At 57.2% G+C, this 57671-nt stretch carries 54 protein-coding genes (1 of these 54 running past the window's edge); 14 read left to right on the plus strand and 40 right to left on the minus strand.

Going from position 1 to position 57671, the window contains the following annotated elements; genetic code table 11:
* Positions 1-378 precede the first annotated feature (378 nt).
* Positions 379-1257 carry a prohibitin family protein gene (locus C8K61_RS12375; RefSeq protein WP_108096562.1) on the plus strand — a complete coding sequence of 293 codons (879 nt, stop codon included), beginning with the start codon at positions 379-381 and terminating at the stop codon, positions 1255-1257.
* Positions 1258-1310: 53 nt separating this feature from the next.
* Here C8K61_RS12375 and C8K61_RS12380 read toward each other — a convergent pair whose 3' ends face one another.
* The 19 genes from C8K61_RS12380 to C8K61_RS12470 form a co-directional block, all read right to left on the minus strand.
* On the minus strand, positions 1311-1940 hold the full coding sequence (locus C8K61_RS12380; protein ID WP_108096563.1) for a glycoside hydrolase family 19 protein: 630 nt from the start codon (positions 1938-1940) through the stop codon (positions 1311-1313).
* Positions 1941-1983: 43 nt separating this feature from the next.
* Positions 1984-2463 (minus strand): DUF4376 domain-containing protein, encoded by a 480-nt coding sequence (locus C8K61_RS12385; protein WP_108096564.1) that lies wholly within the window; start codon positions 2461-2463, stop codon positions 1984-1986.
* Positions 2463-4241: a hypothetical protein gene (locus tag C8K61_RS12390; RefSeq protein ID WP_108096565.1), complete on the minus strand. Its 1779-nt coding sequence runs from the start codon at positions 4239-4241 to the stop codon at positions 2463-2465. Before C8K61_RS12390 ends, C8K61_RS12385 begins: the two co-directional genes overlap by 1 nt.
* Positions 4231-4908: a DUF2612 domain-containing protein gene (locus tag C8K61_RS12395; protein WP_108096566.1), complete on the minus strand. Its 678-nt coding sequence runs from the start codon at positions 4906-4908 to the stop codon at positions 4231-4233. The genes C8K61_RS12390 and C8K61_RS12395 overlap by 11 nt, the downstream gene beginning before the upstream one ends.
* A gap of 3 nt (positions 4909-4911) precedes the next feature.
* Positions 4912-6132 (minus strand): baseplate J/gp47 family protein, encoded by a 1221-nt coding sequence (locus C8K61_RS12400; RefSeq protein ID WP_108096567.1) that lies wholly within the window; start codon positions 6130-6132, stop codon positions 4912-4914.
* Complete coding sequence (locus C8K61_RS12405) at positions 6132-6485, minus strand: hypothetical protein (protein WP_108096568.1); 354 nt, start codon at positions 6483-6485, stop codon at positions 6132-6134. The genes C8K61_RS12400 and C8K61_RS12405 overlap by 1 nt, the downstream gene beginning before the upstream one ends.
* Before the next feature lie 62 nt (positions 6486-6547).
* Positions 6548-7216: a Gp138 family membrane-puncturing spike protein gene (locus C8K61_RS12410; RefSeq protein WP_218277812.1), complete on the minus strand. Its 669-nt coding sequence runs from the start codon at positions 7214-7216 to the stop codon at positions 6548-6550.
* A 2-nt stretch (positions 7217-7218) separates the two neighbouring features.
* Positions 7219-8076, minus strand: a complete 858-nt coding sequence (locus C8K61_RS12415) for a hypothetical protein (RefSeq protein WP_108096569.1) — start codon at positions 8074-8076, stop codon at positions 7219-7221.
* A gap of 78 nt (positions 8077-8154) precedes the next feature.
* Positions 8155-8457, minus strand: a complete 303-nt coding sequence (locus C8K61_RS12420) for a hypothetical protein (protein ID WP_108096570.1) — start codon at positions 8455-8457, stop codon at positions 8155-8157.
* A gap of 37 nt (positions 8458-8494) precedes the next feature.
* Positions 8495-9145 carry a phage baseplate protein gene (locus C8K61_RS12425; protein ID WP_108096571.1) on the minus strand — a complete coding sequence of 217 codons (651 nt, stop codon included), beginning with the start codon at positions 9143-9145 and terminating at the stop codon, positions 8495-8497.
* On the minus strand, positions 9145-10398 hold the full coding sequence (locus C8K61_RS12430; RefSeq protein ID WP_108096572.1) for a hypothetical protein: 1254 nt from the start codon (positions 10396-10398) through the stop codon (positions 9145-9147). Before C8K61_RS12430 ends, C8K61_RS12425 begins: the two co-directional genes overlap by 1 nt.
* Before the next feature lie 2 nt (positions 10399-10400).
* Positions 10401-10571 (minus strand): transglycosylase, encoded by a 171-nt coding sequence (locus tag C8K61_RS12435; protein ID WP_108096573.1) that lies wholly within the window; start codon positions 10569-10571, stop codon positions 10401-10403.
* 20 nt (positions 10572-10591) lie between these two features.
* On the minus strand, positions 10592-11014 hold the full coding sequence (locus C8K61_RS12440) for a hypothetical protein (RefSeq protein ID WP_108096574.1): 423 nt from the start codon (positions 11012-11014) through the stop codon (positions 10592-10594).
* A 12-nt stretch (positions 11015-11026) separates the two neighbouring features.
* Entirely contained in the window at positions 11027-11464 is a 438-nt protein-coding gene (locus tag C8K61_RS12445) for a hypothetical protein (protein ID WP_108096575.1), read from the minus strand.
* Between the two features lie 15 nt (positions 11465-11479).
* A complete protein-coding gene (locus tag C8K61_RS12450) occupies positions 11480-12949 on the minus strand; it encodes a DUF3383 domain-containing protein (protein WP_108096576.1) in 1470 nt (489 codons plus the stop codon).
* 4 nt (positions 12950-12953) lie between these two features.
* A complete protein-coding gene (locus tag C8K61_RS12455) occupies positions 12954-13490 on the minus strand; it encodes a hypothetical protein (protein ID WP_108096577.1) in 537 nt (178 codons plus the stop codon).
* The gene (locus C8K61_RS12460; RefSeq protein WP_108096578.1) at positions 13487-13735 is read right to left on the minus strand and encodes a hypothetical protein; all 249 of its coding nucleotides are present in this window, start codon (positions 13733-13735) and stop codon (positions 13487-13489) included. The genes C8K61_RS12455 and C8K61_RS12460 overlap by 4 nt, the downstream gene beginning before the upstream one ends.
* Position 13736: 1 nt before the next feature.
* A complete protein-coding gene (locus tag C8K61_RS12465) occupies positions 13737-14042 on the minus strand; it encodes a peptidase M48, Ste24p (RefSeq protein ID WP_108096579.1) in 306 nt (101 codons plus the stop codon).
* 179 nt (positions 14043-14221) lie between these two features.
* A complete protein-coding gene (locus tag C8K61_RS12470; RefSeq protein ID WP_108096580.1) occupies positions 14222-14896 on the minus strand; it encodes a hypothetical protein in 675 nt (224 codons plus the stop codon).
* A gap of 198 nt (positions 14897-15094) precedes the next feature.
* On the opposite strand from C8K61_RS12470, the gene C8K61_RS12475 reads away from it, so the two are divergent.
* Complete coding sequence (locus C8K61_RS12475) at positions 15095-15835, plus strand: helix-turn-helix transcriptional regulator (RefSeq protein WP_256589415.1); 741 nt, start codon at positions 15095-15097, stop codon at positions 15833-15835.
* A gap of 448 nt (positions 15836-16283) precedes the next feature.
* Positions 16284-17672, plus strand: a complete 1389-nt coding sequence (locus C8K61_RS12480; protein ID WP_108096581.1) for a site-specific integrase — start codon at positions 16284-16286, stop codon at positions 17670-17672.
* Between the two features lie 373 nt (positions 17673-18045).
* On the opposite strand, the gene C8K61_RS12485 is transcribed toward C8K61_RS12480, so the two are convergent.
* The 5 genes from C8K61_RS12485 to C8K61_RS12505 all read right to left on the minus strand — a co-directional run bounded on the left by C8K61_RS12485 (position 18046) and on the right by C8K61_RS12505 (position 24826).
* A complete protein-coding gene (locus tag C8K61_RS12485) occupies positions 18046-18369 on the minus strand; it encodes a helix-turn-helix domain-containing protein (protein WP_108096582.1) in 324 nt (107 codons plus the stop codon).
* A 418-nt stretch (positions 18370-18787) separates the two neighbouring features.
* On the minus strand, positions 18788-20491 hold the full coding sequence (locus tag C8K61_RS12490) for a LeoA/HP0731 family dynamin-like GTPase (protein WP_108096583.1): 1704 nt from the start codon (positions 20489-20491) through the stop codon (positions 18788-18790).
* Entirely contained in the window at positions 20491-23520 is a 3030-nt protein-coding gene (locus C8K61_RS12495) for a DUF726 domain-containing protein (RefSeq protein ID WP_108096584.1), read from the minus strand. Before C8K61_RS12495 ends, C8K61_RS12490 begins: the two co-directional genes overlap by 1 nt.
* A gap of 13 nt (positions 23521-23533) precedes the next feature.
* Entirely contained in the window at positions 23534-23812 is a 279-nt protein-coding gene (locus tag C8K61_RS12500) for a hypothetical protein (protein WP_108096585.1), read from the minus strand.
* Positions 23813-23815: 3 nt separating this feature from the next.
* Positions 23816-24826: a YafY family protein gene (locus C8K61_RS12505; RefSeq protein WP_108096586.1), complete on the minus strand. Its 1011-nt coding sequence runs from the start codon at positions 24824-24826 to the stop codon at positions 23816-23818.
* 555 nt (positions 24827-25381) lie between these two features.
* Here C8K61_RS12505 and C8K61_RS12515 point away from each other — a divergent pair.
* From C8K61_RS12515 to C8K61_RS12545, 7 genes are all read left to right on the plus strand, one after another.
* Positions 25382-25954, plus strand: coding sequence for a hypothetical protein (locus C8K61_RS12515; protein WP_108096588.1), 573 nt, complete (start codon positions 25382-25384; stop codon positions 25952-25954).
* Between the two features lie 497 nt (positions 25955-26451).
* Positions 26452-26781, plus strand: coding sequence for a hypothetical protein (locus C8K61_RS12520; protein ID WP_108096589.1), 330 nt, complete (start codon positions 26452-26454; stop codon positions 26779-26781).
* Between the two features lie 94 nt (positions 26782-26875).
* Positions 26876-27844: a DUF932 domain-containing protein gene (locus C8K61_RS12525; protein ID WP_108096590.1), complete on the plus strand. Its 969-nt coding sequence runs from the start codon at positions 26876-26878 to the stop codon at positions 27842-27844.
* A 78-nt stretch (positions 27845-27922) separates the two neighbouring features.
* Positions 27923-28924, plus strand: coding sequence for a YqaJ viral recombinase family protein (locus tag C8K61_RS12530; protein WP_108096591.1), 1002 nt, complete (start codon positions 27923-27925; stop codon positions 28922-28924).
* A gap of 91 nt (positions 28925-29015) precedes the next feature.
* On the plus strand, positions 29016-29912 hold the full coding sequence (locus C8K61_RS12535; protein ID WP_108096592.1) for a hydrolase or metal-binding protein: 897 nt from the start codon (positions 29016-29018) through the stop codon (positions 29910-29912).
* Between the two features lie 53 nt (positions 29913-29965).
* Complete coding sequence (locus C8K61_RS12540) at positions 29966-30178, plus strand: hypothetical protein (protein ID WP_108096593.1); 213 nt, start codon at positions 29966-29968, stop codon at positions 30176-30178.
* 122 nt (positions 30179-30300) lie between these two features.
* Positions 30301-30558 carry a hypothetical protein gene (locus C8K61_RS12545; protein WP_256589416.1) on the plus strand — a complete coding sequence of 86 codons (258 nt, stop codon included), beginning with the start codon at positions 30301-30303 and terminating at the stop codon, positions 30556-30558.
* A gap of 15 nt (positions 30559-30573) precedes the next feature.
* Here C8K61_RS12545 and C8K61_RS12550 read toward each other — a convergent pair whose 3' ends face one another.
* Positions 30574-30921, minus strand: coding sequence for a helix-turn-helix domain-containing protein (locus C8K61_RS12550; RefSeq protein ID WP_108096595.1), 348 nt, complete (start codon positions 30919-30921; stop codon positions 30574-30576).
* Positions 30922-31056: 135 nt separating this feature from the next.
* Here C8K61_RS12550 and C8K61_RS12555 point away from each other — a divergent pair, with 135 nt between their 5' ends.
* Together C8K61_RS12555 and C8K61_RS12560 are read left to right on the plus strand one after the other, a co-directional pair.
* Positions 31057-31410, plus strand: coding sequence for a hypothetical protein (locus tag C8K61_RS12555; protein ID WP_108096596.1), 354 nt, complete (start codon positions 31057-31059; stop codon positions 31408-31410).
* A 32-nt stretch (positions 31411-31442) separates the two neighbouring features.
* On the plus strand, positions 31443-32174 hold the full coding sequence (locus C8K61_RS12560) for a hypothetical protein (RefSeq protein WP_108096597.1): 732 nt from the start codon (positions 31443-31445) through the stop codon (positions 32172-32174).
* A 130-nt stretch (positions 32175-32304) separates the two neighbouring features.
* On the opposite strand, the gene C8K61_RS12565 is transcribed toward C8K61_RS12560, so the two are convergent.
* From C8K61_RS12565 to C8K61_RS12635, 15 genes are all read right to left on the minus strand, one after another.
* A complete protein-coding gene (locus C8K61_RS12565) occupies positions 32305-34479 on the minus strand; it encodes a helix-hairpin-helix domain-containing protein (RefSeq protein WP_108096598.1) in 2175 nt (724 codons plus the stop codon).
* Complete coding sequence (locus tag C8K61_RS12570) at positions 34476-35282, minus strand: PP2C family serine/threonine-protein phosphatase (RefSeq protein ID WP_256589417.1); 807 nt, start codon at positions 35280-35282, stop codon at positions 34476-34478. The genes C8K61_RS12565 and C8K61_RS12570 overlap by 4 nt, the downstream gene beginning before the upstream one ends.
* Complete coding sequence (locus C8K61_RS12575; protein ID WP_108096600.1) at positions 35224-35901, minus strand: VWA domain-containing protein; 678 nt, start codon at positions 35899-35901, stop codon at positions 35224-35226. The genes C8K61_RS12570 and C8K61_RS12575 overlap by 59 nt, the downstream gene beginning before the upstream one ends.
* 175 nt (positions 35902-36076) lie before the next feature.
* Complete coding sequence (mcrC, locus tag C8K61_RS12580; RefSeq protein ID WP_108096601.1) at positions 36077-37198, minus strand: 5-methylcytosine-specific restriction endonuclease system specificity protein McrC; 1122 nt, start codon at positions 37196-37198, stop codon at positions 36077-36079.
* Positions 37198-39420: an McrB family protein gene (locus tag C8K61_RS12585; protein WP_108096602.1), complete on the minus strand. Its 2223-nt coding sequence runs from the start codon at positions 39418-39420 to the stop codon at positions 37198-37200. Before C8K61_RS12585 ends, mcrC begins: the two co-directional genes overlap by 1 nt.
* Before the next feature lie 12 nt (positions 39421-39432).
* Positions 39433-42426, minus strand: a complete 2994-nt coding sequence (locus C8K61_RS12590; protein WP_108096603.1) for a type I restriction endonuclease subunit R — start codon at positions 42424-42426, stop codon at positions 39433-39435.
* A complete protein-coding gene (locus tag C8K61_RS12595; RefSeq protein ID WP_108096604.1) occupies positions 42423-43595 on the minus strand; it encodes a restriction endonuclease subunit S in 1173 nt (390 codons plus the stop codon). Before C8K61_RS12595 ends, C8K61_RS12590 begins: the two co-directional genes overlap by 4 nt.
* Positions 43588-45117, minus strand: coding sequence for a class I SAM-dependent DNA methyltransferase (locus C8K61_RS12600; protein WP_108096936.1), 1530 nt, complete (start codon positions 45115-45117; stop codon positions 43588-43590). Before C8K61_RS12600 ends, C8K61_RS12595 begins: the two co-directional genes overlap by 8 nt.
* The gene (locus tag C8K61_RS12605) at positions 45114-46616 is read right to left on the minus strand and encodes a class I SAM-dependent DNA methyltransferase (RefSeq protein ID WP_256589418.1); all 1503 of its coding nucleotides are present in this window, start codon (positions 46614-46616) and stop codon (positions 45114-45116) included. The genes C8K61_RS12600 and C8K61_RS12605 overlap by 4 nt, the downstream gene beginning before the upstream one ends.
* Before the next feature lie 59 nt (positions 46617-46675).
* A complete protein-coding gene (locus C8K61_RS12610) occupies positions 46676-48085 on the minus strand; it encodes a DNA-processing protein DprA (RefSeq protein ID WP_108096605.1) in 1410 nt (469 codons plus the stop codon).
* Positions 48082-50160 carry a RecQ family ATP-dependent DNA helicase gene (locus C8K61_RS12615; RefSeq protein WP_108096606.1) on the minus strand — a complete coding sequence of 693 codons (2079 nt, stop codon included), beginning with the start codon at positions 50158-50160 and terminating at the stop codon, positions 48082-48084. The genes C8K61_RS12610 and C8K61_RS12615 overlap by 4 nt, the downstream gene beginning before the upstream one ends.
* 4 nt (positions 50161-50164) lie before the next feature.
* Positions 50165-51067 carry a YafY family protein gene (locus C8K61_RS12620; protein ID WP_108096607.1) on the minus strand — a complete coding sequence of 301 codons (903 nt, stop codon included), beginning with the start codon at positions 51065-51067 and terminating at the stop codon, positions 50165-50167.
* A gap of 208 nt (positions 51068-51275) precedes the next feature.
* The gene (locus C8K61_RS12625) at positions 51276-53426 is read right to left on the minus strand and encodes an NERD domain-containing protein (protein ID WP_256589419.1); all 2151 of its coding nucleotides are present in this window, start codon (positions 53424-53426) and stop codon (positions 51276-51278) included.
* Positions 53427-53541: 115 nt separating this feature from the next.
* The gene (locus C8K61_RS12630; protein ID WP_108096608.1) at positions 53542-54531 is read right to left on the minus strand and encodes an inovirus-type Gp2 protein; all 990 of its coding nucleotides are present in this window, start codon (positions 54529-54531) and stop codon (positions 53542-53544) included.
* Between the two features lie 336 nt (positions 54532-54867).
* Entirely contained in the window at positions 54868-55098 is a 231-nt protein-coding gene (locus C8K61_RS12635; protein WP_108096609.1) for an AlpA family transcriptional regulator, read from the minus strand.
* Positions 55099-55294: 196 nt separating this feature from the next.
* On the opposite strand from C8K61_RS12635, the gene C8K61_RS12640 reads away from it, so the two are divergent.
* On the plus strand, positions 55295-56944 hold the full coding sequence (locus tag C8K61_RS12640; protein WP_108096610.1) for a YfjI family protein: 1650 nt from the start codon (positions 55295-55297) through the stop codon (positions 56942-56944).
* 560 nt (positions 56945-57504) lie between these two features.
* Positions 57505-57671 carry the beginning of a GTP pyrophosphokinase family protein gene (locus C8K61_RS12645; RefSeq protein WP_108096611.1) on the plus strand. Its footprint extends 568 nt past the window's final position, so 167 of the gene's 735 nt are visible here — the first part of the coding sequence; its start codon is at positions 57505-57507; the stop codon falls past the right edge of the window.

A 57671-nucleotide genomic window follows, 5' to 3' on the forward strand; every position in this document is an offset into this window, starting at 1 on the left:
AGCGGGAGGCGAATTCTACAGCGTTTCAAACCGCTGTCAACACCCTCTTTACACCGCTTTCGATCAACTCAACCGATCTACTAACAGGACCAAACTTCAACCCTGTCAGCCCGGCGCATTCTACGCAGATCTCTCTGCTTTGCAACCCTTAATTTCTCGCTAACCTATTGATTAGCTTGAAGTTTTAAGAGCCGTCCGCGCCGGAATTGGTGCGCATTATAAGCACCCACAAAAACCCGTCAAGGCATTATTGAAAGGAATCTGCAATTACCCAGTGATTCACTTGGCAGACCGCACCGCTCACTATCTATAAGCTAGCCCACTCGCTGGCTGGCTTTACCAACCCAGCACGTTCACTACCTATATAAAGGAAGGCATATGCAAGGATTCAACACCAAGGCCATAGGACTGGCGATCGCCGCGCTCATCGTCCTGCTCGTAGTTTCCACCTCCTGGTACACAGTCGATGAAACCGAACGCGGCGTATTGCTACGCAACGGCGCCTTGGTCGGCGTGGTCGAACCAGGCCTGTCATTCAAGACCCCCTTTATAGAGACGGTGAAGTTCATCTCCGTACAAAGCCAGGCCACCTCCTACCGTGACCTCCAGGCCTACAGTAAGGATCAGCAGACCGCGACCCTGCAGGTATCCGTGTCCTGGCACGTGGTTCCAGGCGAAGTTTCCAAGGTTTACACCCAGTACCAAGACCTCGACGGCCTGGTTTCCCGCCTGATCAGCCGCCAGGTCCCCACCCAGGTAGAGAACATCTTCGGCCAATACAACGCGGTAACTGCCGTGCAGCAACGCGGGAAGTTCGTCGCCGACGTAGCCAAAGCTATCAAAGAGTCAATCAACGGTCCCGTGGTGATCGACGGCGTGCAGGTCGAGAATATCGACTTCAGCGACGACTACGAGCGCTCCATCGCCCTGCGCATGAAAGCCGAAGTGGAAGTTAAAACCCGGGAACAGATGCTTGCCACCGAGCAGGTGCAGGCACAAATTCGCGTCACCCAGGCGCAAGCTGAAGCCGACGCCAAACTCGCCGAAGCCAAAGCCGACGCAGAAGCCACTCGCCTGCGCGGCATCGCCGAAGCCGACGCAATCAAAGCGCGCGCCGAGGCATTGGCCAGCAACCAGAACCTGGTCGAGCTGACCAAAGCCGAGCGCTGGGATGGCGCCTTGCCGACCACCGTACTGCCTAACAGCGCCCTGCCCTTTATCGATGCGGTAAAACCCGCCAACAAAGCGACCCAATAAGCGCCAGAAAGAAAGGCCCATGCATAAGGCATGGGCCTTTCACGGCAAGACATTTACAGCACGACCTGCCTGGCAACCTCCCACACCTTTTGCCGCTCCTTTTGGCCGGTGGTGCCGCCGTTAATGCGATGGGTAATGGCGTCAAACTTGCCGCCATCCGCCAACTCATTCAAGCCTTGGCTTTGCCAGAACCAGCCTGCCGACAACGCCCCATACAGAGGCCGCTCAAGCAATGGTGGAATCGCTTCGAGGTCGGCCATCAATGCCTGGCCCGCTAGTCGATAGTTATCGCGACCGGTAATCTGGATCAGCCCTCGCCCCCGATAGCGCCAACCGTCCCCCGAAGACTCAGGGCCATTGCCCAGCCGCTCGCTATATACTCGATTGGCGATAGCCTGCGGGTTTCTGGCTAACTGCTGCGCCTGCTGATTTGGCACGCCACCGATACCGGCAAAGCGGCCCGGCCAGGTACTGGCCAGACCTTGAGCGCTGTAATTGAGGTTCTCCACCAACCGGGTGAGTTGCGCGCTTTCATGCCCGACTTGAGCAAGAAAGGCGGCGCAACGCAACGAAGAGTCGATGCGAAAGCGCGCCATCGCCGTGTTGAGCGCAGAAACAAAATCGCCCGCGACTGGGCGGGCGTTTGGGAGTATCTGCAGCAGTTGCTGCAGTGTTATCTGCATCGGGGGCCTCCCGTTGAAGGCGGCATACCCTCTACGTATCGGCTCATGCCGGCCAACCTTCTTCGAGCATCGGCCGAGTGAAAGAGCCCGCCGCAAACGCATCGTTCAACGCGAACTCACGATCGAAACAGGCTTGAACGTGTGCACGCACGGCCGAAGCAGCCGCCAGAATTTCCGTGCCTGACAACGCGATACGGCCGGACGCCGCATCCGGTACTTTCCATTCAATCGAATAACCCGGATCGATGAATGCCGCGACAGCAGCTGCGGCGATTAAGGCCTGCCCATCACGGGACGTGTCAAAGCGAACCCCTTTAAATGGGATACCTGCGATTTCAGCCTGATAACGCCTGACGGCGATATCAGCCGGGATATCGGCGATGGCCTCTGCTTGGGCTAATCGGTGAGCAGCCAATGCCATCTCATCGATTGGCTCAAGATTTGGACGGATATAAGCGTCCTGCGAACCATCACGTTCATAGGCAAAGATTTCGCCAGTGGCACGATCTATAAAGTGTTTCATTAGCGAAGCTCCTGCCAATAGCCCAAAGGTCCAAAAACAACGGCGGAATAAGTTGCAGCTGGAGGCACTACGGTAGCGGCAGATGACGCAGAAACCGCCGAAGAGTCTGACGTTGAGTTGTTTTCGATTTGCTGCCCAGCCACAGTGAGCACTACCCCAGTAGTGATTCCCCCATTGGTTGAGACCGAAAAGATAATCGGGCGCCCGGTAGTGTTGGTGTATGTAGTCCCAGATGCCCGACTAGCCGTCAGATTCTGCCAAGTCTGCCCATACCCCAAACTCGACAACGCCCCCAACGCCTGCCCACCCGCGCCTTGAATCGTGCTAGGTGCCGAAGCCCACTGCCCTGCGGTCGCCTGGCTGGACTCCACATACCCCACCACCCGAAACGGCACTCCGGCCCGAGCGATGGTGGAATAGACAACGTTATTCACCGTAGCCGAGGCACTGATCGCCGAGGTGTTGATCAGCGTGGTCTCGTCCAGGTTTACGCCGCCTGCCAGGTTCACCACCGCGAGTTCAATCGTCCCGGCGTTATCGAGCGCCAGCAGTATCAAACGACTCTGTACCGCGTTGGCGCTGCCGAGCGTGGCGCCTGCGGGTACCACCAGCGACAACGCCGAAACCGCACGGCTGTTGACCGCCCCGCTGCTCAAGGTCGCCGAGCGGAACTCCAGGGCAGTGGGAGCCAACCCCAAGGTCAATGCATTCGCGGCAACGGCAGCACTCACTACCTGAACCTGCCGGGCCGCAGACACCGCGCCCACCGAGAACACACTGGTGCCATCGCAAAACAGCTGCAATGCCGCGCCCTGCCCCACGGCCACGCCATTACCCGCAGCCGTTTTCACGGTTAAGGTGAAACCGCCGGAGGTGTTGTTGGAGACCACCCACTGCCGGCTTGCGGCGGGGACGGTAATGTTGACGTTGGCGGTCAGTACACCAGTGAAATTCAGCAGCGGATAACGCGCTTCGGTGGCACTGAGGATGACGTTGGAACCACCCGCCACACTTTTCGTTAGGGTCGAGCTCACCAGCGACTGGGCGAACTCAGTGGTCGCTACCTTAGTCGAGCTATCGCCCAAGCCCTGAGTCGCAAACACATCCTCTGCCAGCAAATTGGTGCCATTGCCATACACCGTGTTGCGCCCCGCAGCCACAATCACCCCACTTCCGGCCACGGTCGTGCAGGTCACGGCAAAGCCGCCGCTGGTGTTGTTTTCCACTACCCAGGTTTTGCTCCACGCCGGGAAGTAGATGTTGATGTTGGCGGTCAGTGCGCCGCTCAACACGATGCGTGCCTTGGCGGCTTGCAGGCTGGTCAAGGTGACCGAGGAACCGGCCAACCCGCTGAGGGTCGTCACGCCATAACTGAAGGCCGGCACCCAACCGGTCAGCGCTGCGTTGCTGACTTCCGGGGCCAAGGCATTGCCTTCGGCGGTGTTGAACCAGTAGCCGTCGAACGTAGAGTTGGGCAGCAGCGCGCCTTTGGGGTAGCCGCTGACCGAGCTGGCAAAGGTGCTGTCGAAGGGGTAACCGCTGCCCGCATGGGACCAGCGCAACGACTGAGTGATCGCGTTGAGAATGCCGTTGAAGTCGGCACCGAACGGCGGCACGCCACCGGCGGCGATGGGGGTGAAGTTCAGGGGCACAAACCCGTCCGGGTAGGAGGCCAGGCCAGCAGTAATGCCGATCTGTGAGGTCTGTGGAATGGAGTTCTTGCTTCCGTTGTTGGCGAACGGAATAGGGATACGCGCAGGAAGGCCGCTAGTTTGCATCTTGGAGTCCCGACTGAGTGAAAAAGGTGCCCTGGCCGAATGGCTGCAGGCCTGCTTCGGCGAAGCCGAAGGTGGTGCTTGGATCGAGTTGCAGGATGGTCACTCGCACCCCGGCTGAACGCGGAACCGCGCCGGAGTGCAGCATGATTGCCAGCTCGACGGCCGACAGGCTGAACTCGAAGACGTAACGCACCTGCATGCCGCCGGTGTCGACGACATACGCCCGCCCCTCCCCGGCGAACAGGTAGCGCAGCAGCGCGTTGAGCGAGGCGCAGGTGCAGTTGGTGATATTGGCCAACGCCTTGACCATGATCAGCTTGCGATAGGCGTCATCGGCCAGGGTGTAGGTACTGGTCGCCAGCGGCCCGGCATACATCGGCGCCTGGTTCAGTGGCTGCGGGCCGCTAGCGGCAGTGGCCGGGGTGAAGGCTTCATCGAAGCCCAGGTACAGCGGCGCACTGTCGACCTGCAGGTCGCGCGACACATTGACGATCTTGCCCCAGTAATCCAGGCCAAAGCCCTGGGCCGTCTCCAGGTTCCAGACAATGTCATAGAACGCATTGAGATCGGCCGTCGGGTCAATCCATTGGTTGAACGCATCCAGCAGCGTGGTGATGGTCGGGCTATTGGCGTATTGGCTGAGCTGCGTGTCTCGGTAGTTGTGCATGCCTCACCCCACCAACTGCACATCGATATTGCTGATATCCAGCGTGGGGCGCTGATCGATGCCCATCACCAACGAGATGCCGCCAGCCGGCGCGCTCGAGCCGAGCAGAATCGACAGAATCTGAACATTGGCGTCCGTCGCCGCCACGCCGGCATAAAAACGTCCGGCGTAGATGGCCGAGGCAATCCGCGCCCGCGCACCGCCATCGGTGCCGTTGAAGGCATCGATCACGGCCTGCTGGATCAGGCTTTTGATGGTGGCGGGCAATGCCGCATTGGCGGCGATCTGGATCGAGAAAAACACCGGCACCGCGGTCGGCGTTACCCACGACACCCGGTAGCTCGGTCGTGGCGCGGTGTAGTTGAGGTCCTCCACTACCGCCACGGTTTCACCGTTGTAGTTGCAGCCGTTGGACTTCTTGCTCCAGATCGCCTGGGCGATATCCGCCGCTTCGCCGCCGACGACGGCCACGTAGATCGAGTTCGCGGCCACCGGATAATGGGTGACACCGGTCAGCACCTCGGTGCTTTTCGGGTTGTCGATCACGTAGGCATCAAGCACACCGTCGACATCCAGCACTGCGGCATAAACCGACTGCACCGAGTTCACCGCGTTGGCGGCGACCGAGAGCTTGCGTCGGTACTCGAAGTCCGTACGGTTTTCGACCTCGACCCCTTCGCTGCCCGCAGTGTGGTTGATCACCGTGTCCCAGCCAATCACCTGCTGGAAAATCCGCGTCAGGGCGCCGACCGGGCAGGCAATCGGACCGCTGGTGGTGCACTGAAAGTCGACCTGCACGCTGCCGTCGGCGCCGATGCGGGCATCGCTCTGGCTCAGGTACAGATAGCCGTTGACGTCCTGGGCCACTGAGCCGGCGGGAATCAAGGTGCCCACCAACCCGGAGCAGGTGCCGGTGACCACCGTGCCCGAGGCGGCAATTCGGTCGATAAAGTAGATCCGCCCCAGAGCGTCCTGCCAGCGACCGCTGGCCTTGTCCGGGTCGAGCTGGTTGACCACTTCGGCAAAGCGGTCGTTCTTGTCGCCAATGATCGCGGTCAGAGTTTGCGCCAATTGGCCCTGAGGGCTGCTTAGGCCCGGGTTGACCCCGCCGCCGAAGGCCGTGTTGATGTCGGCTTGCACGCCGGCAAGAATCGCCGACTCGGCGGGCAAGGTGATGCCGCTGCGATCGAGTTGCAGGTCGGGAACGCTGGTGGTGAAGGCCATCAGAAGGTCACCCCCGACTCAATCCCATCGGTGTCGATGATTTTGATCAGGCCGCTTAGACCGCGGCCTTCGATCCTGTCCAGCTGCACTTCAACCTGCACCACGTCCGGTACGGTCATGGCGGCATCGATAATCTGTTGGCGAATAAAGGAAGGCGGCGGCAGCTGGCCGAGCACCTTCTGAAAATAGGGCATGCCCAGGCTTTGGTCGTACCAGCATTCACCGATGAAAGTGCGCACTGCACATGCCACATCCTGGGCAATCGAGTACGGCTGGTTGGCCAGGGCGATGTCGCCGCTGGCATCGAGCACCAAGTCCCAGGCGGTTTGATCAAGCAGCAGAGTGCTGGCCATGTCGTTCACCTTTTCGGGGTCATAAAAAAACCGGCCTGTGGGCCGGTTTGCGGATGGATTGCTTAACTCGGGGTGGGCGGGTCGGTGTTGGCCGGGCCGCGCTGCACACCAGGGTGCAGGTGCTGGGCAAGGCTGACCCCGGCGCCGCGTACATCGCCCTGCACCGTGGCCGAACCACTGACCGTCAGGTCACCCTCGATGGCAGTGACAGGTGCCTTGATCGTAACTTGGGTCGGCGACAGCAGCGTGATGCCGTCTTGGTTGAACTGCACATACTGCTGCGGCACGCCATTGAGCACGCCCCCTATATATAAGGCATCGGCCATATCGTGACGGCGCGCCGAACCCGGTGCGGCGGCCGCTTTGCTGGCCTTGACCGCCGACAAGTCGCGGTCGGCAATACAGGCCAGGCCGATATCGCCGGGCTGTGGGTCGATGATCACGGCGTTGCTGCCGCCCTGCAGGCGCAGGTAAGGCACGTCATGAATGACCCCGGCATCGATCACATTGCCGACGCCATCGACACGCTGCACCAGCACTTTCACATCGACAAAACCGACCGCCGACACCCCGCCGTTATTGCTGCAGCTGAGCACCTGTACCAGGGTGGTGGTGCGCGTCGAAGCCAGCGCCTGACGCAGAAGAAACTGCTGCACCTCGTACTCGCTGGCATCGGCATACAGCTGCACGACGCCGGTCGCGCCATCCATGGCTTGTGTGGTGGCAACCATGCTTAACCCTCCGGCCCGAGCTGGGCATATGTAAACCACGGACCATCGCTGACCAGGGAGCTCAACTCATGGCTCACCGACTTGCAGTACCAACCGGAGCCATTCGCCTGTGCCACCGTGCTGCGCACTTCCATGCGTCGGCCCAAAACGATGTCGGGATTGAATGAGCTGCGCACATGGATGCCGAGTTTGGACACCACCGGGTAGTCGACCAGACCGGTTTGCGACGCGACCAGCACGCTCATCTCATCACGCTGGCCACCGCTGGGCCAGATGGCCACGCTGCCGTTGCTGATGTCATAGGCGACACCCGCGTGCTGAGCGCAATCCTTGATCTGGGTAAGTGCCGAGCCGGCAAAATAGGGGCTGGCGAGTTTGGCCGTGACGCCATTGTTGCTGAAGGAGAACCCCATGGACCTGGCCAGCGACTCAATCACCGTGGCCACATCCGTGACGCCCTTGTAGCTGTTTACCGCGACGGCTTTGACCTGTTCATACAGACCCGCCACCGCCTCGACGTTAAAGCACACTTGCGGCGCTTGGCTGTAATCGATCCAGGCGTTGGCAATGGTGCCCTGAAACACCTGGGCCATGCCGCCATGACCGTTGCTGGCGGCGATGGTGACAAGGTTGCGGCGAGTCGCCTGCACCGACAGCCCCAGCGTCGATAGTTGGTTCATGGTGGCTTCGGACATGCCGTACACCCGCAGCTGCAGGGAATTCAGCGAGCCGCCGCTGACGTTCTGGATATAGGCCTCGCAAGGCAAGCCGCGATAACTCGCGACACTGCCCAGCTGCTCACCAAACTTGCCTTCCGCCAGTTGAAACGACATCTCCACCACCCTGGCTTGCAGTGCCATTGTGAGCCTCGTTGGTTGCTGTGGTTGTGTGTGCAGGCCCACTGGCCTGCGCGTGAAATGCTGCTGCGCGCAGCGGCGTCAGCCGAGATCGACAGGCTCCAGGTACATCAGCACATAACGGCTGCCGAGCCCTTGGTAGTGCGGGTCATAGCTGCCCTGGGTATCCATGAATGCCAGGTCACCGACAAACCCCAAATGGGGCTGGCGCACCAGGCGCGACATATCCCGGCACAGCACCCCGGCCAGAAGTTTTTCCGAACTCACATAGAGGTCGAGAAACATCCCGGTGGTCTTCTGGTACAGGTTGATCTTGCAGTGCTGCGAGCCGAGCACCACCGCGAAGGTCTGCGCTGGCACCGGTGAAAGCGGAACGATCTGCATCTAAGCCCTCCTGAGCAACAAGTGAGTGAACGAAGCGCTACGCCACGCCGATGTTTTCCGGTTGTTTGACGTAATAGAGCGCCAGCTGATCGGTCGAAGGCTTGGCTGGTTTTACCGTGCAGGTGCTCACCGGGTCCGCTCCGGAAGGGTTCTTGGTTACCGGCTCGGGCTCCTCGGCGCTGTTCATCTCCTTGAACACCGCGTACACCGAGAGCAGCGTCTGCCCGGCTTTGCCTTCGCGCTTGTAGTCGAAGCTTTCCAGGCTCATGCGCTTGTAGGTCTGATCCGGCGTGACCAGTGTGCAAACCTCGAACCCGTCCTTGAGCCGCTTCAACTCATCGAGGAACTGCTCACGGCCCATCAGGCCACTGCCGCCGCAGGTCATGCGCATATTTACCACACCGGGTTTCGGCACTTTGGAGAAGCGATTGATCTCTGCCCCACTCGATTTGAAGTCGGCACCACCAACGTATTCGAACTCATAAACAGAGTCCGGAATCAGTACCTGACGCTCAGCCCTACCGAGTATTTGCCACGGATATTGGTCCGCCCAACTGAGCAGCCCGAAGGCATCCAACCCCTGCACCCGGCCCATAATCCCGGAGGTAACGGCGTAGCCATAAGCCGTGCGGCGCAGATCCGGCACCCCGGGCGCGCGCGGCACGTTGGGATATTCAATCAATGGCATCAGCTGTCTCCGGTCGAGGCCTGGTACACCAGGCTGGCCTTACCCAACGCAGGACCAATCTCACGGGCGATGCCGCTGGCATTGGTGGCCTGGGTATGGATTTCAATCTTCTGGATGGTGGTTTCGCTATTGCTGACCCCACCGCCACCGGACGCCGCTGCAGCACGAACGCCTGCGCCCAGTTGCACCCCGGCCCCCACGGACTGGTTTCCCGGACCAGCGTTTGGCGCCGCCCATTCACCGACCGATTGACTGCCGCCGATAGCCGTCAGGCGTAACTGCTGCACCAACGCCGCAGCGCCCTGCCCGGCTGAGACCGGCGCCGCTGTTGCGGCCTTGCCGTTGGCAACGGTTTGCTCCGCACCATTGGCCCGTTTGGCGCCAGCAACTTCCTTGGTTTGCTTGCTGATCACCGTAGGCGCCGTTGGGTCACCTGCGGCCAGGGCATCGAAATGCCGATCCAGCGCTTCCTGCGCTGTGCTGCTGCCAAGGCTGGCGGCCATCGTCATCAAGGTGCCGCCAATCTTGTCGCTAAGTTCCTCATTGGGGGTAATGAAGTTGTCGTTGATATAGGTGCCCACGGCCCAGCCGGCGGCCCCGGCCGCCACGACCTTTTCCGGCGCGCTGAGGGTTTTGAAGCTGTTGATGTTTTTCTTCAGCTCGGCAAAGGTTTCGCTCAGCTCGCGATAGGCATCCACCGTGGCAATCACTGACGAGATGCTGCCGCCGGTGGTGGCATCCAACTGGTCGAGCAGCACCACCGAAAACGCCATCGCCGAAGCCAGACCATCGTGCAGTCCCTGCAACTCCTCCCGGTAGGCTGGCGCCCATGTCGATAGCTGCTTCAGGTCCTTGAGCACCACTTCCACCACCGGGCTGAGTACTTCCTCGAACGACAGGCAAAGATTGATGGGCGGCTGCGCGGCTGCCCGTGTCCCGCCAGCAGGCTCCGTCGTGCGTTGCGGCACGGCCTCGCCGCCGACGTTGGCCGCCACTTTCGCCACAGCCAGCGCATTGAGCACCGAAGCCACACCGTCGTCGGCAGCCAGCACGGCCAGCAGACCGTCCAGCTCATCCTTGAGCCGGCTGATAAAAACTGCCGCTTGCTCGCCGCGAAGGTCCATCTGTGCGGCGGCGACACTGAGGTCGTCAAACAGGTTGGCGAGGCTGGCGCTCGCCTCCTGGTGCCTCGTTTTCAAGGCCTGGCCATCCAGGCCAAGCGCCTGCACCAGGCTGTCAATAATGTTGGCCATGGCTAATCCCTGGGCTGGTTGGCAATCATGGTGTTGTGGCTGTCGACGGTATTCACCTCGAGCAACCACCACATGTCCTCGAGACCGTAAACGCTGTCGAGTTCATGCAGGGTTGCCAAGCGCGAGGATATACAGGTGGCGACGGTGCGCGGCAGGTTGAGGTACTCAACCATGCCGTATGGCAGAGCGCCGCCTACGCGTGGGCCAAGGTCGAGGACGCGGCGGCGGCGGAAAAATCCGCGTGCAGCTTCCAAACCTCCAGGCGCAACTTGAGGCGGCTGGCGACCTCCTCGATGTCGCTCTCCACCAGGTCGCGCACCACGCTCTTGTCGTTGCTGTTGGGCAGCATGCGCACGCACTGGAACATTTCATCCAGCAGCGGTTCGGCCACCTCGTAAGGCAGCTTGCCGATAAAGGCCAAGCCCAACCGGGCGAGACCGGCAAAGCCGGCACTCTCAATCCCGTCAGGCAGTTCGATGCCCTCTTTGATCATCGCCAGCACAGCGCGAATCGCCCACTTCTCGGCCTGACTGGCGGGCATTTCCAGCAACTGGAAACTTTTGCCCTGGTCACGGCCGGCGCTGGTGATGGTGTATTGCCGGGTCTTGCGTGCCATCTGCGCGCCTCCTTAGCCGTTGTAGGCTTCGCTGGTTACCGATTCCCAGGTGATTTTGTACACCTGCGGCTGCAGGGTTTTCTTCGCGTCGGGCATCGGTTGGCCCGCGGTGAGCACACCATTTTTCAGGGTGTACTTCTTGCCAATTGACGGCAGGATGATGGTGCCGTTGGCCCAATACACATCGCGCGCCGCCTGCATGGTGCTGAACCAGGTGGCGAAGACGAACATCGACTCGCTGTCGGGCATCAGGGTGATGGTTTGCACCGTTGGGCTATAGAGGTAGCCAGCGGACAACTTGCCATCCACGCCCACCACCAGCTCGGCGATGGTCATCGCGTCGGTGGAGAAAGCAGAGTCCGAGGCATAGCCCTGAATGATCTGCGGCGAGGTGAACAGATTGGTGATAGCCAGTGCGAAGGTGGAGTTCGCTGAGGTAATAGTCGACATGGCGAAAAGCTCCGCTTATTGAATTTCGATCGAGGCGAGGGTGAGTTTCTGGATGCTGCCGCCATCGGCGTAGTACAGCGTCATGGACGGGCTGGCTCGGGCAACGCGCACGGCGGCGGTGGCCGGGACGATTTGCAGGTAGTAGCCCTTGGCGACAATCACGCCGCTGACATCCGAGCCGATGGCGTTCTGGATCAGCGCAATCTGCGCCTTGGACAGGCTGGTGCCGGTGCGGATGGCGCCGAAGTTGACGGCCGCCGACAAGGCATCCAGGCAGGCGGCTTCAACCAGCGCGTAACCGGCCGCGTTGTAGGGCACCGAGCCGACCGACTGGAGCAACTCGATCATGGCTTTCTGCAAGTTGGCGTTGAGCCAGATCTGGTTCAGGTAGGTGTCCGCCCACAACCACTTGCCCGACACCGAGCCCGGGTACATGAACACGTAACCGTCTTTGGCAGTGGCATAGGCGCCGTAGAAGTTGTAGCCATTGCTGATCAGGTTGGACGCTTCACTGGCATCGGTCACCGACGCCGCCAACCCGGATTGCAAGCGGAAGGCCAAGGTCGCGCGGCCATTCAGCCGGTCGAAATCCAGCGCAGCTGCCCAGCCCAGAGCAAAGGCCGCGTGGTTGGCATTACCCCAGATCGGCAGGCTGCCCACTGCTTTGCTCGACTGCAGGTAGTAGCCCCAGGTGGTGGTATTGCCAGCAGTCTTGGCGTTGATGTCGCTGTCCCAGCCGACGTACACGTAGCGGTCGCCCTTGCTGTTGGCCCAGTCCGAGAAGGCGATCTTGTCGGCCGTCACCGGCTCCCAGGTGGTCATGAAGCAGGCCCAATTCTGGGTCACCTGAGTCAGGGCGTTCATGCTGCCAACCGGGGTACCGGCTACAGCGCCTTGGGAAACCACTGCACCGCTAACGGCTGTGAGCAGCAAGCCAGCAGCCAGGGTGCCGGTGGCAAATGCCGCGGTCGAAGTGGTGCCAGTGGTGCTGGAGCTGATTACGAAGGCCGATTTCAATGCATCGAACGTCACCGGCAAGGCCAGCGCAGTGGCGAGCACCGAGGCGGCATTGCTGAAACTGGTGACGGCCGAGAAGTCGACGTTTGCGGCGGTTTTGCTAACCCCGTCGATCTGCACCGTCAGGCTACCGCTGAGCAGCTTGAGTTGCGCCAGGGTCAGCCTGGCCAGTGAACCACTGCGCAGGTACGCCGCCACTGGCGCTGCCGGGCACTGGGCGAAGTACAACAGACCGGGATTCTTGGTGCTGTTTTCGTAGCCGGCAAAGTAGATGCTGGCCAGCGCCGCTTCCTGCGCGGCGGCGCCAAAATAGGCTGCGACATCTTCCGCCGTGGCAAAGCCCGGCACGCTGCCCACAGGCACATAGGCATTGCGCGTCAGGATGACGCCATTCAGGTCGACAGCAGCGCCGGCCGCTGCCAGTACGCCAGGGTTGACCTGGACAATCTGTGATACGGGGATAGTCATCTATTCAATCCTCAGGGGGGAACTTGATGGCCACTTCGGCCACTTCGATGTGCAACTGGTCGGCGTAATCCATCGCGGTGGTGATGACCGGGTTGAACTGCGCGACGAAGTTGAAAGTCCAGCGAGGCTGGTACTGCTGCTCGCTGTTGATGCGGGTGGTGTTGCGTAATTGGCTGGCATACAGCGGCGTCATCGCCAGCGTGCCGGCGGCAAACCAGTCGGCCGCGTAATCGCTGCCGACCAGCCCGGCCACACGCATCGCCAGGCTGTTGGCGGGCACGCCATAGAAGTCGAGCTGCACCGTCCATTGGCTGGAGCAGAGGTAATCGAGGCGGCTGGTGGTGGCGGAACCGGTGTCGGCAAAGCGGCTTTTGTTGCTGGCCAGGGCTTCGATGCTGAGCGAGGTCATGGTCACGAAGGTGCCACTGGGCAGCGGCTGGTTATCCTCGGCGGGTACCACCGGGCAATTAACGATGGGCAATAAAAAACCGCGCAAGGCGGTCATCAGGTCGGCTTCTGTCAGGTCTATGGTTACCGTCATCTCGGCTCCTGCCGGTTGATTAGAAAACGGCACTCGCCCGCCGGCGATACCGTTGAATGGCTGGCACTCAGCGGGTAGCCGTAGAGCAGGTGCAGCAGCGCCCCGAAGACCGTGATTGCCACTAGATAGAAGGTCAGGCTGAGCAGCGGTTGGGCAACGATGTGCACACGGCGCAGGTAGTCCAGCGCGGCGAGTACAACCAGCAGGCACAGCCCGGCGTCGAGGCCAGTAAGGACTGCACTCATGTCAGATTCCCCGCGTAGCGGCGAAACGCTCACTCAGCGCCTTCAGGCACGGAATGACGTTCATCGCCAGCAGGCCGATAAGAAAGGCCACGCCATTGCGGGACTCTGCGTCGCCCGGCAGGTTGAAGTAGCTCACCACCAGTTGCGTGGTGAATACCGATGACACAAACCCGGTCAGCACCGCTGCAGCGGGCTGTTTGCGGGTTAACTCACGCAGAAAAGACAGGGACACCACCGCCCCGGCAAAGCCGGCGGTGGCCACCCCATATTTTGCGAGTAGCGCACCACCAGTGAAGGTCGGGTCCATTGTGCTCTCCAGAACGAAACGCCCGGAAAGACTCCGGGCCGAAGCGCGTGCTGCAAAAACCTGAATCGCAGAAACGCAAAAGCCCGGCACAGAGGCCGGGCTTTTTTGATCGCTTTGCGCAACTCGTTAATTGTGCACTATGGGTAATTTACCCATTAAAACCCTTCACGTCAACATGATCAGGCCGTTTTTTTATCTTTTTCTGCATGAATTACGCTCCACACTGGCGATTGGGCTTCCAGGTCGAGAGTTTCGATCAACGTGGCCAGGTCGTCCCACAACCCTTTCCAGTCCCGCGACCAGTTCGCCGGGGCGATCTGGATGCCATAGAACGCCTTCATCTCGCCCGCCACTCGCGCGGGCCCCCACTGCTCGCTACCGCAGACCTGTGCTTTGTAAGACTGCAGCGCGATGGTCACCAGATAGATCGCTTTCGCGCGCTTGCCAGCGCTCATGCCGTTGACGTCTAGACGCGAGGTGACCAGTGCGCTCGCGTTCATCACATGGCGCATGGTCAGGCACGGGTGATACAGGTAATGGCCGAACTGCTGCAGGTTGAACGGCAGGGTTTCAATCGCCTGCTGCACCTTGCCCATGGTGAGCAAATGCGCGACCCGGTCGCTGGAACGGCCAATCGGAGTACGCCGAGTCTCACTGATGCTTATGCGCTGGCGGCTGACTTGGATGCGCGCTTCTTTATCTTCCGCCGTGGCAGGGAACAGCGCCTCCTGACGGCGTCCACGCGGACCTGGCGCGACCCGGCCCTCGGCGTGGGCGAGCGCGCCGGCACTGATGGAGGTATTCGATTCCAACTGGGAATCCGCCCAGGCTTGGCGGGCATTGATCAATCTCATTGTAGTGTCCCTCTATTACGGCTCGCTTGGTCTTTCCCGGTTTGCGCCTGGTGAACTGACAACGGCGACATCAGCTCAGTCAATTCGTACAGATTCATCGGCGCCTCCTTGGTTGCCGACTAGATTAGCGTTTGCTAATCTAGTTCGCAATAGCAAAACGTAATTTACCATTTGCTAAATTAAAGCGATTATTTCCCGATGAATATCAAACAGATGCGAATTCAGGCCCTCAAGGCCCTGATGGGCGGCAAAACCCAGAAGGAATTTGCCGACTTGCACAACCTGGACGCCTCCTACATTTCCCAGTTGCTCAATGGACATCGGGACATGGGCGAAAAAGCCGCCGAAACCCTGGAAGGTAAAATCGGCCTGCCGCCAGGAACACTGGTGTCACCGACAGGTGGTGAGCCGATGCCGGCCAAGGTCGCAGTCGAAGCCAACGCTGAATTGCTGGGTGAAATGGATGTTTGGGAAGACGGTGACCCTCTGGACGAGGATGACTGCGAAGTGCCGTATTACGCAGAGGTCGAATTTGCTGGCGGAGCCGGTATGACTGAGGTCGTTGAAGTGGCGGACAGGAAGTTACGGTTCAGCAACGCGACGTTGCGCGCCGCCGGCGTAGACCGCAAAAGCGCCGCCGTAGCGCGGGTCAAAGGCAGAAGCATGGAGCGCCTGATCCTCGACGGCGCCGCCATCGGCTTCGACCTGAGTGACACCACCATCATCGATGGTGAGATCTACGCCTTTAACCAGGGCGGCATGCTACGCGCCAAATACCTGCACCGCCTCCCCGGCGGCGCCGTGCGCATCCGCAGTGAAAACGACGACGAGTACCCCGACGAAATCATGACGGCCGAGCAGTATCTGCACGAAGTGAAAATGCTCGGACGGGTGTTCTGGTGGTCGACCGTAAGGCGCTCGCCACGGCGGCGGTCGTAGCGCCGACAGTATTCGATGCCTAAAAAGCCTCGCCACTGAGCGGGGCTTTTTATGACTAGCTTGATGCAATAACGGTTTAGCTAGCAAAAGCGGAAAAGCTATTTAGCATTTGCTACCCCCCCCAGACCAGCCACCCAAGCGACGCACGTAACTGGAAAACGATCGCGCACAAAAAAGGCCAATGCATAAACATTGGCCTTTTTTGTTGGAGAATAATGGTCGGGACGGAGTGATTCGAACACTCGACCCCTAGCACCCCATGCGCTTATCAAATGGATCCCCAGGGATCTCGATGGAAGCTCATGGACAACCAAAAAACTAGTATTTATGGTATCTACAGGCTAATTTAGCTTCCCATATAGTCCAGTACCGTCCACCAACAGCCAAGCTTTTCGGTGGCACAAAAGTGGCACAAAATTAAGAGCTGCAGAATTCCTAGAGGTTGAGCGTGGCCAAGCTGACAATCAAGCAACTGGAGGCTTTCACCGCAGAAGATCATGGAAAGGTCTTCCGAGAGGATGGAGGGCTGGTGGCCGAGGTGCGAGCTGGAGTACGCGGAGTTACGGTTCAGTTCAGCTATGAGTTCAAACTAGATAGCTCCAGATCTCGAAAGCGATTAGGCAGTTGGCCGAAGAAAAGTTTGGCGCAGATACGATCTGAGCGAGACGAGGCCCGGGTACTCGTCACCAAAGGACTGCACCCTACCCTTGCAGCAAAAGCAGCGCGAATCCAGGCACAAGCTGCCATTGCCAGCACAATTGCCGAAGCAGAACGTGAAGCTGCCGAAAACAAAACAGTGGCTGACCTGTTTGACGACTGGATACGCGATGGCGTTTCTCGCCAGGATGGCAACGCCGAATTAATTCGAAGCTTTAAAAAGGACGTTCTACCGATCATTGGCAAGAAGCCGCTCCGCAGCCTTACGGAGAAGGATCTACTCACAGTCCTCCGCTCAGTTAAAGCACGCGGCCTGAACCGTACGGTCGTGATCAGAAGCAAGGATATTGGCCAGATGTTGCGTTGGGGAGAGAAGCGTAAGCCCTGGCGCGCGCTCATGGCTGACGGTAATCCAGCCGATCTGGTAGAAGTAAACAAGCTGCTCGACCACGACTATGAAGAACAGCGGGACCGCCTGCTTTCCTCGGACGAAATTAGCGAGCTGCGCGATATCTTCGAACGCCTGGAGCGTGATTACGAGGCTCTGCCTGCCGGCCAAAAGTACTCTGGTATCCGCCCGGTAAACCAACGCGTTCAATGCGCGATGTGGATTTGTCTGAGCACCCTCTGCCGAATCGGAGAGCTACTCAAGGCTGAGTGGCGGCACTTGGATCTGGATAAAGGCACCTGGTTCATTCCTGCCGAAGCGACTAAGGGCCATAAGGGTAAGCGCCAGGATCACCACGTGTTTCTCTCAGCGTTTTCCCTTCATCAGTTCAAGCAACTGAACAAAGAAACCGGCCACACATCGTTCTGCTTTCCTAGCAAGGATGGCAATCACCACGTAGACACCAAGACGGTCAGCAAATTGATCGGAGACCGACAGTGCCGATTCAAAAACCGCAGCAAACCTTTAGCAGGCCGCCACCACGACGACTCGCTAGTGATGAGCAAGGGCACCAAGGGTGAATGGACACCGCATGACTTGCGACGTACAGGCGCGACCATGATGCAGGAGCTTGGGGTTGCGCTAGAAATTATCGACCGCTGTCAAAATCATCTACTAGGCGGATCAAAAGTTCGCAGACACTACCTGCACCACGACTATGCCAAGGAAAAAACCGAAGCATGGTACCTACTGGGAACGCGGATAGAGTCAATACTTAGACAGGCTCAATGACTAACGCGGAGTTTTTTTCGAGAGAACTTGATGACATTTCACTAGATGCTCTACGTTCTGCTTTTCGATTGTTACAGTCGCTGTCTGGCCGAACTCCGTAAATCTTGAGCGCCATCGCGGCGATCTCCTCCTAGAACGCTGACAGGGCAGCTCATTAAATGAAAAAAGCCCCGCACTTGGCGAGGCTCATGGTATTGCGCGCAGCTTAGGAATTGTCTTATAGGCAATCTTCACAGACGTTTTGAGCGCCAATCAATCCTACAACCCGAGAGTTCGTGCACATATCGCAACCTCCCTCGCCCTCGCCCTCGTCGGAGTCTTTTTTTTCGTTCAGATCGAAATCTCGGCCGCTCATAATTTGATGCCCACCCGCTCAACTATACGAAAGGGTGACAGTGCCGAACCCGCGGCTCTTTAGCTCTTCGAGAATCTGCTCCAGAGTAGAGTCGGCAAGGGTTTCACCAACTTCTTGCTTCTTGGCTTCGGCTTCAACCTCTTCGTCGTCTACTTCAAACAGAGCCTTGTTCAGCTCTTGCCACGTCCCCATGGTTGGCTGAGCCTCGCCGCGCTCGTAACGACCCGGCATGACCTTGGAGATACCAGCGCGGTCTGCAAGATCTGAGAGTGTCAGACCGGCGTCTTTACGTGCACTGCGAAGAGCGGAGCGGAAGTTCGAGCTTTTGGGATTGGGGAGCATGTGCGAGTCCTTGCATTAATGAGGTACACAGAGTAAACCCACACAAAGTATACAGCAAGGCATATTTGTTCTTGATCGGTATACTTTTGTTCCTTTTGCTTGGGCGACCTACGCTTGACCAGATAGTCTGCCAACAGTGCGTTGCTCGGACGCTCTGGCTACCGCTGGTAGCAAGCTGCAGGTATTAGCGATCGTGGTGTACTCGCGGGTCACCACGCCCTACATATCTTCGCACCCATCAATCCATTTCAACCGCCCCCTTCTGATTGACTAATGCGCGACAACTCTCAACTCATGAATACTGACTGGTAGGCGGTGGTCGCCAGATAAAGGACATAAAAACCCGAAGGCGGAAGCGTTCCGGGCTTTTCACCACTGATAACTGCCTAGCCAACGCGCCAGGCCGGGCGCTACCTTTTTAGCTCAACGACTTGAAATCCCCTTCAATCGCTTCTGCTTCTGCACGCCAGGCTTGGAAGCGCTGCTGACGTTCATGGCTGTCGTTGAGGCTCTCATCAAGCATGCTGACGCTGTTTTTCAACTCCAGGTATTTGCCGAAGAATTGCTCTTTAAATTGCTCGGCGTTGAGCAAGCCAAGCAACTCTTTGCGCTGCTTCTCGAAGTCTTCAACTATTTTCACGATGGAGTTACGGAAAGCCTCTTCGCGTTTGTATTGCTCCCAGCTGTCCCAGACCTCGATGGCAACACCGACGACTGCCAAAGCACCGTTAGCGCCTTTGGCCAGATTCACCGCGCCCCACGGCTTGAACTTCAGCAGCGACCCCAGTTCCATGCCCACCAGCTTGCCGGCGCTCACCAGGGTGTCTCGTGCGGCCAGCACGGTAGTGTTGTTGATAATGTTGCCTTTAAGCAGGTGGTTAACGCCCTGCTTGCCCAACGCCCGGATATTGGTGTTGAAGTGATTGATTTCGGTGTCGAAGCCAAGTTGCATCTTGGCCATGTCCAAGCTGATGGACTCGGTTTGGCGGCTGAATTCATTCTGTAAACGTGTCGCCAGCACAATTCCCTCGGCGCCAATCTCGCGCTCAAAAAATTCGCTGAACGTCTCCAGGCTGCTGCCTTTGGCTTGCAAGATCAGGCCGGCGAAGTAACGCGTCACAAAGTCGCTTAGGGTTCTGCGCACCTCTTCAATCTGGCCCTCGGCCGCCTCCAACTGACCTTGCGAGCGGCGTTTCAGCTCGCTGAGCTTGCTGACTTCCTGGGCGATTTTCTGGTCGTTCTCGATGGCCACCGGCAGCTGTTTATTCAGCACATCGCGAATCACGCTGTTGTGCATTTCGCCGGCCAATCCAGCGCTACCTCCGTTGTTTTGGATCTTGCTGGAGGTGGCCGTTTGAAGGCTGGCGATATGCGACAACGCCTTGAATTGGCCGAGGTTCGCCAGCCAATGCTCAAAGCCCAGGTCAAACGGATTGGCGGCCACTGCAACAATCGACAATTGCGCCACTTCGTCCTCACTCAGGTCGACCAGTTCGCGTAAGCGGCCGGTGACGTTGGTGCGTTTTACCGTCAAGTTGGTCTGATAGTCCTGTTCGTCCTCGACGTCGGCCACCTCATCGAAACGACTGAGCACAAACACCGTGCGAGGCAGCAGGTCCAGAGTTCGGAACAACCACACCAAGTCATCCTGATGGCTGGCTTTGATCGGGTTGGTGGAGTTCATGACGTACAGCACCAGATGGGCTTCGCTCACGTACTTCTTGGTGGTGTCTTTGTACTTCTCGATCGCGTTGGTTTCGGCGTTTATCTGCTCTTTGAAGCCAAACAGACCGGGGGTGTCGATCAGAACAAAGTCGTCGCCAACCTCGTACACCTTCACCTCGTTGGATGATTCCTGATGGCTGATTTTCATGCTGGATTTATCCAGCCTTTCCATCCAGGCCGCAGCGATAGAGGTTTTTCCTTCGGAGAAACCACCAATCAACACCACTTTAAGTTTTTCGCCAGCCACACTGTCGATGGCGGTTTGCAGTTTGCCTTTTAACGCCGGGTCCACTGGCACACCGGCGGCTTCACCTTGATCGAGGAACTTGAGCAGTTTGCCGAGCAGCTCGACCGAGCGCGCTTGGTGGGCCTTGAAGGTATCGAGGGTATGTTCCATTACAGAGTTCCTGCGTTATCGATTTGGCGGGAAAGGAGCTTCAACTGTTCAGTTGATTGGCTCAGCAACTGGACCAGGTCGGAGGTCTGTTTGATCGGAGCGTCAATGGCCTGCTCCAGCAAGCGGATTTTTTTCTGCATGTCCGCAAAAGCGGTTTTCAGGCCGTCGCGGAACGCCGAAGACAATTGGTCTTCGCCTTGCCTCAGGTTGGTTTCAATGGCCGCGCGCTGCTGGGCTTTTTTGTAGTCGGAATCTATCCAGCCACGTACAGCCTTGAGGGCGGAAAGCGCCAGCCCGGCGAGGGCGGGGGCCAGGAGGAGCAAGCTAGCCCCGCCGGAGAAAACCACTCCGGCAATGGTCCCTGCCAGCCCCATTAGCAAAGGGGCGACTTTGATCCCGCTTTCAATGTTGATCTTCAGATCAAACTTGCCCGCCAGTTTGGTGTTGCCAAGCGTGGCGTAGAGGCTGGTCAGCTCGCGGGCCTGTGCTTCAAAGCTGGAGAGAATGTCCTTGGCGTCGTTCTGAAAGCGCTCGATTTCGGGTGCGATGGCCGCCGATATCCGAGTGCTCAGCTTCTTCTCCTGCAATTCGACAGTGTTAATAAACGCTTGCTGGAGCTCATCGTTGCCAATTCCGGCATCGATGCGCTTATACATCGCATCTCGCAACTTGCTTAAGAACAGTTCGATCTCGGTTCCACCCGAAGCCTCCAGGCGTTTTTTCAGGGACTTAAAGCTGCCCGTCAACTGCACCTTGGCACTTTTGCCAGCCAGGCTAAGGTCCTCCAACAAGTTGCTGACGTTGTCTTTTAGCCCATCCAGGACAGCAATTGTCTGGTCCAATGCATCCTTAGCTTTGTGGAAGTTAGCGCGGGTGATTTTGCCCTCACTGCCGTCTAGCACCTTGCTATTGAGCAGGTACAAAAACGCGCGCAACTGGGTTTTCTCCAGTAGCTCTTCAGCATCGAAGGTGGCAAGCATTCGGCTGCGCCGAGACGCGTTATCCGAGTTCGGGGCAAAGTGATCGGTGGATGCCAGAAACGCCGGCAACGCCGAGAGCGAGACTACGTCACGGTAGTGCTCGCCCAACTGCTCGCGCATCTTCTCGTTCAGCCCTTGCAGGCCCGCAATTTCGTCATCGGAGACCAACTTGCGGTCAGCCAGCGAGTGTTTAGGGTTGGTGATTTTCTTGTTGAAGATCGTCCAGACCTCGGTTTGTGCTCCGAGGTGATCCTTGATTTTTTCCAGGGTGCCTTTGTGGTGTTCGTCGCCGGTCTGGGGCGGCGCGGCCTGGTTGGTGACGTACAGGACGGCGTGAGCGGTTTGCACGGCTTTATCGATCTGGCTGACCACCAACCCTTCGTTGCCCTCAATGCCTGGCACATCCAACAAGGCGAAGGACTGACCGTTCAACGTCATGTCATAGCGTTGGGTATGGCGGGTGAAATCGGCTCGACCATCGCCAATGATTTTGCCATCGGCTTGCGCGTCCAGCATTTTCAGGTGGCCTTGGCTTTCTTGAGTTAGTTGCGTGAGCTGCTGGGTTAACTCGTGCTTACCAACCTCAATCTCGCCGTGTTGGGCACGCAGTGGTTCGACGGCACTCTCACGTGCGGCCACTATGACCGGCAGTTGTTGTTCAGCGAGTGCCAGTTGCGCCAGCTCGGGCAATGGTTTGAACAGGCGGATCAGCTTCTGCCACAGGGTGGCGGTTTCCTTGCGTTCGGCAATCAGGGCACGCAAGCCGACTACGGCGTTCAGCGCATCGCTGTGCAGTTGATCATGGTGCTCGGTGGTGGCATGGAGTTGTTGCGCCAGTTCGGCGAGCTGGGCATCAGTCTGCTCCATGGTCTGCTGCAGGCTTTGCAGATTCGCTTCACTGAGCAGGTATTGGCTTTGCAGCGTACGGAATGCCTGCTGGTGATCGACCTTGGTCGGTTCTTTCAGCAGAATTCGCAGTGTTTCAATCAGGGTCGACTTGCCCGCACCAGTTTCGCCATACACCGCAATGGTGAACGTTTGCCACTCGGCATTTTTTTCCAATGCATCGAGCAGCGTCTGCAAGGTTTCCTGCTGTTTACTCAATACCTCGCGCGCCTCCTCCAGTCCTTTATTTAACTTGGCATCGGTCGAGGGCGCTTGCACCGACTCTGCAATACGCGTGAGCTCATCCTTAACCCGCTGGTAAATGTCGGCTGGCGTTTTCAATTCAAGGGGCATGGGGACTATTTCCTGTACCGGTGGCGCTGTGGACTCGGGCGCAGTGAACACCTGCTCCTCAACGTCGGGTTCCGGCTCTGGCGCAGTAGTTTTGAACTGCACATGAGTCAACACCTCGCGCAGTTTTTTCCAGTAGTCGCCATGACCAAAGTCGGTAATTCTGATGTTCTCGAAGTGCTCGGCCGGATTGCGCCCCAAGCAGCTCTCGCCCGCATTCATCAGCAGGGTCCAATCCGATGTCGAATAGGCATTAATTAACCGACCGGTTACGGCTTTACGGATCAGTTGTACATCACCATCGGCCACTTCGACCGCGGCCGCCATCAGCAGCACGTCATTGACGGTGAGGCGATGACTCGCGGCGCAAGCACGTTTTTTCAAGCTGCTAACCACCAGTCGGCCACCGAGCGAATGACCGATCAGGTTGACCGTATCGATGTGCTGGTGATGCAGGCGCAGGTGCTTGTCCAACTCGTCGAACAACGCCTCGCCCATCTCTTCAGCGCGTGTGCGGATAGCGCGAAAGTGCAACGCACGATCTCCAAGGAAAGTGGCAGCGCCTAATAACAAGGAGGTGCGGGCGGAATGATTTAACGCGCTGACGGAATTGGTAGAGAAACGAGTGAAGTGACTGGAAGGCCAGAAGGCGAAAATATTCGTATGGTGCTGAAGAGATTCGGGAATACTGGATATCAACGTCTTGCGGTCTTCTTCGGTGTGACCAGCGCTATAACCATGGATAAAGATGTTCGCTTCATTCGACCGGTCCTGCGCGCTTTGCAGGTTGGTGAAAGTAAATTGTCGGCTCATGACTCACCTGTACTTATTGCCACTTCAACCAACGCTTGGCGATAACCACGATCAGGTGCACGCACAGCGCTACCCCGACCAACACCGCCACCACTTTGGCCACCAGAAAGAAAATGCCCTGCACATCGTGGGACAAAAAGCCCAGGAGTACGCCCATCCCCGCGATCACGGCGGCAATCAGCAGCAGGCCTATATAAGGGCGCAGCATCCGCGAAGCGGCGCCCCGCTCAATGAGGCTCGCCAGCACGGCAAGCACAATAAAAAACACCACCACGCCCACTAACACGCCCATCAATCACCTCGTTTCATACAACGCACTCACTGCTTTGGCGCGGTGCGCAATTTCATCCGCCCAGCCCAGCGGCGCATGTACCCGTATTTTTTCGCCCAGCCCAAATACCCACCACAGCGTTTCCTGGTCCATCGGCACACGGGCGCGCAAGCGTTGCCAGTCGCTGCCGGGCAGTGGTTCCAAGTGTTGGTCATGACTAAGCGGGGTTTCGCTGAGCAGCCAGGCGATCGGCGCACTAACGTCGGCGACCAGCTCGGCTTCTTCGATCGGACCAGGGCTGTTAAAACCACCGTTGTGGATATAGCGGTCGACATCCAGCGGCTCGGTTTCCAGCACCGTGTCACTCAACATTTCTGCGCGCACAATCCGGTGCAGCGCGAACTGCCGCGCATCGGCGTAGCCGTCCACGGTGCCAATCAGGTAACTAACCGAGTGCCGCGACACCAAGCCACCTGGGTGCAAGGTGAAGGTCTTGTGCTCGGCCTTGCTGCGGCTTAGGTAGCTCACCTGTAACTGCCGACGCTCAAGCAAAGCAGTCGAGATTTCACGCCAGACCTCGGGGCGAATTTCGGCGGGCAGCAATACTTTGCCGTTGGGCATCGCACGCACGCGTCGGCCCCAATGCGCCAGCTCATTGTGGTGCAACCCTTCGAGGTGGTTTCTGGCCCGATTGAATTGCGGGCTGAGTTGATCCAGCACGATTTGCGGCAGCAGTGATTTGAGGTGATTTTCGGCGAGGAACAGCGCCAGCGCGGTGGGCGTGTCCATGGCAGCCAGGTCGAACGGCGCGTTGCGCGGAAAGCTCCAGCGGTACGGAATTTCGCGCGTATCGCAATCAAGGGTGAAGGGCCCGGAGAGATTTTCCAGATCGCGCTGCAGCGTACGCAGACTCACCGAGAAGCCTTCCTCGCGCAGTTTTTCCAGCAGCGTGGTGGTGGCACGGCGCTGCGGATCTCGGGGGATAAGTCGTAGCAAGGCGAGCTGCCTGAGCAGCGTATCCTTCGCTTCGGACATCACAACTTCCTTGTTCAAGAGAAAGGGAATAGGCGATTTCACGTCGCCATTTCTTTGGCGACCATAACTTACCTGATAGCTCATTGCCATAGCTGGACAGCAGGAAGCCCGTGCGGCATAGCCTGCCTTAACTTCCCGTCAGATGTGTCGTCCGAATTGATTTGGGAAGAGTTACCCCAAACCACATTGCTTTCACTCGCGCGTTTGCGACCTTCAAGGAGCAAGAAAGAACTGCTCCAGCCGCGCTTTGAGCACCTCTACTTGGGTCGCTGTACGTTGCTGCAACGCGCTGGCGCATTGCGGACACTCTGCGAACCAATCGCGACCCAGTGCCAGCGCATCACTGAGTGGAATGGTGGTTTTTCTCCAAGAGCAGCAGATGCAGGAAAAGGTGAAAGGACGAGGAGGTCGAGGCATTAAATTCGCTCACAGTCATAAGGTGTGATTAAGCTATCGCACCGGAGCGTCAAGCTGTGTCGCGTAACGCGGTTACGCCTCGCGCTCTTGTCAAAGGCGCGCCTTTGCGCCGCCGCCGCCCTATCGAAGGAATGAGAGATGCCTGGAATCAAGGATGTTGCTGTCGAGTTTGAAGCCTTTATTGCCTCGCTGAGTACCGAACGCGAGGAGCTGATCGAATATATCGCCGCGTTGAATAACGGATTCGAAGGCTGGCTCAAACTGGAGTTCTATTTCTGGCTTATTAAAAATCGCAAGTTGCGCGCTGCTACTTCTGATGCCGATGTAGGCCTTGAGTACAAAGTCGCCCTCGACCAACGCCACGCCGGCATAGACCGCGAGACTAAGCAGTGCGATTTGTGGGTGCGCAACAACGAAAGCGGCTTCCACTTTATCGAGCTCAAAGCGCCCTTCTTCAACAGCAACAAAGGCAAGGTGTTGCTAAGTGCCGCGCACGACCTGTGGTACATGTCGCGACTGACCGGAACATACGAGCAAGTGGCCACCGGTAGTACTATTGCCGTGGGCATCGGCTTTACCGCAGAAGATTGGGCCGAGCAGATGGACAAGGTGCGGGACTACTGTGAAACGTCCAAGCCTATTGCCGTGAAGCTGGGAAGCCTGGGCAATCACCCGACCGCGCACTGGGCAGCACTGACCGTCCAATACTGACCGTTTAAGTCTCCCCCCACCCGCTAACGGTGGGGAGTCTGTATTCGCAAATCGACGCTTGCTTGCACCCAACCCGATGTAGCGGCGTTTGTCGCCTGGCTTTGCACCCACCTGTACACCTTGTCCGTGCATTTGCGTTTCAGCGCCAGCGACTACTTTAATGGCGGATGAACCAGCAGGTAGTGGGCATTGAAAGCGCGCAGGCCCAATACCGATGGGCCACCAGTTAGACCGATCTGCAAACCGGCTAACCTGTGCACTCTGGCGACTCGGCGAGCACGCGTATCTCTCTCACTCTGCTGCGTGATCGTCTATTGACAGCGTTGGCCAAGCGCAGCGAACCCGACACCTATAAAGCCTGCCTGGTTGTTTTGAAATGTGGCGGCGTGAGCGGTGCGGTGACCTTTCTAACAGTTAAAACACTTGCCAACAATCGACTCAAAAAAATCTCAGCCCTACATAACTGCAGTGACATTACCAACAAGAAGGTTCACCCCATGTCATTGCACTGCCCTCGCTGTCACTCCCCTAAAGTTGCTTCATTCCATCAAGCCATGAAAGTTGGCGCGGCCATAGGCACTGCAGGCGGTGTTGCGCGTGGTGTCAGCGCTGCACTTACTGGTGGTCGGGCTGGCGCCCTAATTGGCACTATTGCCGGACCTTTCGGCATAACACTTGGCTACGTCTCAGGTGCAATCCTTGGTGGCTTGGCCGGAGGTGTTGGGGGTTGTGCCCTCGGCGCGCAGCTAGGCGATACGCTGGACCGTCACGTATTGGCCCACAACCTCTGCCTGCTCTGCGGTCACCGCTTCAACCTGCCGGTCTGACCTGTCCACTCCATCTATCTCCATTCATTTCGTTCGGACGGCGCTGCGCTGTGCGCGGCGTTTATGCCGGCCTGCTCCCAAAGGAATTTTAACCATGGCACACCTCATCGAAACAATGGCCTACGCTGGAGCCGCTCCATGGCACGGCCTGGGTAATCAACTCACCCAGAAACAACCCATAGATGTCTGGCAACGTGAAGCCGGCATGGACTGGCAGATTCAGCAAAGCCCTGTGCATTTCAAATCGGACAGTATCGGCCCGCTGGGCGCTATCCACTCGTTTCCCGAACAAAAGGTGCTGTTCCGTTCGGACACTAAGGCACCGCTGTCGGTGGTTTCCAACCGCTACCACACCGTGCAACCGCGTGAGGTGCTGGAGTTCTACCGGGATCTCACCGAGGTCTCCGGCTACGAGCTGGAAACGGCTGGCGTGCTCAAGGGCGGTCGGAGGTTCTGGGCGCTAGCGCGTACAGGTCAAGGTGCTGCGATCAAGGGTAACGACCAGGTGAACGGGTACCTGCTGCTGGCCACATCCTGCGACGGAACCCTGGCCACCACAGCAACACCCACCACCGTACGCGTGGTGTGCAACAACACCCTGACCATTGCTCTGGATGGCACCAGCCGCGCGATCAAGGTGCCGCACAACACCCGCTTCGATCCAAATGCAGTGAAGAAACAGCTCGGCATAGCCGTCTCGCAATGGGACGACTTTATGTACCGCATTCGTGCGCTGGCCGAGCGCAAGGTGCAGTGGCACGAGGCGCTGGGCTTCTTTATGAATGTGCTGTGCGAAACCAATCCAACCGGTGCACTGCCGGAGGTGCTGCCCAACGAGCGCGCCCTGCGCAAGGTCCAGGAGCTGTACGAGGGTCGTGGTCGTGGCAGTCAGCTCGACTCAGCACGCGGCACCGCCTGGGGCCTGCTCAACTCCGTGACCGAGTTTGTCGATCACGAACGCCGGGCGCGCAGCACCGAGTACCGCATGGACTCGGCCTGGTTCGGCCAGGGCGCGCAGATCAAACAACGAGCCCTGGACACCGCTCTACAACTGGTCGCATGACCGCTTACTTACCCACCCCATAACGCCCGATCAGCCTGGTTGCTGATCGGGCGTTTCTATTCCCGCAAGGTGAACTCTATGACAGCTACTCCGTTGAGCAGCACCAGCAAGCCGCGCCCGGCGTTGCGCTTGATCAGTACTAAGGAACTACCGCGTGAAGAATGGTTGGCTGTGCGCAAGCAGGGTATTGGCAGTTCGGATGCTGGTGCTGCAGTGGGCCTAAATCCCTACAAGTCGCAGCTGGAGTTATGGATGGAGAAAACCGGTCGTGACACCACGTTACCGAAGACCGATCCGCACGATGAAGAAAGCCCGATGTACTGGGGCAATGTGCTGGAGCCAGTCGTAGCCTGGCACTATAGCAAACGCACGAAGAACAGGGTCCGGCGCATCAACGCCGTGCTGCAACACCCTGACCCTGAACTGCCCTGGATGCTGGCCAACATCGACCGCGAGGTCATTGGTGCCGACGACGTGCAAATCCTCGAATGCAAGACAGCCGGCATAAACGGCGCACGCCTCTGGGAAGAAGGCGTACCTGAGTATGTGCAATTGCAGGTGATGCATCAGCTTGCAGTCACCGGCAAGCAAGCGGCGGATGTGGCAGTACTGCTGGGCGGCCAGACACTGGAGATCCACCGTATCGAACGTGACGAGCAGATGATCGCTCGGCTGATCGAACTGGAGCGTAAGTTCTGGCACTACGTTGAGACCGACACGCCACCGCCTGCCGATGGCTCAGCCTCGGCTGAAATAGCTCTGCGCGCGCTCTATCCAGAAGACAACGGCCAGACCGTCGACTTCAGCGGCCGTGCCGGTCTAGCTGCGGTGTACCTTGAGCTTAAGGCGGTGCGCAAATCCATCAGCGAGAAGGAAACCCGCGAAGTCCAGCTCAAACAGATGCTGCAACAGGCCATGGGCGATGCTACCCGCGCGCAGTTCAGCCACGGCTTTATCAGCTGGAAGAAATCCAAGAACAGCAACGTGCTCGATGTTGAACGCATGTTGAAGGAGAAGCCCTACCTGCAGGTTCGCTACACCAAGCTCAAGGAAGGCAGTCGGCGCTTTCTGCTCGGCTAATCCAGCCCCGCCCAACCACTTCATCCCCCTTGGTCAGTCCATGCAGCTAGCACTGTATGGCTGGCCTATTTTCGTTTATTGGAGAACCACCATGCTCAAAGGTCTGGCTATTACCCCGCCGGTACTCGGTCGTATATCCATCGGTAAAGTCATCGAGAAAAACGGCAAACGCCTGCCGGAGAAGGATGACCAATTCACTATCACTTCACAGGTGCAAGGCAAGGATGGCTGGCTTCTGCACCCACTCAATGATGAGCTGCGTAAAAACCAGGAGGACAAACTACGCAGCATCCCGGTGCGCCTGCTGTTCAATGAACCGGAGCTGAACTTTCGCGCTGACTACACGCTGTTTGATCGTCAGTCCGGACGCCCCCTCTGCGTGGGTAACGGCGAGACCTGCAAACGAGTTACCCAGGAAGGTATGCAGTCACTGCCCTGCCCTTCGCCGGATGGATGCCCGCTGGCTAAGGGAGGTGCCTGTAAGCCTTACGGCCGACTGAATGTGCTGATTGGCGATGACGATCCGCTCGGCAGCTTTGTGTTCCGCACCACCGGTTTCAACAGCATCCGCACCCTTGCTGCACGCCTGCATTACTTCCAGGCAATTTCTGGCAATCGGCTGGCTTGCCTGCCGTTGGAACTGCGCCTGCGTGGCAAGTCGACACGACAGAGCCATGGCACACCGATCTTCTACGTCGATCTCACTGTGCGTACCGGCATGGACATGACTGACGTACTGCAAGCTGCTAATGAGCTAGAAGCTCAACGGCAGAAGGCAGGTTTCGACCAGATTGCACTGGACGAGGCCGCACGACGTGGCTTTGGCAACGGTGCGTTCGAGGACAGCGAAGAGGATGCCGGTGCTGTGATCGAAGAGTTCTATTCGAGTGCGGAAACCACTACTGCCAAGGCCCAGGGTGAAGTGCTGCGCCCGGCTATCAATTCGCTCGCGAGCAAGCTGGAAGTGCTCGCTGCATCAGCCAACTGAGTACTCCTCCTGGCTGAGTCTATCGGCCAAGCAGGCTCTTCCGGAGAAAAGTCATGACCCTGTTTCGATTTCTGCTGTGCCTATTCACATTCATCGGCGCACTGGCTGCGGCTGGAATTCTGGTGCTGAGCATTCTGTTGATGCTGCGTTTTCCGCCGTTGCTGATCGCCGTAGTCCTGGCGTGTTGGATCTTGAACCGCCTACTCAAGCTGCTGCAGACGCTCCGCTCAAATCCCACTACGTCTAGCTCCGCGTCACAACAGTGACTCACCAACCGTCATAAGCGGCCTGCCAAGGCCTGGCCGCACTCACTCATCAAGGAGAATAAACCATGCTCAGACAGTGTTTGATCTGCGAGTCCAGAGCCGTCCTAACGCAGGAGGCAGCCATGGGTATTGCCCTGCTGGTCGGTCTCGCCGATGGCGCGCTAAACGTAGCTCAGAGTGCGCAACAGGGTGAGCAAGACGGCCTCGGATACAGCGCGCTGCTATGCGGCCTGGCAGCTATCAGCCCAACCTACCCAGCAGCGCTACGTGCAGCCAAGGATGTGACTAAGTACCACTTCGTCGGGTTCGACTGCATCTGCCTGCGATGCGGGGCTCTGTTTAATACGGATGCTGAGGCGTCCGAACAAGCGCCTCAGTAGTGATGAAACGATGGATCAATCGCGCCCAAGCCGACCGACAAGGCGCTCCACCACATCAATAACGAGTGCGCGGTCATCCGCATCTAACGTGGACAGCAATTGGTGAAGCCTGCGCGCCTGATCCTCTGGGCGTGAACTCCCCTCGGTCAACAAATCGGCCGCGTCGCAGTTAAAGATCGCTGCCAGTTGTAACAAACGCTCGACGTTGGGCATCACGATCCCACGCTCAATGCGCGACACCGCTTCACCGCCAATCTCAAGCCTCTCGGCGACCTGCTCCTGGCTCAGATCACAACGAACGCGCTGTCGTGCAATTGCCTGCCCTACCCGTGCTGCTAACTCACTCGATTTGATATCGGACATTCCACCCTCCAGCCCAACTTGAATGGTCGAACACCACCCTGTTGACATGAAGGACTTCGCAGACCGAGACTCAACTCTATAGGTTGTACTCCAACCTGATATCGCAGGATTCACCCACGGGGGAGTAACGGAAACATGGTTAGAGTCACCGGATTAAACGAATCGCAGATTGGCGAGCTACTAAAAAGCAGAGCGTCTTTTGAAGTCGTCGGCCTGAGAGGCAATTTTGCGGAGGCCATCAAGCTGATCGAAACAAAGATCGAAAGCCTTGGAATGAAATGCCGAGTCAGGAGCGACGTTAAAGCCAGCATGGCTCAGGGCGGAATCTTAGGCGGAATCATTGGAGTCGCGTCGCTGCCGGCAGGGTTAGCCATTGGGGCAATTGCAGCGGCAGCTACGGCTGGACACCAATTGGCAACCCTGAATCCCGACTACGTAATTCTCAAAGACTACGTAAATAAACAGCTCAACGTGACTTACAAAAAATAGCTCACCGCTCACTTATTAAAGGACTAATACGCATGAAGTATCTGGTGCTTGTGCTCGCCCTCTTCTCACTGCACGTGCAGGCAGCGGTACTGGGCAACGACAGTTACGCGGCCTCTGGCGCCCAGTTCCCAGACGAGTCATCTCCGGAGGGCCTACCCGAGGCGATTCCCTGCTTGGAGATACCAATTTCTTACGCTACTTCTGAACTCATGCTGCACTGCATGTGGTTTCACCACGGACGCACATTGACCGAATGGAGCCAGGCCCAGAATCGTGAAATCCGGTACCCAAATAGCATCGAAGGGACGTGTGCAAATGGGAAATGCCTGGTCCAGGGCCGTCAATTTGGAGGCTACCCGGAGCGGCGCAAGTTTAAGCTGTCGCTCTGGTACTACATCGGTGTCAGCAGCGACGGCAAGCCAGTAGCCTACTTGAAAGACCATGGACCTAGCTTTGGAGAGTCGGCTGTCAGCTACTTCCAGGCAGGTGAAAAGCTTTGGAAATTCTACGAGACCTATGGCGTATTTCCGCAGAAACAAGAGCTTCTTTTTGGCCAGCTTTATAAGGGAGGTATGGAGCAGTTCAATCGGGATCGAGGCACAGTAGCCCACAGTTCCAAAGCCACCGCCAAGAGCGCCGACCCGGAGCAATGTTTAAACGCTTGGATCACGGCATACCACGATGACGTCGGAGAGGACGCGATAATTGTGGGTGAGCAGCTTGATGAATGGAAAGGCTGGTGCGGCGAGGGAAAGCTCCCTTAATTCGCATTCGAGGACCAGGGGGGGACCGGTAGGTTCCTCGCCTTGGAATTTTTTGCAATTAACATCAATGTCCGAGGACAATTTTAGGGCAACGGCAATACCAAACTCTGCAAAGCTGACTTACGCTCGATCAGCTTCTCGTTCCTTTGCAAGCAGGATATTTCGAGCACCCCCAGAACTGGTTGCCAGCATTTCTTCCTTTGCGAGCGGTCCGCCGCACCATAGAAGCACCGCAGTTGGGACAGCGATTCGACGCAGTTGATCTGGTGGAGCCTACAGAGGACGAACTTGAGGGCTGAGTTGAAGAACGGCTTGGTTGAACAGTCGTCTTTTTCGGAATATCTATAGTCACCACCGCTGGTGTCGGTATAGCGATTCCCAAAGTCGTGCAATCTCGCTGAGCCATTGCTCGTTCGGCTAGAGCCTGCATTAACGGCTGATCCAATAGCGACTTCGCTGAAGCGAATCTTGCTCCCACAGATTGTAAGGCAGCCAAGCCAGATCGAAGCCTGTTCTGGATGTCGATCTGTTTAGTCGCAGATGCGGAACGTACCGAGTTCTCAGCGTGTAAATCGGATGCGTCTGGAGAGGAGTTATATCGGAACTTAGCCTCATGGCTCTGACGCCATGCGAGCATCTTTCCAGTCAATGCATCCCCGAATCCCGGCACGGATCGTACAGAAGAAGCAGTTATGTCCGCGGCCGTCTCTATACCGAAAGAAGCCAGGGTAGCTGTTTTGGCAGGTCCAATTCCCGGAATCGTTGCGCGCCGAATCAAAAACCGATCTAGAAACTCCGTTCGCTGGCGAGCCTCCCGCGTGGACTTCAGCTTCACGAGCGCTTGGGCAAGATCTCCCTCCACCTGCCGATACCGCGCAACAAGCTCCTCCATATCCGCACGCAGGACATACATTTCTTTAAGGCCAACGCGTTGGAGGTACGCCTGAGACGCCGCGCGTACCCTGCTGTCCGCATCTTTATAAGCCTTAACGAACGGTGATGTGTCCAACTTGGACGTGGAAAAAAACCTGGTGAATCCATAGACGCCAAGGCCCACCCACAGAAGTGCTGCGACAGGGAATAATCCAAAGCCGATAACCGCGCCGACTAATGCAAGGGCACCGAGGGCAGCTTGGCCGGAGCCGCTGTTCTGCGCTTCCGTAACCGCCGCGCTGGGCGGGCCAACATTTCCGCTCCACGTTGGAAGGACCTCCTCTGGCAGAGGGAGCCTCACTTCCTGAATAACTGCCCAAATGCGGTCCAAGTCGAAAGGCCCCACAGCAGGGATGGATCCCGAACCGAGCCCAAGCGGGAACATTTCGACGCCAGACTGGCTAGCAAGGCGACACCAAAGACAACTTCCCGCTGCGCCAGGGAAATAATGACTTTCCGCGGTCGAACATTTACGCAAGCTGGCTTCCAATCCCTGTAGCAAGCCCACCCACGCTGCCGGATCTGGGCGAGAAACCGCATTCAAACCAAACGCTGTTTCAAACGCATTCGCTATCGAAGGGGGGAGGTCTTCCAGCAAAACGGAACCAGGGGGAGGCGTAGTGCGCGTTTCGTCTCGTCGTTTAACAGAAAAGGCAAATCGATTCTGCGCGATGGATTGGCCCAAGCTCAGGTCTGGGCCATTAAAGCGGCCAGCGTAGGGGTGCTTACCCATTACCAGAAGCTGAAATATAGCGACAGCTAGCCCGAAGTTATCGTGTGCCTGAGTGCGTTTTACGGTGCTAAGGCTGATGCCATGAAGCTCAGGAGGAGTGAAATCCTCGGTACCAACAACGCAAGGATAAAGGTGCCCTTTCAAGCTGAATTGGAAACTGTCTGCGTCGATTAGCGCAACGGTGGCGTCCTGCCCAACTAAAACACCCGAATGGTTGAGATCACCAATAATGCATCCTGCTTGGTGTACGGTTGCGACGGCACGAGCGACGTTTTGCGCGACGCGAACAAGAAATCGATAGTCCGCTTTGGGGAAATGGATCTTGCGCGACTTAGGACTGTAAAGCTCGTGGAGAGGCCGGTATCCCGCGACCAAACGCATGGAGAACCCAGCGAAAACTCCTGACGGATCGGTAACCACATCAAACGGAAATGCTACGAGACCGGTCGATTCCGCGAGCCGCCCCTCGACCATAGCTCGGACTTTGCTCTCGCGGGACGTCCTAAGCTCAGCTTTGTATATCTTGACCGCCCTGTCGGGCCGCCCAGCGAGAGCGTACACATCCCCCTCGCCGCCCTTGCCTAGCTTTTTGTCGAGGAGCTCACTTTTGCCAGATACTCGGACCGATGAGCTATTCATTTGCAGGAAATCAGAATGAGCGTTTTATCGTCATCCGTACGCTCACAGAGGGCCGGACTATCTAAATAGCTTGCGAGCGAAGTCGACAACTCCACAAGGCGCCCCTCGCCTTTGGCCTGATCAACCGGCTTAATCATTGGATCGAAAAAACGGGCAAAAGGCAGCTGCGTTGCTTGTTCCAGCGCTACCGATTCGATGCCATCGGAGAACAACGCAAACGCGTCATACTCGAGATCCAAATGGAACGTATGCAGCCTAACTTCCGGGTCGTCCGTGACAAAGTATGTAGTCGATGCGAACTCGCCATTCTCCGGCCAACACAATGCTGCCCAAAGTCCGTTCTTACGAGCTACAAGCGCGCTGTCACCGACCTGAAGGGCAAGCACGCGGCTTTTGCAGATCACCAGCATTACCAGCGTCGCTGCAAACTGGCGCCGTGTAACCCCACGTCGCTCTGCTGCTTCAGAAAGCTGGTCTCGTACCAGATCAAGCCAGCAGAGAATGACCTCGTCGTCAGGCAGGCCATCATGACTATCAAACCACTCTCGGAACTTGGACATCAAGTTACGGCAAAGCAAGGACGCCCCCTGCCCCCCATAAGTCGCACTACCCGCACCGTCCGAGACGACTGCGCAGAGTATTTCCGAGGAGATCCTCGCAACGCTGTAGGCATCTTGTTTTCGCTTACCCATTCGCACGTGCGAAGTGCCAATACGTGAGGCGACCGCCCAGCGCCAGCGGGGACTAGCCTGCAACGGCCCAGCCCTCCGGAGTAGTTGGATTAACGAGAGGCACAGCGTCACCTGGATTGGATTGAGACACCGCGCTTAAAGAGCTAGAAAGCCAAGCGAAGAGCTCACGAAAGGCAAGGCCTCTTAGCTTTAAAGGCTGACGAACTCCGAGCTTGGAAAGAGTGGACATATCCGCGCCGGCAACGCCAACGGCGTAAAACATGAATTCTTTTTTTTCCTCGCCGTCATGGATACGACGACGCGCTTCCTCCCAGTTATCGGTCGGGGCACCATCGGTGATCAGAAAGACCCATGGGCGATAATATTTGACGCCGTTTGAGCGGTAACGGTCTTTACGTTCGCGCAGGAGATCAAGAGCCCGCTCAACAGCTTCGCCCATAGGGGTCGTACCGCTGGCCTCCAACACCTCCGGATAAAAACCATCAACCGTAGTGAACTCGGTGCGCACGGCGACGGGACCAAAGGTCACCACCGCTAACTCCACACGCTTCGCGGCCATCGCATCCGCGTTTAAATCATCCTTGAAAAACTGCAACGCCTCGTTGAGTTGTTGAATCGGCGCGCCATCCATCGAACCGGAGGTATCCAACAAGAGGACGCAAGGGCAACGCTGCTCTGGGTTCTCAGCAAACTCGGCGTCGGCAAAAGGTTGCTGCTCGTAATCGGCCATTTATCTTCATCCATTCCATAACGAAAACTTCCTGATGGCACGATAATAGCGCAGCTTAAAAAACTCACGAAATTTCGCAGAATGTCTGTAGGGCAAGCGTCAGCGGTGCTCCTTCCGAGCTGAAAGATGAACTTCAAAAAAACGGCGCGTCAGAAAAAAACCTTCGAATCAACGCTCAGTTCGCCGGGGCGCAAAGACTCATTAGCTGGTCACGAATCTCAGAAGCTGAAGCACTAAGATCAACTGTGGCGAATCGAATGGCATGTCCCTGGATGACGACTGTCTCGTCAAGCGACGCACCGATGGCGGGATGAAGCAGTAAACCGCTTGCATGATCGGCAAGAACATCGCCGCGCCCCACCTGAGAGCGCAGATAGGCGTATATCTGGTATACGTATCCGCTGCGCAGAGTTTCCTCACGGTACCAACCGCTCGTAACAATCGAGGTGAACTTGGTATCGATGACGATCCGCTGCCCGGTTGTCGGGTGGTCGAGCACGACGTCAGTCCGCATCGTCGGCAGAATCTTGTCGATTCCCGCCGTCTTCTGCTCTATTTGCCAGTTCATCTTGCCGCCGCGCAGCACCTTCCAGCCGAACGGGCTCAACACAACCCCGTAGAAGCCGCCCACCGCCTGCTCAAACAAGCGGCGCACCCAAGTTACCTCTCGGTCTGGCAGGGAGAGAACATTAGTACCCGAGGCCTCCGTAGGTAGCACTAAATCGAATGCCAGCTTTGCGGCCGCCACCATGAACCGGTCGTCCGCATCGTTGCGGCTAAAGCGATCGGTACTCATCTGGGCGCGGGGCGGCGCCTCGCCCGATACCCCCATCGCCTTCATGCCAGCCGCAAGTACACGACACCGATGTGCAATATCCTTCCTGCTCACGATCCTGGAGATAGACTCCAATGCTGCGCGCACGAAACGATTACGTGCAGTATTAATGGTGAGTTCATCGAATCGACACGCCACAAGACCTCTTTCCATCAATTGGTGGCGCTCGGTAGCCAGCACATCGATCCGGCCACGCACACGATTGATCACCGCGTCACGAGATCGATATCCAAGACTCAAGCGGCGCCGCTGTCGCTCCTCAACCGCATGAGCAAGAATCTCCGCAACTAAATCCGGTAACTCGTCTGGGCTATCTTCCAAGCCGACCTTGCCGATGCCGCTGGTGCGAAACAGGTCAGAGGCATAGAGCATCAGCAGCCAGAGGCTGCGCACCGGAATACGCCCGATGACCCCCTCAGGGGTCATAGGTAAGTTTTCTACCTGCTCTGCAACGGCAGTCATTACCATCCCTGTATCAGCTGCGCAGTCGCCTTATGTGCTTCATCGGGCGCGTCGAACCAATACTCTTCCAGCAGCGGACCAATCTCCGTTTCCACTAGTTGCCGGAACCATTTTTTGGTATCCCCGGCTTCAACACGATGTACCGGTGTTACATAGCTGTGGCCGATACGGAACTGCTTGCCAAGCCGAGCATCTGACGCGATACGCTCATTCAGGTCGGCAATACGTTGTTCGATTTCGGTTACCAGTGCTTCATCAATGCCGCACGACTTGACCACCCACTGTCGCCAAACCGAGCCCAGTCTTGGCTCCAGTCCGACGAAGGCAAAACGACGGCGCAGCGCTAAATCCACCAGTGCCAGCGAACGGTCTGCAATGTTCATCGTACCGATTACGTACAGGTTCTCAGGAATATGAACCGGTCGTCGCACGCCATCAGCGTCCGGGTAACACAACTCAAGCGCTTCGCTGGGTGTGCGTTTCCCAGCCTCCAACAGCGTCAGCAACTCGCCGAAGATCTGGGCAGGATTGCCACGGTTGATCTCCTCGATCACGACGAGGAATTTAGATGACGGCTCCTTTCGAGCAGCCTTGATGGCTTCCATGAACACCCCATCAGCAAGGGACAATTTGCCCTCACCAGTTGGGCGCCAGCCACGCACAAAATCTTCGTAGGACAGATTCGGGTGGAATTGCACTGCCCGGACTTTGCTGTCGTCCTTCTGCCCCATCAAGGCAAACGCCAGTCGCTTGGCCAGCCAAGTCTTACCGGTGCCCGGAGGCCCTTGCAGGATTAGATTTTTCTTGGTTCGTAGACGGTCGAGCAGAAGATCGATTTCGGCCCGATCAAGGAAGCAGCCCTCCTTGAGAATATCTTCCACTGAGTAAGGGACGATGGGCGCGGCCACCTGGAAGGCTTCATGAACGCCCCCCTCAGCTTGCTGCTCTTCTGTGGCGGTGCTACCGCCATCGCCAGTAGATACAGACTCGTCGACCGGATCTTTGTACATCCAGGACGCCAGCGAGAGGTCCGGGAAACTGTGGACGGGATAGTCGTCCTCACTGAAGCGCGAACGCAAGTTGTCGAGTAGCTTCAGATAAGCCTGCCCATCGCAGGGACCTTGTTGAGCAGTAATCTCGATATTCAATCCAAGCCGCTTATTGATGTAGTGACGTGACTGACTATCAAGAGTCAAGAAATCCCAGGGATGCGCCCAGTACAATCCAGTTGAAAGATTCCATGCCACGCCCCACACCTGAGTAGCAGCATCATAGGCCTGGATGAATGCGTCTCTATCTTCCGATTGATCGCTCTCCTCCAACTTACTGGCGGCAGCGAAGACATGCCACAAGGCATCAATGTCACCAGCGCCACGCTTGTCGGCATAGGAAAAAAACCAAGAGCGCTGGTTGTTCAGAACAGGAATGCCTTCGAACGAAGGCGGCACTGGCACCGTCACACCCAGAAACTTGGCAAGTTCAACCGCGATGCTCTTGCGGTTGGCATCGGTCATGGAGCGGTTAAAGGTGCCCATCGCAGTGAACGGACAAATATCCTGAAGTGGGCCACTGGTTCCATCGGGAAATTTGTCTTGAAGATAGGTCAGCCCCGGCACACGGGAAGCGATTTCGTGGATGCTCTCTATGAGTGGAGTACGATCCTCTATGTAGGACAGCAGTTTTTCTGCCACCGCCTCGTAGAAATCGGTCCAAGCGAAGCGCTGCTTTCCCGAAGAAATCGTACCGTAACGCTCTCGCCAAAAAGGCTCATTGCGAAAGCGATCCACATCCTGAGGGATACCGTCAAACGCGAATGCGATCAGCGCATCGTTCATCCAGTCACCAGGCTGAACGCGCCAGACTGTTCCCCGATGAGTGTAGAAATACCACTCGCGTACAGGCTTGGCTTGAGCCCAGTCCACTTTTACCCGCTTGCCGTCATTCAGATTTTCGGTGATCGTGCCAATCGCCTTGATGCCCATTACTGAGACGGTACGCCCCCGATTATCGAAGGGCAGACCATGCTTTCGCGTGTAGGCTGCCTTGATGGCGATCCGCTCACCCGGCTGCATAGCGCGGACCATGTCGAGCAGTTTATCGTCGTAGCCATTCTCCCAGATGCCGTTCTCTCGGAACCGCGGCATCTGGTCATCGTTGCCGCCGTAGCTCGCGCCGACGAACCAGGTAGTACTGGTAGACGGGCTGTTTTTCTTGTCGTCCATGCCTGCTCTCTTTTAGTAATACTGGCGGACATAGCTGTAAGACTTTTCGAACAGCTCGTCATCCGCATGTAGCTTGTATTTGAAGAGAGCCTTTCGTAACGCTTTTTTGACCTCACGCTCGCCAGACTGCGTGCCCTGCCAGCCGGGGAAGCGCACCAAGCGCACGATCTCGTCGATATCCGCGACCACACGCTCAACCAAGATCGGCGTCTCGTCGGTCTTCACCTCGTTGAACAGCTCAGTCAACGCCGCTTTGCCCCGATCTTCATCTTCATCGGGCGGCATTTCCTTTTCGGCCTGTAGAGTCTCCTTGGCGATCTCCAGCAACTGCTTCAGAAACTCGACGCTGTTAACCTGACCAGATTCGAAGCGGTCCTTCAGCGCCTCAAGCCGTTCAGAAAGCTTCTTAAATTTCGGATTGCCCAAGTGCCCACGCAAACGGTGATTGAGCTTGATCTCAATCTCCTTAGCCTTCTTCGGATCTGGGTTCGAAAGCACAGCTTCTAGCAGATCGGCATCCAGCACCAAGGTATCCAGGTCGTCCCGTACAGCATCGACATGTACGTTTTGGTGGATCAGCTCAATGGTCTTGGCCCCCAGCGAATGCCAGATCAACTTGCCGTGTCCACTGGAGGGCTGCACCGACTGATACACCTGCGACAGCCACTTGTAGTCTTTCTCGAAGGGGCCCAAAACCGTGTCCGGTGATAGAGCCTCCCAGATCTTGTTGAACACGCTGTACTCAGCAGCAAAGTTGTCGCGCACCGTGTTGTTGGGCAGGCACTGCTGCGCGGCGATCAGCCCTTCGTAACCTTCCACCGTACGGTCACAGCCGGTGAAGAAGGCCAGACATTTCTGCATGGCTTCAGGCAGCTTGTCCTTCAGCTCCTGGATGTTGCTCACCACCTGCTTGACGCTTTGGTCATCGAATTCCAGTGCGGCCGCCACGTCATCGAAGATGCCGAGGTAGTCGACGATCAGGCCATGGGTCTTCTGTTCGGAATAGGTGCGGTTAACCCGGCAAATGGCCTGCAGCAGTGTGTGGTCACGCAGCGGCTTATCCAGGTACATGGCCTGCAGGATGGGAGCATCGAACCCTGTAAGCAGTTTGGCCGTAACGATGATCAGCTTCAGCGGATCGGCTGGGTCGCGGAAGCGATCCAGCAGTCGCTCCTCCTCGTCGCGGCTTCGGTCGTAGGGCGCATACTCTGGGTGTCCCTTCTTGTCCGCCGCCTGCACCGACATGACGATGTCCGTGGCTTCGGGCGGAAGCAGCTTGTCCAATTCGGTCTTGAATAGCAGGCAGGACTCCCGGTCGAAGGTGACAATCTGCCCCTTAAACCCGTTGGGTTCCACCTTGGTCTGATAGTGCTGGACGATGTCCTCGCAGACCTTGCGGATGCGCTCAGGCGTCTTGACCAGAACGGCCATCTTGGCGGCGGTCTTCGCGAGGTTGTCCTTGTCGAGATCCGACAGGCCGCCGGTCAGGTCTTTATACGCGACATCCAGCGCCGCCTTGTCGATGTGCAGGTCAATCAGCCGGGGCTCGAAGTGCAGCTTCAGTGTGGCGCCGTCTCGGATTGATTCCTCGAAGCCGTAACGGCTCATGTAGCCCTTCTCGTCTTCGTCGGCGCCGAAGGCGTAGAAGGTGTTACGGTCGGCGCGGTTGATCGGCGTGCCGGTCAGACCGAACAGAAACGCATTCGGCAGAGCCTCACGCATCTTGCGGCCCAGATTGCCTTCTTGGGTGCGGTGGGCTTCGTCCACCAGGGCGATGATGTTGCTGCGGTCGTTCAGGCTGCCTGTGGCCTCGCCGAACTTGAAGATCGTGGTGATGATGATCTTGCGCACGTCTTGCGCCAGCAGCTGCTGCAGCTTCTCGCGGCTATCCGCCTTTTCCAGATTGGGAATGTCAGCTCCGGTGAACGTACCCGTGATCTGGCTGTCGAGATCGATCCGGTCTACCACGATCAGCACCGTGGGGTTCTTCAAGCCTGCATGCATGCGCAGCTTCTGCGCGGCAAACACCATTAGCAGTGACTTGCCCGAACCCTGGAAGTGCCAGATCAGCCCTTTCCTGGGGTAACCCGCCAGCACGCGCTCGACGATCTTGTTGGCCGCTTCAAACTGCTGGTAGCGGCAAATGATCTTGATTTGCTGCTTTTTCTTGTTGGTGGCGAACAGGGTGAAGCTGCCGAGGATGTCCAGCACCACATGCGGGCGCAACATGCTCTCAGCGGACAGCTTGAGCGACTTCAGCGGGTGGTGCTGACCATCCTCCCCATTGCCATTCAGATGCCACGGACCCCAATCCTTGACCGGAAGGCCGATGGACCCGTAGTGGTAAGCCTTGCCTTCGGTCGCCACCGAGAACACGTTGCAGACGAAGAGCTCAGGCACGAACTTCTCGTAGTCGTCGTGCACCTGCACCGCGCCATCGACCCAGCTGATGCACTTCTTGACTGGCGTCTTGGCCTCGATCAGCACCAGCGGCAGCCCGTTGACCAACAACACAAGATCGGCGCGGCGCTCGGTGGGGCCTGCGCGGTAGATGAACTGCTGGGTGACGATGTACTGGTTCTGCGCCAGATCATCCAGGTCGATCAGCCGCACCGGCACATGCTCGTTGTTGGGGCCGAAGGGCATCGAGCGCTCACCGCGCATCCAGGCGGACATTTCCTCGTTGGCGCGGATCAGGCCATCCGATCGCACCGACAGCAAGATGGCGCGCAGCTTGTAGAGCACCTCGTCGGCGCGGTCGGGCTGAGCGGCGATCTCCGGGTTCAGGCGAATCAACGCATCGCGCAGCCAAGATTCAACCAGCACTTCCTGAATCTGGCGCGGCACCTCAGCCTGGGCGGCGTAGCGCCAGCCGATGCCCTTGGGGCTGAGGCCGTAGCTGGCTTGAGTTTCCTGGGCGGTGTTGGCCGGGACAGTTTTGATCGGGCCGGCGAGCAGATCGCGGACGTAGGCTTCGACGGTATTTGATTCGTTGAAAGAGCTCACTCTGCGTCCCCCGTAATCTCTGCCAGCAACTGCTTCTTCATCTCCTCTGCGGAGAAGCGGCGCACCATCGCTGCCCTTTCCGCGGACTTCACGCACGCAATCTCCTCCAGCAGCTGCTTCTGCACCTCCAAGGGCGGCAAAGGCAGACGAACACGGAGTAAGTTACTGGCGTTCACGTTCGCCTGGCTTACCGCCTTCGTCGCATATGCAAGAACTTGTCGACGCCCGAAATCAGAGTTCAGGTAAAGCGTGAGAAACTTCGGTTCCAGCTTTTCAGGGACAGTCTTGATCCGCACAAGGTATGAGGCAAAGACGTGGTCGCCCTCGAGCTCGTACAACCCTGTTCGGCCAACCAGCTCATAGCTGTTTGTCCGGTTGAAAAGCACATCGCCGTCGACCAGCCGATAGGCTTCGAAGTCTTTCTCGCTGAGGTTTACATACTTGATGTCATTTTCGACGCAGAGCCCATCTTCAATATTCATCATTCGCAGCATCGGATACTGACCGTCCGATCCGGCGTTGATTGAGAGGCCGTACTGGGTCCCCTGAACGACTGAGCCAAGGTCAACAACTGGCCATTCTCGACTCAGTACGTCAGCAAGTAATGCGCGAACAAGCTGGCCGGAAAATCCGCCAACCTCCTGATGCAACTCACTGGTTCGCTCGACTGCTCGAAGCAGATCAACAAGCCGTTTCTGTTCGTTTATAGACGCAAGGGGAAACTCAAAGTCCGCCAAACTTGTCCAGTTTGTGCGGGGACTCAAGGAGCCTGCCGACGTACCCACGGCGTGATCGAAGAAGGCGTCGGTCTGGCAAATGAATGGCAGCAACTCCGGCAGCAAGACCTGCGCATCCTTGGTCTCTAGCACATAGATGTCACTGGAGCACACCCCAGAGAAATCCGCCACAGCCACCTTGCGCTGGTAAGCGCGGCGCTTGCCGAACAGCACCTGTCCAGGTTGAAACATGCTGGTGAAGGTCACGCCGTCAGCGACGCTGCCCCAACCGCGGATGCGCAAGTCACTTGGTTCGAGATGTTCCAGACCGACGTAGCGTTCAATGCCATCGGCCAGCGGATCTTGGCTGCGCGCTTTAGAGAGGCGCACCACGTCGCCGAATTTCACCCGTCGCCAGCCGGGCTTCGGGGCTTTATTGTTCTTGTCAGACACGCTCGATGTCCTCCGTAATCAGTCCATCCAACGTTTCCACCAGCGCGTCCATCTGTTGCCAGAAGGCACGGCCATCGGTTTGCCATTGATCCCAAGCGGAGCGCAGCGATACCGCGTTGCCATCGCTGTCGGTGGCAATGGCGGCGGCGGCAATGCGCTTCACGTACAGCGGAATCGAGAGGTTGCCTGCATTGGCGCCGATTTCGGCCAGAGTGGCGACCTTGGCGAAACCGGGCACATCCGCAAAGGTCTTGTAAGCGGTCAGGATGCGCTGCTGGTGCTCGGGCTTCAGAAAGCTCTGCGCCCGTTCCCGGGTGACCTCGTTCACCGCGTCAATGAAAACTACCTTGCCCTTGCGAGCGGCGGCCTTCCTGCGGTTGCAGATGACGATGCACGACTCCATCGGCGAGTTGTAGAACAGGTTGGGGCCTAGGCCGATGACGGCCTCGACCCAGTCTTGCTCGACCATCTTGGCGCGCATGACCTGTTCTTCGTTACGGAACAGCACGCCGTGCGGCCAGAGCACGGCACTACGCCCCTTGGCGGAGAGGCTGGTCAGGATGTGCTGCTGGAAGGCGTAGTCGGCGCGGCCCTGCGGCGGCGTACCCAGCGAGTTGCGGCCCCACTTGTCACTGCTCCAGGCCTCGCGGTTCCACTGCTTGATGGAGTACGGCGGGTTGGCCAGGATCACGTCGAACTGACGCAAGCGGTCGCCTTCGATGTGCTTGGGTTCGGCCAGGGTGTCGCCCCGGATGATCTCGAAGTCTTCCACCCCGTGCAGGAACAGGTTCATGCGCGCGATGGATGAGGTAATCAGGTTGCGCTCCTGCCCGTAGAGCTTGAGGGTGCGGTATTCGCCGCCCGAGCGCTTCACTTCGTCCAGCGCCGAAATCAACATGCCACCGGTACCGCAGGTGGGGTCGTAAATTGATTCGCCCGCCTGCGGCGCCAGGAGTTGCGTCATCAAATGCACAACGGTGCGGTTGGTGTAGAACTCGGCGGCGGTGTGGCCAGAGTCATCGGCAAACTTCTTGATCAGGTACTCGTAGGCGTTGCCGAGCTCGTCCTCGGGCACATTCGCCACCGAGAGTGTCTGCGTAGAGAAGTGCTCGATCAGGTTTTTCAGCGTTTCATCGGGCAGGCGCTCGCGGTTGGTCCAGGGTGCATCGCCGAAGATGCCATCGAGCAGATCCGGATTGGCGGTCTCGATAGCGCGCATGGCCTTCTGGATAGCTGCGCCCACGTTCTTAGGGGCTTGGCGTACATCGTTCCAGTGCGCGCCGTCAGGAATCTGGAAGCGGTGGATCTCCGCGAACTGCGCGTAGGAGAGGTCGCCTCCTGAGTTGGCCAGGGCCGCTTGGTATTCCTCCTCCCACACATCCGACACGCGCTTGTAGAACAGCAGCGGGAAGATGAACTGCTTGTAGTCGCCGGCGTCGATGAGGCCGCGCAGCAGCACTGCGGCGCCCCACAGGTAGCTTTCGAGTTCATGTTGGCTAATGCGTTTTCTTGGGTGATTCATTTCAGCCATCCCCCTTCAGTCATGACGTGCGCAAGCCGTTCTTCAGCCTCGCGGCAACGAGTAAGCGCATCCTTGAACGCAGTGATAGCGTCGGGTAACGGCGGGATGTCTTCTTGCAGTGGTGGCAGGACGTAGCGCGAGATATTCAGCGTCCAGTCCTCGGCCTTGATCTCATCCAGACTGACCACGCGGACCGCATCCTGCACATCAGAAAAACCTCGATACCAGCCAAGGATTTCAGCAGCGTGCTCAGACTCCAGAAAATTCTGCGCACGCCCCCGGCGGAACAGGCGCGAGGCGTCAGCGATCAGCACTTTTTTCTTGTACTCGCCCGGCTTGCGCTTGCGCAGCACAAGAATGCACGCAGCGAGACCGGTGCCATAGAAAAGATTGGGAGCCAACCCGATCACAGCCTCGACCAGATCCATTTCCAGCAACTTCTGACGAATGCTGCCTTCGACACCCTTGCGGAACAGCGCGCCTTGGGGCAAGACCACAGCCATTCGACCGCTCACATGAGCCATCGATTTGACCATGTGCTGTACCCACGCGAAGTCACCGCTGGATGACGGCGGCAGGCCAGCAAAATTGCGGCCAAAGGGATCATTCAGCCACAACTCTTCGCCCCACTTTTCCAACGAAAACGGCGGATTGGCAATCACGCAGTCGAACGTGGCCAATCGATCGCCCTCAAAGAAGGCCGGGGTGCGCAGCGTATCGCCACGCACTACCCGGAAGTCCTCGATACCGTGGAGGAACAAGTTCATCCGCGCGATGGATGAGGTGGTAAGGTTTTTCTCTTGCCCGTACAGCTTGCCCCAAAGCCGCTTCACGTCGCCGTGCATCTCTTTGACGTGCTGCACGGCTGCTAGCAACATGCCGCCAGTACCGCAGGCCGGGTCGTAGATTGTCTCGGCTTCCTTGGGATCAAGCATGTCGATCATCAGCCGCACAACTCTGCGTGGGGTGTAGAACTCGCCGGCCTTCTTGTTGGTGGCGTCGGCGAACTTCTTGATCAGGTATTCGTAGGCGTCGCCAAGCAAATCCGAGTTGACGTTCTTGTTGCCCAACGGCAGCCTGGAGAAGTGCTCGATCAGGTCCTTGAGCAAGGCATCGGACAACCGCTCTTTATTCGACCACTGGGCATCCCCGAACACGCCATAAAGGGTATCGGGGTTGGCCTTCTCGATCTCTCGCATAGCCCACTGCAATGCAGCCCCTACGTTGATCGACTTTTCACGCACGTGCTCCCAGTGGCAGTAATCCGGAATCTGGAATCGATGCGACTCAGGGAACCAGCCGAGCTGGTCGTCGCCGGTCTCGTCGACGATCTCCTGGTACTCCTCATCCCAAACGTCGCAGATACGCTTGAAGAACAGCAGGGGGAAGATGTAGGTCTTGAAGTCGGCCGCATCCACCGGGCCACGCAAGATATTGGCGGATTCCCAGAGGTGACTTTCGAGCTGGCCGAGGGTGATTTGTTGTTTGCTCAAACGCATGGCCCTTCTATATCGATGCCGTCACACTGCGGCTTATGTTCTTGCTTGATATTCATAGGTTACTCAAATAGCCGCTTTTGCTTGACGACGTAGCCCGCAGGCTTCTTCTGCTTTTCCAATATGCCTTCGTCGACCAGACGCTGTAGCCATACCTTGGCCTGCGCGCTGGAGACGTCTAGCCCGGCCGCTATTTCGGTGTCCTTCATGGGCACACTCAATAGCTGCTGAATCGCTGCGCGCACGGCAGCGAAGAGTACTTCTGCAGGGATCGATGCCGACTGCGTAGATTCCTTGGCGGCGTCTATCGGCGCTACGACTTCTGGTCTAACTGGCGAAAGTTCTTCGGATACATCAGCGGTGGGCTGCGTAGCAGAAATAACGTCGACCGGCGCCGATGGTTCGCTCTCGGCCTGGGGTGATGGCGCGGTTTTGCGTTGTTCAGACACCGCTGGCTTGGCATTAGCCGGCGTTGGCTCGTCGTTCGAAAACAGCGCTAGACCAGTCTGTGGGGATGCCGTCGGTGTCGAAGCCGACACGTTGAAAACATCCTCGAAGGCATCTACGTCTTGCGGGTTAGGCCAGGGAAGCGCGCCTTTCTTCCGCAAACCCTCCAATCCGGTGGAAGACTCACCCGTCGATCGAATGAAGACCGGAACAAACTTGAGTTTGTCGAGCTGCTCAACAGCACCGCTCCAAGTACCGCCTTTGTTGAGGTCGGAACTTACCACCAGTGAGGTGTCTGCCAATGCATAAATCAGCTTGTTCCGCTGCATGGCGTGGCCGACATTGAACCCCGCACTCGGGTCGTAAGGTGAAATCAGCACCAATTGACGATCGAGCAGTAGGTTGCGGTGCTCGCGGTTCATGGTGGTCTTTTCCAGACTGTCCGCCAGCACGCCGCAAACTTCTCCGCCCGCCTCAAGGGCGCCACGCATGGCGGCCTGATCGATGCCTTTGGCGCCGCCGGAGACAAGTGTTCTACCAGCCCGAGCCGCGAGCCGGCCAACTGCCATTGTGTAGTCGGTGAGGGCCTCGTCCACATGGCGCGATCCAACAACGGCAAGTCCACCGGTTTCGAGCAAAGCCATGTCGCCACAGCCGTAGAGCACTGCCGGAGCATCTTCACGCAGGCGCGCTTTCAGGCGGCGCGGATACTCGGCATCCGCGCGGCTGACTACCCAGATGGCACGTGCTTGCCAGCGCTCGACCACTTGGCTCAGCAGGAATCCCCTTCCTAACAATTTCTGCAGGCGGTTTTCATCAATTACCGGTTGGCACGCATGCATGATCTCGGATGCGTCCGGCGAAAGCAGATCGGCGGGCTGGCGCTGGATCTCGCGCAAATGACGCGCGAGACGTTTGTATTCACCAGGAGTGAGCAGATCCGATGATGCAGTGCCGCGGCCGGCAATAAGCGGTGCCGTCAGCAGCAAGATCGCCTGGGTGTTTGGTGAGAGGTCTGGTGTCATTCGTCGTGTCCCGTCTGTGAAAGGGCCATCGGCCAAACTGCACCACTGCCGCTCATACGAAGGAGCCAAGCGGACACTGTGAGCGTCCAGCGCGAGTCGACCATGTCATCCACCAAGAGGACAGGACCGGGAGGAATGGGCTGGCCGTTGAGTGCGAGCGAACCATCGATGTTGCGCGCCTGTTGCGTACTGTTTGCCATCGTTTTCTGTTCAGGTCTTGCGTCTGTTTTTGCGATGACCAGGTGAAACGGTAGATCCAGGGCAGCAGCCAAGCGTTGCGCGAAATTCGGTACCAGTTCGGGATGCCGGAGCGAAGGAACGCAGGTCACCCAGGTCGGGCCCGGTTGCGGATTCCACTCCTGAATCATCTTCACGCACGCAGCAACGAGGTCATCTGAAAAGTGGCCGTCGTGGTACTTGCCCTGTCGAACCAAGCCACCCCAACCAGCATCGCCCCAGATGCATAGCGCCTTGCCGGGTTCGGCCTGATGGGCGGGGGTGATGAGTCCCTTGACGCCGTAGTGGGGCATTCCACCATCGGGCCATTTTTTCCGGGGCTCGATGGGTAAGCTGGTTCGACGAAGAAATTCGACGGCAGCTTTGACCAGCTCGCCATCCACTACTGTAGGCAGCGGCGGCAAGGCTGGTTCGATGACAACACTCGGATCACCGTCGAGCGCGCCGATCAGGAACCCCATGTGATCACCAAACTTAAGGCTGACGTAGTCCTGCATCTGCTGGTGCTCGTCTCGCCGTAGCGCAGTGAGGCGTGCCGCTCGCCCCCAGAACGCTTCACTCAGTGTTGCTGCCGTGAGCTGCCATTTGCTGCCTTGCTTAGCGATGGGCGCTGGCGATTCCAGCGAGAGCAGTGCAATCGTCTTCTCGACACGCCCCTTGCTGAGATTGACTCGGCTTAGCAACTCCGGAACGGACAAGCCATCGGCCTCTTCTTCAAGGGCCCCAAGGACCCCTGCAACTTCCTCTCGGGTCGGAAAAGCGCTTCGGATAAACCAGTCCGTGATATCGGACTCTTCCTCGCCACTAAGAAGTACGCCGTAAGCCGAGTCCAGCGCGCGCCCCGCGCGACCAACCTGTTGGTAGTAGGCAACGACCGATCCAGGCATTTGGTAGTGGATGACAAACGCCAGATCTGGCTTGTCGTAGCCCATGCCAAGTGCTGTTGTGGCAACCAGTGCTTTGACCTGGTTGTTAAGCAGCGCCTGTTCAAGCTGCTCTCGGCGATCGCCGGTTTCGCCGGTGTAGGCGTCGACGTTGAAGCCTTGTGTCTTCAGCCATTGCGCTACCTGATTGGCATCGCGGACCGTCAACGTGTAGATGATGCCGTGTCCATGCAGCGTGGCAAGCTGCTCTGCTAGCCAGGCAAGACGCTCAGCCTGACTGGGTAGGCGGATCGTTTGCAGGGAAAGCGAAGTCCGATTCAAGTCGCCACGCGAGACCTCCAGCTTCGGACCTAGAACGGCAGCAAGGTCTTCCATCACACGGTTGTCCGCTGTTGCGGTGGTGGCTAGCAGTCTCAGGTTCGGCGGTAGCGTTTTGACGATCCGCTCCAACAGGCGGTAGTGAGGTCGGAAGTCGTGGCCCCAGTCGGAAATGCAATGTGCCTCGTCGATGACCAGCATCGAAATCTGTGCAGCGATTCCAGCCAGAACCTGCGTCCGGAAACGCTCGTTCGCAAGGCGCTCCGGCGAGATCAAAAGAATATCGATCTCTCCCTTGGCCAACTTGCCCTCAACTACCGTCCATTCGTCCATGTTGTCGGAGTTGATCGTGGCAGCGCGAACCCCCATCCGCTCTGCGGCTGTGATCTGATTTCGCATCAGCGCGAGCAGCGGTGAAATCAATAACGAGGGGCCCGCTCCAGACTCCCGCAGCAACTTTGTCGCGATGAAGTAGACAAAGCTCTTGCCCCACCCGGTCTTTTGCACGACCAGCAGGCGGCCTTTGCCATCGACTACGTGACGAATAGCGTCCTCTTGGCCGTCGCGGAAAGAGGCATCGGCGCGTCCGGAGCCGATCCGGAGCAATGCCAGCGCGCGTATTGGATCGAAGGCCACGTTATTACTCCCCCTTATTTTGGTCGGGCCAGCGGTAGCCCGGCGCCAACACAGCGTTCTTGACGCCATACAGCGCCAGATGATCTTTCAGCCAGAGTCTAAATTCATGCCCGCGCAGACTATGATCCGGCGAGCAGTCGACACTCCATTTTCGCAGGATGTATCCGGCAGTGGCGGCGCGCAGTTTCATTCGCAGCACGCCGTCACGCATGCCGTAGTCCAGCTCGGTGATCTCCGCTCGGGGTTGATCCGGATGCGGCACCAAATCCAGTTCGACGATACGGGTCCACTGGATGTCTTGATCATTCATCTCATGAGCCGCCACTGACTGGCCCTTGAGCACTAAGGGGTTCCTGATCCGAGTGATGACGAAATCGCGGAACTCCTGTGACTTCCGATCGAAGGCGCGGACGTGCCAGCGCAGGCCGTTGTCGATCAGCGCGAACGGGACGACCTCCCGTTCGGTGCGTCCACTAGAGATGGAGTGGTACTCGATGCCAAGCGGACACTCCTGGTGAATAGCCCGAGTCACACTCGCAAGGACGTCCAGATCTGGGTGGGTGAGCCGGGACGGACTCTCGCTGGCAACCCACGCCTTGAGCCGCATCGGCTCGCCGTCACCAAATCCCTGGGTCAGCCACGAGAGCACTCGCTCCGGCGGGAAGTCGAAGACTGGCTGAAAGCGTTGCCCCAGGACGTAGGACTTAGCCTTGGAGTCGTAATCGATGTTGCCGGGGGCCAGCTCCTTGTACAGAGCCAGATCCCTGGATGCGGCGGCAGACTGGATGCCAAACCGCGTGACCAAATCCTGGCGGCGTATCTCCCCAATGAATCGCACGCGTAACTCCACAAACGCGAGCCGATCGCGCTGTGGCTGAGTGAGATCTACAAGCTGCTCGTTCGACATCGTGACTGGCTCGTTCGGGTTAGCGAATCCTTGTGCTTCGTTAGCGGGATGGCACATACCCTTCCTTAGAGTACGAACATTACCCTATAATGATCACCTATACGCTGCATTTTGATAACCACAAGAGCAAATATCAAAGCACCTTCATCCGCCAAATACCCCCCCAGGGCAGACAGCAAGCCGAACCTAAAACATTGCCATCCAAGTACTAATAAATGCCCTCCCACAGTTCGTTGGACTCGACAACGGCAACAAATCGGCCAGCAGTAAACCCGTCAGGAAACAACGAATCCTGAATTCCCTCTTCAAGCTGATCTATCGGCATGAGGAGCTGCTTCTCATCACGCAGAATGACCTCCAGCCCCTCTCGGGATACCACCCTGAAGCCATCGACTGACTGCCCATCGAGCTCAATGGAGGTATCGACGATCCAGGCGCGCAGATCCGCCCCGGGCTCCGGGCCGTGATAGCCCAGCCTGGCGCGCAGCTCTTGATCAGTCAGCAACGCACTGAGTACCGCCACCTGTTTGCGCCGTAACTGCCAGGCTGCCTTGCGCAACGTGTTGGTGCGATGCAACCAGACCTCATGTGTGGTCGAGCGGATATAACCCGACTTGACCTCAAGGAGCAGTAGCACGCCATCCTGGTGGCAGATCAGATCCACCTCACCGGCATCATCCTCGTCTGTCACAGCCGGCCGATATCCCACCTCAACGGCAAAGCCTCGTTGCCGAAGACTCTCGGCCAACGCCGACTCCACTCGTTGGGTTTCTGCCTGTACATCAGCTCTGCGAGCATTCACGCGCCGCAAGTTATTGATGGCAGCAGTCAGGTTGTTCTGCTGCGCGCCAACCCAAGGGAACTGAAAGCTGTAGCGGCCGATTTTGTAGAAGAGTTGCTCGTACAGCCTCGGTGCAGGCATCCCGGGCTGCAGCTTCAATTGCTGGGATAGCGCTTTGAGGTCGCTGGTCCAAAACGTAAGGATGGCCTTGGCTGAATCTGCGCTGCCTCTCGGGTGCTCGTCACTGACAGTCCAGCCTGTGATCCTGCGGATCTTTTCTTGCTCTTCGGACCAGGTCATGGGGAACCGGTTTTCCCCGGTAAGTAGGCCATTCATGGCCAAGCGCCCTAGCGCCTGGGCAAGAACGCCCGACTCCCGCAAATGACTCTGGAATGGCTGGATAAACTCTTTCCGAAAGAAAACCGAGGCCAACTCGCTGGCCAGCAAGACGTGGTGAAGCTGAACCTGGGAGCCATCATTGAGCGAGACGCGATCACCCAAGCCGTAAACCTGCTGCAATTGCAGCAGGCTGCGAACCGCTTTGATATAGGCCAGCTGGTTCAGCTCATGATTCTCAGACGAGCCGATGATTTGTTCAGCCATGCCAGAGAGGGCGAAGGCATGTACTGCACGATTCATCCAGTAGTGCCAAAGCAGGTCGTTCTTACGTCCGGTGCGTTGCCACCGCTCTGTTCCCGCCTTCGACTGGTTGTAGATGACCGACTCGCCCGGCTTTAGCTGGTAACGGCACTCCGAATCGAAGCAGAACCAGTCGATGGAATCTTCGTAGTCGATCCGCTCTTGGGTGGCCCCGATCAAAAGGGCTAAAGACTCAAGATTTTGACGACATTTCACCATGTCAGAAATGCTGGATTCGGGAAAGATAATCGGTGACAGGTGCCGCTTCAGCGATTTCCCGAGCCGTGACTCGCTCAGGCGGAAATCTTCCTCTGGGCAAACCCGGAGCTTCCTCAAAATAATGCGGTTGTAGACCCTCCACTGCTGGCCTGCAGGGTCATCTGAGCCATCTTCGATAAATGCCTGGTAGGCCAAAATACTGAGGTAGGAAAACAGCTCCAGCAGCGATAAGTGCTTAAGCTGTTTTTCGGCAATGGCTATCAGCTCATCAAAAGGCCCGAGCTGATCAAGCAGGCGATCACAGACGCCGAAGAAAACTTGCCACTCATCCCCGGCGAGCGCCGCACGCAGCGCAAGCCAGAGGGGGGATTCTGTTCGCGCAAACAGCTTTGAGTAGCGAATCGCCCATCGAAGGGTTTCCGGGTTATGGCTAGCGAGGTGCAACAGCCGCTCGACACTGACTGCATTATCGAAATGAAGCACCCGGCTGAGGGCCAGGCTGGCGAGTTCGGACCCAGCTACCGCATCCACATCAAGCCATAAAGATGCCGTTGCCAGACCTTGCGCACGATCAAGCGCTGACAGGTTCTTACCTGCCGGGCGCTGATCAAGGAAATGATGCAAGGATTCATCAAGAGCCAGGCCCTTGCTGAGTGCCGGCTGATTCCGTTCGTATACCGACTGATAATGCTGTCGGCATCGTTCTCCTTTCTCTGTCATCCCAGAATTTCCTTCAGCCATAAATTCCTGGGCGGAGCCTAAACCTTTGGTAGACCAAGACTCCATCAGCATCACCAGCGCGGGCCGGAACTACCAAACCAATCCAACTGATGAGTTACGCCCGCCGGGCAATGGGCCGATTAGTCGTCCCGCGCACCTTCTTAGCCAGGCCTTTACGCAAGCAACGAGCGCCCTCAGGCTTGAGCCGCAGGTGCTGGTCATTCTTGACCAGGTAACGCATGGCGTAGTGCACGTTTGCCCGAGCATTCAGATCTCGCCTATGGATTAGGCCAATCCCCAGCCTGTCTTGGTATTTGTCTTTGTCGAGGTTGCAGTTGTTGTAGCAGCCCTGACCACGGGTAATACGCTCCCACAGCTCACCGATCCGCTGCGCCCTGTAGATATCGGCACTCACTTCAGCACCGTTGAAGAAGAAGGCCGCATGTATGTGATACCCCCGATCCTCGCCTTGCTCAACACTGCATATGTAGCCGGTCTCATGGTCGAAAATCAGGTTACGCTCACGCTCAGCAATCAACCGATTCAGGTCGTCGAATACGTGCTCTACACGCAACCTAGCCTGAGCCTCCATCCGGTAGTACAGATCAACCCTGACAACGCAGGTACGGGCGTAAAGACTCCGTACGGCATCAACGTAACGACCGACTTCGACCTCCTGCTTCAGAGCCAGGTAACGCTGGTCATGTTCCCGGCGCGTATATCGTTTTTTGCTGAGAAGCGTTCGGATGTGTTTGGTCAGTTCGTTCAGCGTCTCGCTGGCGCTCAGATAGCGTGTTTCGCCTTCGTCTAAGCAGGTGATACCGACGTAGCCAAGCTCAAGCCCAATGGCCTGGCAGGCCTCTCGGAAAAGGTTCAAGTGCCAGCTGTAGTCATACACCACATCACACTCGAACAGAGCGACCATCTGTTCGATCCCATCGAAGTATTTTGACAGCCGGGTTGCAGTGACCTGCTGATCCCCATGCTTTGAATAAGTGATGCGGAAGGCTTGGCTATCTGTACGTTGGATCGCGTTGACGAGTCGTTCAATCCGGATAGCGATATTGGACTGCGAGAGGTAGGTGTAGCTGTGTCGTTGGGTCATCGTGTACGCCTGATTGGTTGATGGCATATCAGGTGCGTGATGTGTATTTATTTAATCGATGACCTATCCCACTGGTTGTGTGGTGGCGTCTGTGTAGGCATCTGCATTCAGGCTATTGGTTGGTTATGAATTGATAGTCTAGAACTATATAACTAGATCCCGCCGAAAGCCCCCGTCACCACGCCAACATGGCAAGACAATGAGGAGCAACATTGCCTTGCCAGCCGAGAAATTCGATCACTTGGATCTTGGGAGAGTTAGCTGAGAATGCCTGGCACACAACCCGGCATAAGCGCCATGACCAGCCAAAGCCGATCATGGCGCAAGTGGTCAGTTCTAGCTGGCCATACTCAAATGCCCTGAGGAGCGTATTGCAGCCCCCTCAGCCTGGTCACGCTCCTCGATCCTGGCCAGTATCCAGTCGTACACCTCGCTATCGACCCAGCCTACGCAGCGGTCGCCCAGAGATACCGGCTTGGGGAAGGCGCCTTCCCCGATGTATTTGTAAATGGTCGACCGGGCAAGACCAGTCGAGTCGATGACTTCTTTCAGACGAATAATTCGCATGAGCAGGCTCCTCTATGGCTCAGAGGATGTGCGAAGACGGTAAAAAAAGACGTCAGAGGGGCACACAGACGCTCTATCAAGGCATTACTTTTTTGAGTGGATCCATACTTGGTTCGGTCGCGAAAGTTTTTCCTAGACAACAACCAATTTCATAGTCTGCTATTTTTGCTACTAATAGCGGAAATAGCAGGCTTTTATGAAACACTCTGACAACGATGCAAAAGAATCAAATCATGACGAATCCCATGCCCACCAGGACAGCTGGCCATCTTTCCACGAGAAAAGCCTTACAGAGGCGGCTGTAACAGAAGCGGCACGAGAACTTCAGGTTTCCCGTGAGATGGCGCTGATGTGCGCCTTCGGGGCGATGGCCACGGCCTGCCAGAAACATGTCGACGTAGTGATGCCTACGGGACATAAAGTGCCGACCTCACTCATGCTGCTGACAATCGCCGACTCCGGTGAGCGCAAGACCACTACCCAGAACAATTTCTTTGAGGCAATAAATCGCCTAAATGATGCGGCGCATAGCGCCAACGAAAGTGCGTCGATAGAGCATCGCGTCGAGCACCAACTGTGGAACACACACAAGCGACACTTGGAGCGCATGTACAGCAAATGCGCTGCAGAGGCCCAAGATGAAGCCGCCATGCAGGCAGCGCTAAAGGCCATCGCCGAACATGTGAGACTCGAGCCCCAACCAGCTCGCTCGAGCAAGTTCCTCTATGAAGACACGACACCTCAAGCCCTTGTCCACATGCTTTACGAAAACGAACCCAATGGCTGCCTGCTGACGAGCGAAGCAAACGGTATTTTCAGCGGCAAAGCCCTAGGTGAGCTAGACAAGCTCAACACTCTGTGGGATGGAAATAGCGTAATCGTTGATCGGATTTCCAGAGAAGGATTTGTTCTTCAAAATGCCCGCCTCACGCTATCGCTAATGGCGCAACCGAGCGTAGTCAGCCGCTTCATGGGCAAGCGCGGCGAAGAGGCGCGCGGCACAGGATTCCTCGCCCGATTTCTTGTAGTAAAACCGCGCGCTATGGCTGGTCGGCGCACGGATCGAAAACTTACTGAGCTTCCACGCCGACTGGCTTTCAATATTCGTGTCCGCGAGTGCTTGGAATCAGCGGCATTGCCTAAGCGCCAACTACTATCCTTTTCGGAGCAGGCGAAAGACCTCTGGTTCAATTACAGCCGATATCTTGAAAAGCAGATGCAGGAGGACGGTTTATACCATTATCTAAAAGATCATGCCTCTAAGCTACTGGAAAACACCAGTCGTCTGGCTGCAATTCTGCATACTTTTGAGCGCGACTCAGACAGCGATACCGAAATTGACTACGCCACCTTGAAATTTTGCTGGGAGTTTTCACAGAACTGCTCAAGCCACTTCATTAAATACCTGGCAAGCGAGCCACAGATTGTTACAGATGCAAACCTCCTAGCACACTACCTACTCACAACTGCCCACAAAGAAGATCCACTCCAGAATAGAAATCAAGGGGAGAAAACCTTAAATGATTTAATGTCAGGGGCGGCGATTAGGCTTTCATTAACCAAAATTAAGCAAAATGGCCCCAGCTCACTCAGAGGACGCGCAAATAGCGAGCGACTTGACGCAGCCATTGAAATCCTAAGGAAGCTCGGACACATAGCAAGAGAAGGGAGATATTGTCGATTTAGCGAGTCAATTCTACTCAAAGAGGGTGAACCAGAATTGAAAAATGGCCAGATCATCACAATAAGAGAACTACCACTATTTAGCGAGCAGGTATATGAAAGACAGGAAAACTCCAGTAACGGCTCGCGAGGAGTGGCAGGTTACTTTATCAAAGTACGTTAACCAAATGGCGAGCCCCCTCACTGGAAAAACAATTTAAAACAACAAAGCCTTTGGAATTCAAAAAAAACTTACGACCAAACCGACCGAGGAGCTATACATAAGCAAGGAACAGCGCCAGACACAAATAGCTCGAAGAGATCATGCAACGCACAAGCTTTTGAATTATAGCTAGGCCCGACCAGAGATAATACGATTTCACACCAAAAAGAAGTTAAAACTGAAAACTTAAAAGTCCACGAAATCATTCATAATCTCAACGGCTTTTCGGTTGCCTGGGGCGTGTGGGAAGGCGATCCCAACCGGCTAGCAATGCGCTGGAATGGCGAGGGAGAAGATAAAGGTTATCCTAAGACATTTGGTCACCCTGCCTGGTTTATGCTGTCAACCGAGCTGAGCCTGCCTTTCCTGCAAGCACTTGATGCTTATAACCCTTCACACCGTGGGGCTGCTGGGGTCTCATAATGCGCTAAAATAATTCACTTCGCTCGCGAGGACTTGCCAAGGCCAGCACTAAAGCTTAATCATTAGGCGAACGACCAATAACTAAACAAGGAAAACTCATGATTAATGAAGAGAAATTATCGGCCGAACAGTTAAAAGATAGAGCTATAAGATTTTACTCCAGATACGGAAAAGAATTAGACCAGGTAGCAGAGCTTTTAGAAATTAAATTAAAGCAATTAGCTCTAGCTTATACAATAAATGAAAAGCTTCCGCCTGAAGCAGT

It is taken from the genome of Pseudomonas sp. GV071, from assembly GCF_003050835.1.
Taxonomy (GTDB): Bacteria; Pseudomonadota; Gammaproteobacteria; order Pseudomonadales; family Pseudomonadaceae; genus Aquipseudomonas.

Coding starts and splice junctions, on each gene's coding strand:
- C8K61_RS12375 (WP_108096562.1), top strand. CDS start 379: ATGCAAGGATTCAACACCAAGGCCATAGGACTGGCGATCGCCGCGCTC.
- C8K61_RS12380 (WP_108096563.1), bottom strand. CDS start 1,940: ATGCAGATAACACTGCAGCAACTGCTGCAGATACTCCCAAACGCCCGC.
- C8K61_RS12385 (WP_108096564.1), bottom strand. CDS start 2,463: ATGAAACACTTTATAGATCGTGCCACTGGCGAAATCTTTGCCTATGAA.
- C8K61_RS12390 (WP_108096565.1), bottom strand. CDS start 4,241: ATGCAAACTAGCGGCCTTCCTGCGCGTATCCCTATTCCGTTCGCCAAC.
- C8K61_RS12395 (WP_108096566.1), bottom strand. CDS start 4,908: ATGCACAACTACCGAGACACGCAGCTCAGCCAATACGCCAATAGCCCG.
- C8K61_RS12400 (WP_108096567.1), bottom strand. CDS start 6,132: ATGGCCTTCACCACCAGCGTTCCCGACCTGCAACTCGATCGCAGCGGC.
- C8K61_RS12405 (WP_108096568.1), bottom strand. CDS start 6,485: ATGGCCAGCACTCTGCTGCTTGATCAAACCGCCTGGGACTTGGTGCTC.
- C8K61_RS12410 (WP_218277812.1), bottom strand. CDS start 7,216: ATGGTTGCCACCACACAAGCCATGGATGGCGCGACCGGCGTCGTGCAG.
- C8K61_RS12415 (WP_108096569.1), bottom strand. CDS start 8,076: ATGGCACTGCAAGCCAGGGTGGTGGAGATGTCGTTTCAACTGGCGGAA.
- C8K61_RS12420 (WP_108096570.1), bottom strand. CDS start 8,457: ATGCAGATCGTTCCGCTTTCACCGGTGCCAGCGCAGACCTTCGCGGTG.
- C8K61_RS12425 (WP_108096571.1), bottom strand. CDS start 9,145: ATGCCATTGATTGAATATCCCAACGTGCCGCGCGCGCCCGGGGTGCCG.
- C8K61_RS12430 (WP_108096572.1), bottom strand. CDS start 10,398: ATGGCCAACATTATTGACAGCCTGGTGCAGGCGCTTGGCCTGGATGGC.
- C8K61_RS12435 (WP_108096573.1), bottom strand. CDS start 10,571: ATGGTTGAGTACCTCAACCTGCCGCGCACCGTCGCCACCTGTATATCC.
- C8K61_RS12440 (WP_108096574.1), bottom strand. CDS start 11,014: ATGGCACGCAAGACCCGGCAATACACCATCACCAGCGCCGGCCGTGAC.
- C8K61_RS12445 (WP_108096575.1), bottom strand. CDS start 11,464: ATGTCGACTATTACCTCAGCGAACTCCACCTTCGCACTGGCTATCACC.
- C8K61_RS12450 (WP_108096576.1), bottom strand. CDS start 12,949: ATGACTATCCCCGTATCACAGATTGTCCAGGTCAACCCTGGCGTACTG.
- C8K61_RS12455 (WP_108096577.1), bottom strand. CDS start 13,490: ATGACGGTAACCATAGACCTGACAGAAGCCGACCTGATGACCGCCTTG.
- C8K61_RS12460 (WP_108096578.1), bottom strand. CDS start 13,735: ATGAGTGCAGTCCTTACTGGCCTCGACGCCGGGCTGTGCCTGCTGGTT.
- C8K61_RS12465 (WP_108096579.1), bottom strand. CDS start 14,042: ATGGACCCGACCTTCACTGGTGGTGCGCTACTCGCAAAATATGGGGTG.
- C8K61_RS12470 (WP_108096580.1), bottom strand. CDS start 14,896: ATGAGATTGATCAATGCCCGCCAAGCCTGGGCGGATTCCCAGTTGGAA.
- C8K61_RS12475 (WP_256589415.1), top strand. CDS start 15,095: ATGAATATCAAACAGATGCGAATTCAGGCCCTCAAGGCCCTGATGGGC.
- C8K61_RS12485 (WP_108096582.1), bottom strand. CDS start 18,369: ATGCTCCCCAATCCCAAAAGCTCGAACTTCCGCTCCGCTCTTCGCAGT.
- C8K61_RS12490 (WP_108096583.1), bottom strand. CDS start 20,491: ATGGAACATACCCTCGATACCTTCAAGGCCCACCAAGCGCGCTCGGTC.
- C8K61_RS12495 (WP_108096584.1), bottom strand. CDS start 23,520: ATGAGCCGACAATTTACTTTCACCAACCTGCAAAGCGCGCAGGACCGG.
- C8K61_RS12500 (WP_108096585.1), bottom strand. CDS start 23,812: ATGGGCGTGTTAGTGGGCGTGGTGGTGTTTTTTATTGTGCTTGCCGTG.
- C8K61_RS12505 (WP_108096586.1), bottom strand. CDS start 24,826: ATGTCCGAAGCGAAGGATACGCTGCTCAGGCAGCTCGCCTTGCTACGA.
- C8K61_RS12515 (WP_108096588.1), top strand. CDS start 25,382: ATGCCTGGAATCAAGGATGTTGCTGTCGAGTTTGAAGCCTTTATTGCC.
- C8K61_RS12520 (WP_108096589.1), top strand. CDS start 26,452: ATGTCATTGCACTGCCCTCGCTGTCACTCCCCTAAAGTTGCTTCATTC.
- C8K61_RS12525 (WP_108096590.1), top strand. CDS start 26,876: ATGGCACACCTCATCGAAACAATGGCCTACGCTGGAGCCGCTCCATGG.
- C8K61_RS12530 (WP_108096591.1), top strand. CDS start 27,923: ATGACAGCTACTCCGTTGAGCAGCACCAGCAAGCCGCGCCCGGCGTTG.
- C8K61_RS12535 (WP_108096592.1), top strand. CDS start 29,016: ATGCTCAAAGGTCTGGCTATTACCCCGCCGGTACTCGGTCGTATATCC.
- C8K61_RS12540 (WP_108096593.1), top strand. CDS start 29,966: ATGACCCTGTTTCGATTTCTGCTGTGCCTATTCACATTCATCGGCGCA.
- C8K61_RS12545 (WP_256589416.1), top strand. CDS start 30,301: ATGGGTATTGCCCTGCTGGTCGGTCTCGCCGATGGCGCGCTAAACGTA.
- C8K61_RS12550 (WP_108096595.1), bottom strand. CDS start 30,921: ATGTCCGATATCAAATCGAGTGAGTTAGCAGCACGGGTAGGGCAGGCA.
- C8K61_RS12555 (WP_108096596.1), top strand. CDS start 31,057: ATGGTTAGAGTCACCGGATTAAACGAATCGCAGATTGGCGAGCTACTA.
- C8K61_RS12560 (WP_108096597.1), top strand. CDS start 31,443: ATGAAGTATCTGGTGCTTGTGCTCGCCCTCTTCTCACTGCACGTGCAG.
- C8K61_RS12565 (WP_108096598.1), bottom strand. CDS start 34,479: ATGAATAGCTCATCGGTCCGAGTATCTGGCAAAAGTGAGCTCCTCGAC.
- C8K61_RS12575 (WP_108096600.1), bottom strand. CDS start 35,901: ATGGCCGATTACGAGCAGCAACCTTTTGCCGACGCCGAGTTTGCTGAG.
- mcrC (WP_108096601.1), bottom strand. CDS start 37,198: ATGACTGCCGTTGCAGAGCAGGTAGAAAACTTACCTATGACCCCTGAG.
- C8K61_RS12585 (WP_108096602.1), bottom strand. CDS start 39,420: ATGGACGACAAGAAAAACAGCCCGTCTACCAGTACTACCTGGTTCGTC.
- C8K61_RS12600 (WP_108096936.1), bottom strand. CDS start 45,117: ATGAATCACCCAAGAAAACGCATTAGCCAACATGAACTCGAAAGCTAC.
- C8K61_RS12605 (WP_256589418.1), bottom strand. CDS start 46,616: ATGCGTTTGAGCAAACAACAAATCACCCTCGGCCAGCTCGAAAGTCAC.
- C8K61_RS12610 (WP_108096605.1), bottom strand. CDS start 48,085: ATGACACCAGACCTCTCACCAAACACCCAGGCGATCTTGCTGCTGACG.
- C8K61_RS12620 (WP_108096607.1), bottom strand. CDS start 51,067: ATGTCGAACGAGCAGCTTGTAGATCTCACTCAGCCACAGCGCGATCGG.
- C8K61_RS12625 (WP_256589419.1), bottom strand. CDS start 53,426: ATGACAGAGAAAGGAGAACGATGCCGACAGCATTATCAGTCGGTATAC.
- C8K61_RS12630 (WP_108096608.1), bottom strand. CDS start 54,531: ATGACCCAACGACACAGCTACACCTACCTCTCGCAGTCCAATATCGCT.
- C8K61_RS12635 (WP_108096609.1), bottom strand. CDS start 55,098: ATGCGAATTATTCGTCTGAAAGAAGTCATCGACTCGACTGGTCTTGCC.
- C8K61_RS12640 (WP_108096610.1), top strand. CDS start 55,295: ATGAAACACTCTGACAACGATGCAAAAGAATCAAATCATGACGAATCC.